Annotated in this window: 63 protein-coding genes and 1 tRNA gene (1 of these 64 running past the window's edge); 32 read left to right on the forward strand and 32 right to left on the reverse strand. The window is 60.3% G+C overall.

The genetic code is table 11. From position 1 onward, the window contains the following. The first annotated feature begins 450 nt into the window (after window positions 1-450). The 7 genes from hemA (at window position 451) to MOV76_RS15300 (ending at window position 9,178) form a co-directional block, all read left to right on the forward strand. On the forward strand, window positions 451-1,665 hold the full coding sequence (hemA, locus tag MOV76_RS15270) for a 5-aminolevulinate synthase (protein ID WP_018517247.1): 1,215 nt from the start codon (window positions 451-453) through the stop codon (window positions 1,663-1,665). 351 nt (window positions 1,666-2,016) lie between these two features. Beyond that, window positions 2,017-3,003 (forward strand): LacI family DNA-binding transcriptional regulator, encoded by a 987-nt coding sequence (locus tag MOV76_RS15275; RefSeq protein ID WP_247264829.1) that lies wholly within the window; start codon window positions 2,017-2,019, stop codon window positions 3,001-3,003. A gap of 44 nt (window positions 3,004-3,047) precedes the next feature. Then, window positions 3,048-4,286 (forward strand): sugar ABC transporter substrate-binding protein, encoded by a 1,239-nt coding sequence (locus MOV76_RS15280; RefSeq protein WP_018448143.1) that lies wholly within the window; start codon window positions 3,048-3,050, stop codon window positions 4,284-4,286. A 74-nt stretch (window positions 4,287-4,360) separates the two neighbouring features. Further along, a complete protein-coding gene (locus tag MOV76_RS15285; RefSeq protein ID WP_020493410.1) occupies window positions 4,361-5,278 on the forward strand; it encodes a carbohydrate ABC transporter permease in 918 nt (305 codons plus the stop codon). Further along, window positions 5,275-6,138 carry a carbohydrate ABC transporter permease gene (locus tag MOV76_RS15290; RefSeq protein WP_247264801.1) on the forward strand — a complete coding sequence of 288 codons (864 nt, stop codon included), beginning with the start codon at window positions 5,275-5,277 and terminating at the stop codon, window positions 6,136-6,138. Before MOV76_RS15285 ends, MOV76_RS15290 begins: the two co-directional genes overlap by 4 nt. Before the next feature lie 20 nt (window positions 6,139-6,158). Next, a complete protein-coding gene (locus MOV76_RS15295; protein ID WP_018243826.1) occupies window positions 6,159-8,081 on the forward strand; it encodes a glycoside hydrolase family 127 protein in 1,923 nt (640 codons plus the stop codon). A 23-nt stretch (window positions 8,082-8,104) separates the two neighbouring features. Then, entirely contained in the window at window positions 8,105-9,178 is a 1,074-nt protein-coding gene (locus MOV76_RS15300) for an ABC transporter ATP-binding protein (RefSeq protein WP_247264802.1), read from the forward strand. A gap of 56 nt (window positions 9,179-9,234) precedes the next feature. On the opposite strand, the gene dxr is transcribed toward MOV76_RS15300, so the two are convergent. Next, complete coding sequence (dxr, locus tag MOV76_RS15305) at window positions 9,235-10,425, reverse strand: 1-deoxy-D-xylulose-5-phosphate reductoisomerase (RefSeq protein ID WP_018448138.1); 1,191 nt, start codon at window positions 10,423-10,425, stop codon at window positions 9,235-9,237. Between the two features lie 382 nt (window positions 10,426-10,807). Here dxr and MOV76_RS15310 point away from each other — a divergent pair, with 382 nt between their 5' ends. Then, window positions 10,808-11,458 (forward strand): hypothetical protein, encoded by a 651-nt coding sequence (locus tag MOV76_RS15310; RefSeq protein WP_018448137.1) that lies wholly within the window; start codon window positions 10,808-10,810, stop codon window positions 11,456-11,458. 63 nt (window positions 11,459-11,521) lie between these two features. Beyond that, the gene (locus MOV76_RS15315) at window positions 11,522-11,812 is read left to right on the forward strand and encodes a BON domain-containing protein (RefSeq protein ID WP_018448136.1); all 291 of its coding nucleotides are present in this window, start codon (window positions 11,522-11,524) and stop codon (window positions 11,810-11,812) included. Between the two features lie 80 nt (window positions 11,813-11,892). Here MOV76_RS15315 and MOV76_RS15320 read toward each other — a convergent pair whose 3' ends face one another. Continuing rightward, the gene (locus MOV76_RS15320; protein ID WP_018448135.1) at window positions 11,893-12,045 is read right to left on the reverse strand and encodes a hypothetical protein; all 153 of its coding nucleotides are present in this window, start codon (window positions 12,043-12,045) and stop codon (window positions 11,893-11,895) included. Window positions 12,046-12,163: 118 nt separating this feature from the next. Beyond that, entirely contained in the window at window positions 12,164-12,406 is a 243-nt protein-coding gene (locus MOV76_RS15325) for a hypothetical protein (RefSeq protein ID WP_018482748.1), read from the reverse strand. 146 nt (window positions 12,407-12,552) lie between these two features. Between MOV76_RS15325 and MOV76_RS15330 the strand changes: the two genes are divergently transcribed. Continuing rightward, on the forward strand, window positions 12,553-13,071 hold the full coding sequence (locus tag MOV76_RS15330; protein WP_028734263.1) for a DUF2937 family protein: 519 nt from the start codon (window positions 12,553-12,555) through the stop codon (window positions 13,069-13,071). Between the two features lie 233 nt (window positions 13,072-13,304). Here MOV76_RS15330 and eat read toward each other — a convergent pair whose 3' ends face one another. The 4 genes from eat to MOV76_RS15350 all read right to left on the reverse strand — a co-directional run bounded on the left by eat (window position 13,305) and on the right by MOV76_RS15350 (window position 18,129). Further along, the gene (gene eat / locus MOV76_RS15335; protein ID WP_247264803.1) at window positions 13,305-14,669 is read right to left on the reverse strand and encodes an ethanolamine permease; all 1,365 of its coding nucleotides are present in this window, start codon (window positions 14,667-14,669) and stop codon (window positions 13,305-13,307) included. A gap of 29 nt (window positions 14,670-14,698) precedes the next feature. Continuing rightward, on the reverse strand, window positions 14,699-15,445 hold the full coding sequence (gene eutC, locus MOV76_RS15340) for an ethanolamine ammonia-lyase subunit EutC (RefSeq protein ID WP_113543691.1): 747 nt from the start codon (window positions 15,443-15,445) through the stop codon (window positions 14,699-14,701). After that, window positions 15,442-16,839, reverse strand: coding sequence for an ethanolamine ammonia-lyase subunit EutB (locus MOV76_RS15345; RefSeq protein WP_247264804.1), 1,398 nt, complete (start codon window positions 16,837-16,839; stop codon window positions 15,442-15,444). Before MOV76_RS15345 ends, eutC begins: the two co-directional genes overlap by 4 nt. 717 nt (window positions 16,840-17,556) lie before the next feature. Next, the gene (locus MOV76_RS15350) at window positions 17,557-18,129 is read right to left on the reverse strand and encodes a site-specific integrase (protein WP_408987994.1); all 573 of its coding nucleotides are present in this window, start codon (window positions 18,127-18,129) and stop codon (window positions 17,557-17,559) included. 26 nt (window positions 18,130-18,155) lie between these two features. Here MOV76_RS15350 and MOV76_RS15355 point away from each other — a divergent pair, with 26 nt between their 5' ends. Then, on the forward strand, window positions 18,156-18,401 hold the full coding sequence (locus tag MOV76_RS15355; protein ID WP_247264805.1) for a hypothetical protein: 246 nt from the start codon (window positions 18,156-18,158) through the stop codon (window positions 18,399-18,401). A gap of 82 nt (window positions 18,402-18,483) precedes the next feature. Here the strand turns inward: MOV76_RS15355 and MOV76_RS15360 are convergent, their stop codons facing one another. Both MOV76_RS15360 and MOV76_RS15365 read right to left on the reverse strand, forming a co-directional pair. Next, entirely contained in the window at window positions 18,484-18,903 is a 420-nt protein-coding gene (locus tag MOV76_RS15360; protein ID WP_247264806.1) for a hypothetical protein, read from the reverse strand. A gap of 34 nt (window positions 18,904-18,937) precedes the next feature. Then, on the reverse strand, window positions 18,938-19,072 hold the full coding sequence (locus MOV76_RS15365) for a YHYH domain-containing protein (protein WP_247264807.1): 135 nt from the start codon (window positions 19,070-19,072) through the stop codon (window positions 18,938-18,940). A gap of 963 nt (window positions 19,073-20,035) precedes the next feature. Here MOV76_RS15365 and MOV76_RS15370 point away from each other — a divergent pair. Next, window positions 20,036-20,464, forward strand: coding sequence for a DUF1515 domain-containing protein (locus MOV76_RS15370; protein ID WP_247264808.1), 429 nt, complete (start codon window positions 20,036-20,038; stop codon window positions 20,462-20,464). 224 nt (window positions 20,465-20,688) lie between these two features. On the opposite strand, the gene MOV76_RS15375 is transcribed toward MOV76_RS15370, so the two are convergent. The 5 genes from MOV76_RS15375 to MOV76_RS15395 form a co-directional block, all read right to left on the reverse strand. Beyond that, the gene (locus MOV76_RS15375) at window positions 20,689-21,141 is read right to left on the reverse strand and encodes a hypothetical protein (protein WP_247264809.1); all 453 of its coding nucleotides are present in this window, start codon (window positions 21,139-21,141) and stop codon (window positions 20,689-20,691) included. Next, window positions 21,132-21,506, reverse strand: a complete 375-nt coding sequence (locus MOV76_RS15380) for a thermonuclease family protein (protein ID WP_247264810.1) — start codon at window positions 21,504-21,506, stop codon at window positions 21,132-21,134. The genes MOV76_RS15375 and MOV76_RS15380 overlap by 10 nt, the downstream gene beginning before the upstream one ends. Then, complete coding sequence (locus MOV76_RS15385; RefSeq protein WP_408987993.1) at window positions 21,503-21,727, reverse strand: hypothetical protein; 225 nt, start codon at window positions 21,725-21,727, stop codon at window positions 21,503-21,505. The genes MOV76_RS15380 and MOV76_RS15385 overlap by 4 nt, the downstream gene beginning before the upstream one ends. Before the next feature lie 10 nt (window positions 21,728-21,737). After that, entirely contained in the window at window positions 21,738-22,496 is a 759-nt protein-coding gene (locus MOV76_RS15390) for an SOS response-associated peptidase family protein (protein WP_247264811.1), read from the reverse strand. Between the two features lie 321 nt (window positions 22,497-22,817). After that, window positions 22,818-23,138, reverse strand: a complete 321-nt coding sequence (locus MOV76_RS15395) for a hypothetical protein (protein ID WP_247264812.1) — start codon at window positions 23,136-23,138, stop codon at window positions 22,818-22,820. Window positions 23,139-23,224: 86 nt separating this feature from the next. On the opposite strand from MOV76_RS15395, the gene MOV76_RS15400 reads away from it, so the two are divergent. Next, window positions 23,225-23,488, forward strand: coding sequence for a hypothetical protein (locus MOV76_RS15400; RefSeq protein WP_247264831.1), 264 nt, complete (start codon window positions 23,225-23,227; stop codon window positions 23,486-23,488). Continuing rightward, window positions 23,445-24,491: a non-homologous end-joining DNA ligase gene (ligD, locus tag MOV76_RS15405; RefSeq protein WP_247264813.1), complete on the forward strand. Its 1,047-nt coding sequence runs from the start codon at window positions 23,445-23,447 to the stop codon at window positions 24,489-24,491. Before MOV76_RS15400 ends, ligD begins: the two co-directional genes overlap by 44 nt. Before the next feature lie 316 nt (window positions 24,492-24,807). Here ligD and MOV76_RS15415 read toward each other — a convergent pair whose 3' ends face one another. The 3 genes from MOV76_RS15415 to MOV76_RS15425 form a co-directional block, all read right to left on the reverse strand. Continuing rightward, on the reverse strand, window positions 24,808-25,098 hold the full coding sequence (locus tag MOV76_RS15415) for a CopG family transcriptional regulator (RefSeq protein WP_247264815.1): 291 nt from the start codon (window positions 25,096-25,098) through the stop codon (window positions 24,808-24,810). 105 nt (window positions 25,099-25,203) lie between these two features. Then, window positions 25,204-25,536 (reverse strand): hypothetical protein, encoded by a 333-nt coding sequence (locus MOV76_RS15420; RefSeq protein WP_247264816.1) that lies wholly within the window; start codon window positions 25,534-25,536, stop codon window positions 25,204-25,206. Further along, a complete protein-coding gene (locus tag MOV76_RS15425) occupies window positions 25,533-25,829 on the reverse strand; it encodes a hypothetical protein (protein WP_247264817.1) in 297 nt (98 codons plus the stop codon). Before MOV76_RS15425 ends, MOV76_RS15420 begins: the two co-directional genes overlap by 4 nt. Before the next feature lie 273 nt (window positions 25,830-26,102). Here MOV76_RS15425 and MOV76_RS15430 point away from each other — a divergent pair, with 273 nt between their 5' ends. Continuing rightward, window positions 26,103-26,957 carry a hypothetical protein gene (locus MOV76_RS15430; protein ID WP_247264818.1) on the forward strand — a complete coding sequence of 285 codons (855 nt, stop codon included), beginning with the start codon at window positions 26,103-26,105 and terminating at the stop codon, window positions 26,955-26,957. 142 nt (window positions 26,958-27,099) lie between these two features. Here the strand turns inward: MOV76_RS15430 and MOV76_RS15435 are convergent, their stop codons facing one another. From MOV76_RS15435 to MOV76_RS15450, 4 genes are all read right to left on the reverse strand, one after another. Then, on the reverse strand, window positions 27,100-27,354 hold the full coding sequence (locus tag MOV76_RS15435) for a DUF4160 domain-containing protein (RefSeq protein WP_247264819.1): 255 nt from the start codon (window positions 27,352-27,354) through the stop codon (window positions 27,100-27,102). 148 nt (window positions 27,355-27,502) lie between these two features. Next, the gene (locus MOV76_RS15440; protein ID WP_247264820.1) at window positions 27,503-27,712 is read right to left on the reverse strand and encodes a hypothetical protein; all 210 of its coding nucleotides are present in this window, start codon (window positions 27,710-27,712) and stop codon (window positions 27,503-27,505) included. Between the two features lie 202 nt (window positions 27,713-27,914). Continuing rightward, window positions 27,915-27,991 (reverse strand) — tRNA-Arg (locus MOV76_RS15445). A 54-nt stretch (window positions 27,992-28,045) separates the two neighbouring features. After that, entirely contained in the window at window positions 28,046-29,209 is a 1,164-nt protein-coding gene (locus MOV76_RS15450; RefSeq protein ID WP_018448130.1) for a M20 aminoacylase family protein, read from the reverse strand. Between the two features lie 157 nt (window positions 29,210-29,366). Between MOV76_RS15450 and MOV76_RS15455 the strand changes: the two genes are divergently transcribed. Together MOV76_RS15455 and MOV76_RS15460 are read left to right on the forward strand one after the other, a co-directional pair. Then, on the forward strand, window positions 29,367-30,500 hold the full coding sequence (locus MOV76_RS15455; protein ID WP_018243814.1) for a D-alanyl-D-alanine carboxypeptidase family protein: 1,134 nt from the start codon (window positions 29,367-29,369) through the stop codon (window positions 30,498-30,500). 18 nt (window positions 30,501-30,518) lie between these two features. Further along, on the forward strand, window positions 30,519-31,715 hold the full coding sequence (locus MOV76_RS15460; RefSeq protein ID WP_247264821.1) for a GTP-binding protein: 1,197 nt from the start codon (window positions 30,519-30,521) through the stop codon (window positions 31,713-31,715). A 99-nt stretch (window positions 31,716-31,814) separates the two neighbouring features. Here the strand turns inward: MOV76_RS15460 and MOV76_RS15465 are convergent, their stop codons facing one another. The 5 genes from MOV76_RS15465 to MOV76_RS15485 form a co-directional block, all read right to left on the reverse strand. Beyond that, the gene (locus tag MOV76_RS15465; protein WP_018448128.1) at window positions 31,815-32,039 is read right to left on the reverse strand and encodes a sulfurtransferase TusA family protein; all 225 of its coding nucleotides are present in this window, start codon (window positions 32,037-32,039) and stop codon (window positions 31,815-31,817) included. Window positions 32,040-32,044: 5 nt separating this feature from the next. Next, the gene (locus MOV76_RS15470; RefSeq protein ID WP_018448127.1) at window positions 32,045-33,283 is read right to left on the reverse strand and encodes a murein L,D-transpeptidase family protein; all 1,239 of its coding nucleotides are present in this window, start codon (window positions 33,281-33,283) and stop codon (window positions 32,045-32,047) included. Window positions 33,284-33,480: 197 nt separating this feature from the next. Beyond that, window positions 33,481-34,434, reverse strand: coding sequence for an acetyl-CoA carboxylase carboxyltransferase subunit alpha (locus tag MOV76_RS15475; RefSeq protein WP_018448126.1), 954 nt, complete (start codon window positions 34,432-34,434; stop codon window positions 33,481-33,483). 62 nt (window positions 34,435-34,496) lie between these two features. Further along, the gene (xerD, locus tag MOV76_RS15480) at window positions 34,497-35,450 is read right to left on the reverse strand and encodes a site-specific tyrosine recombinase XerD (protein ID WP_113543687.1); all 954 of its coding nucleotides are present in this window, start codon (window positions 35,448-35,450) and stop codon (window positions 34,497-34,499) included. Window positions 35,451-35,455: 5 nt separating this feature from the next. After that, a complete protein-coding gene (locus MOV76_RS15485) occupies window positions 35,456-35,632 on the reverse strand; it encodes a hypothetical protein (protein ID WP_047620350.1) in 177 nt (58 codons plus the stop codon). Window positions 35,633-35,780: 148 nt separating this feature from the next. On the opposite strand from MOV76_RS15485, the gene MOV76_RS15490 reads away from it, so the two are divergent. From MOV76_RS15490 to MOV76_RS15500, 3 genes are read left to right on the forward strand one after another with little or no spacing between them, the layout of a single operon-like run. Continuing rightward, the gene (locus MOV76_RS15490) at window positions 35,781-36,371 is read left to right on the forward strand and encodes a shikimate kinase (RefSeq protein WP_018448124.1); all 591 of its coding nucleotides are present in this window, start codon (window positions 35,781-35,783) and stop codon (window positions 36,369-36,371) included. Next, complete coding sequence (gene aroB, locus MOV76_RS15495) at window positions 36,368-37,498, forward strand: 3-dehydroquinate synthase (RefSeq protein WP_168299373.1); 1,131 nt, start codon at window positions 36,368-36,370, stop codon at window positions 37,496-37,498. The genes MOV76_RS15490 and aroB overlap by 4 nt, the downstream gene beginning before the upstream one ends. Beyond that, window positions 37,498-38,808, forward strand: a complete 1,311-nt coding sequence (locus MOV76_RS15500) for an HlyC/CorC family transporter (protein ID WP_047620352.1) — start codon at window positions 37,498-37,500, stop codon at window positions 38,806-38,808. Before aroB ends, MOV76_RS15500 begins: the two co-directional genes overlap by 1 nt. A gap of 57 nt (window positions 38,809-38,865) precedes the next feature. Here MOV76_RS15500 and MOV76_RS15505 read toward each other — a convergent pair whose 3' ends face one another. Further along, on the reverse strand, window positions 38,866-39,150 hold the full coding sequence (locus tag MOV76_RS15505; RefSeq protein WP_018243805.1) for a BolA family transcriptional regulator: 285 nt from the start codon (window positions 39,148-39,150) through the stop codon (window positions 38,866-38,868). Window positions 39,151-39,252: 102 nt separating this feature from the next. On the opposite strand from MOV76_RS15505, the gene MOV76_RS15510 reads away from it, so the two are divergent. From MOV76_RS15510 to MOV76_RS15530, 5 genes are all read left to right on the forward strand, one after another. Continuing rightward, on the forward strand, window positions 39,253-39,870 hold the full coding sequence (locus MOV76_RS15510; protein ID WP_018243804.1) for a J domain-containing protein: 618 nt from the start codon (window positions 39,253-39,255) through the stop codon (window positions 39,868-39,870). Between the two features lie 310 nt (window positions 39,871-40,180). Beyond that, window positions 40,181-41,173 (forward strand): cobaltochelatase subunit CobS, encoded by a 993-nt coding sequence (gene cobS / locus MOV76_RS15515; protein ID WP_018243803.1) that lies wholly within the window; start codon window positions 40,181-40,183, stop codon window positions 41,171-41,173. Between the two features lie 12 nt (window positions 41,174-41,185). Then, a complete protein-coding gene (gene cobT / locus MOV76_RS15520; RefSeq protein ID WP_247264822.1) occupies window positions 41,186-43,087 on the forward strand; it encodes a cobaltochelatase subunit CobT in 1,902 nt (633 codons plus the stop codon). Between the two features lie 23 nt (window positions 43,088-43,110). Further along, window positions 43,111-44,148: an esterase-like activity of phytase family protein gene (locus MOV76_RS15525; protein WP_247264823.1), complete on the forward strand. Its 1,038-nt coding sequence runs from the start codon at window positions 43,111-43,113 to the stop codon at window positions 44,146-44,148. Window positions 44,149-44,291: 143 nt separating this feature from the next. Beyond that, window positions 44,292-44,858 carry an AAA family ATPase gene (locus tag MOV76_RS15530; protein ID WP_028734278.1) on the forward strand — a complete coding sequence of 189 codons (567 nt, stop codon included), beginning with the start codon at window positions 44,292-44,294 and terminating at the stop codon, window positions 44,856-44,858. Window positions 44,859-44,864: 6 nt separating this feature from the next. Here MOV76_RS15530 and MOV76_RS15535 read toward each other — a convergent pair whose 3' ends face one another. Both MOV76_RS15535 and rpmB read right to left on the reverse strand, forming a co-directional pair. Next, window positions 44,865-45,500, reverse strand: a complete 636-nt coding sequence (locus MOV76_RS15535; protein ID WP_018243799.1) for a VUT family protein — start codon at window positions 45,498-45,500, stop codon at window positions 44,865-44,867. A gap of 112 nt (window positions 45,501-45,612) precedes the next feature. After that, complete coding sequence (gene rpmB / locus MOV76_RS15540; protein ID WP_018243798.1) at window positions 45,613-45,909, reverse strand: 50S ribosomal protein L28; 297 nt, start codon at window positions 45,907-45,909, stop codon at window positions 45,613-45,615. Window positions 45,910-46,152: 243 nt separating this feature from the next. On the opposite strand from rpmB, the gene MOV76_RS15545 reads away from it, so the two are divergent. Next, window positions 46,153-46,935 (forward strand): DUF3108 domain-containing protein, encoded by a 783-nt coding sequence (locus tag MOV76_RS15545; protein WP_018448115.1) that lies wholly within the window; start codon window positions 46,153-46,155, stop codon window positions 46,933-46,935. 30 nt (window positions 46,936-46,965) lie between these two features. Continuing rightward, window positions 46,966-47,856, forward strand: coding sequence for a DMT family transporter (locus MOV76_RS15550; RefSeq protein WP_247264824.1), 891 nt, complete (start codon window positions 46,966-46,968; stop codon window positions 47,854-47,856). A gap of 3 nt (window positions 47,857-47,859) precedes the next feature. On the opposite strand, the gene MOV76_RS15555 is transcribed toward MOV76_RS15550, so the two are convergent. Beyond that, entirely contained in the window at window positions 47,860-48,282 is a 423-nt protein-coding gene (locus tag MOV76_RS15555; RefSeq protein WP_247264825.1) for a cupin domain-containing protein, read from the reverse strand. Continuing rightward, the gene (gloB, locus tag MOV76_RS15560) at window positions 48,282-49,052 is read right to left on the reverse strand and encodes a hydroxyacylglutathione hydrolase (RefSeq protein WP_130718074.1); all 771 of its coding nucleotides are present in this window, start codon (window positions 49,050-49,052) and stop codon (window positions 48,282-48,284) included. The genes MOV76_RS15555 and gloB overlap by 1 nt, the downstream gene beginning before the upstream one ends. 53 nt (window positions 49,053-49,105) lie before the next feature. Here gloB and MOV76_RS15565 point away from each other — a divergent pair, with 53 nt between their 5' ends. The 4 genes from MOV76_RS15565 (at window position 49,106) to MOV76_RS15580 (ending at window position 52,568) form a co-directional block, all read left to right on the forward strand. Then, a complete protein-coding gene (locus MOV76_RS15565; protein ID WP_018448111.1) occupies window positions 49,106-49,897 on the forward strand; it encodes a class I SAM-dependent methyltransferase in 792 nt (263 codons plus the stop codon). Window positions 49,898-50,122: 225 nt separating this feature from the next. Next, on the forward strand, window positions 50,123-51,220 hold the full coding sequence (gene hisC / locus MOV76_RS15570) for a histidinol-phosphate transaminase (RefSeq protein ID WP_197729101.1): 1,098 nt from the start codon (window positions 50,123-50,125) through the stop codon (window positions 51,218-51,220). Continuing rightward, window positions 51,217-52,140 carry a prephenate/arogenate dehydrogenase family protein gene (locus tag MOV76_RS15575; protein ID WP_018243792.1) on the forward strand — a complete coding sequence of 308 codons (924 nt, stop codon included), beginning with the start codon at window positions 51,217-51,219 and terminating at the stop codon, window positions 52,138-52,140. Before hisC ends, MOV76_RS15575 begins: the two co-directional genes overlap by 4 nt. An 8-nt stretch (window positions 52,141-52,148) precedes the next feature. Then, window positions 52,149-52,568 (forward strand): GNAT family N-acetyltransferase, encoded by a 420-nt coding sequence (locus MOV76_RS15580; RefSeq protein ID WP_130718070.1) that lies wholly within the window; start codon window positions 52,149-52,151, stop codon window positions 52,566-52,568. Window positions 52,569-52,673: 105 nt separating this feature from the next. On the opposite strand, the gene MOV76_RS15585 is transcribed toward MOV76_RS15580, so the two are convergent. Next, window positions 52,674-53,690, reverse strand: coding sequence for a DUF2125 domain-containing protein (locus tag MOV76_RS15585; protein WP_112905391.1), 1,017 nt, complete (start codon window positions 53,688-53,690; stop codon window positions 52,674-52,676). 51 nt (window positions 53,691-53,741) lie between these two features. On the opposite strand from MOV76_RS15585, the gene MOV76_RS15590 reads away from it, so the two are divergent. Then, window positions 53,742-53,969: the beginning of a gamma-glutamylcyclotransferase gene (locus tag MOV76_RS15590; RefSeq protein ID WP_247264826.1), read on the forward strand. 315 nt of this gene lie beyond the right edge of the window; 228 of the gene's 543 nt are visible here — the first part of the coding sequence; it begins with the start codon at window positions 53,742-53,744; its stop codon lies off the right edge, out of view.

The raw sequence follows: 53,969 nt of genomic DNA on the forward strand, positions 1-53,969 counted from the left end.
ACGTTGCCGGTGACTGCGCCGCCGATGACGGCACCTGATGCAGCGCCGATGCCGGCGCCTTGCTGCGTCGGCGTGCAGCTTGCGATCGACAGGCCGATCAATGCGAGTATGACAACTTTCTTCATCTTTTTTCTCCGAGGTTGTTGCCCAGCGGGCAAAGGCCGTCCCTTCTTATTTTTTGTCAGGCTAGACCGAAAACTATGTCGGAAGAAAGGGTTGTCCATCCGATGTGCTGATTTTTTTGCGATCAGGCTGGGTCGCCTTTTGCCCGGTCCGCAAACTCGGCTGCCTTCTGCGGCATCAATTTCGTTGATCGCGGCTCGCATATTTTTTATCTGGAATCATTCAAAAATCTGGGCCTTTTGCCGCAGTTGATGTTAAAGCAAAGGGTAAGCATTGACGCGCGGACGTCCAGTCATCAAGAACATCCGCGTGATACTGGAGCATATGATGGATTTCGAAGCGTTTTTCAAAAACGAGCTGGACGGGCTTCGTACCGAGGGCCGTTACCGCGTTTTTGCCGATCTCGAACGTCACCGCGGCAATTTTCCCCGCGCGACGCGTTACACCGTGGATGGCGAAAAGGAAGTCACGGTCTGGTGCTCCAACGACTATCTCGGCATGGGCCAGCATCCGAAGGTGATCGAGGCGATGAAGAACGCCATCGACCACTGTGGCGCGGGTGCGGGAGGCACCCGGAATATTTCTGGCACCAACCACCATCACGTCATGCTCGAGCGTGAGCTTGCCGACCTGCATGGCAAGGAAGCGGCGCTGATCTTTACGTCTGGCTATGTTTCCAACTGGGCAGCCCTTGGCACGCTCGGCGCGAAGATTCCCGGCCTCATCATCTTCTCCGACGCGCTGAACCATGCCTCGATGATCGAGGGCATCCGCTATGCCAAGTGCGACAAGGTGATCTGGAAGCACAATGATGTGGCCGATCTCGAAGCCAAGCTTAAGGCCGCCGATCCGAAGGCGCCGAAGCTGATCGCCTTCGAGAGCGTCTATTCGATGGATGGCGATATCGCCCCGATCAAGGAGATCTGCGATCTCGCCGACAAATATGGGGCGATGACCTATCTCGACGAAGTGCATGGCGTCGGCATGTACGGCCCGCGCGGCGGCGGTATTGCCGAGCGCGAGGGGCTGATGGACCGGCTGACGGTCATCGAGGGTACGCTCGGCAAGGCTTTCGGGGTGATGGGCGGCTATATCGCCGCTTCGACAGCACTTTGCGATTTCATCCGCTCGTTTGCCTCCGGCTTCATCTTCACCACGGCGCTGCCGCCGGCACTTGCCGCCGGCGCCGTCGCCTCGATCCAGCATTTGAAGGTCAGCCAGTTCGAACGCGCCCGCCATCAGGACCGTGTCCGCAAGCTGAGAGCGCTGCTCGACCAGCGCGGCATCCCGCATATGCCCAATCCGAGCCATATCGTGCCGGTGCTGGTCGGCGATGCGGCCAAGTGCAAGTGGATCTCCGACCTGCTGCTCGACAATTGCGGCGTCTACGTCCAGCCGATCAACTATCCCACCGTGCCGAAGAAAACCGAGCGCCTGCGCATCACGCCGACGCCGCTGCATTCCGACGCCGATATCGCCCATCTGGTCGAGGCGCTGCATTCGCTGTGGTCGCGCTGCGCGCTCGCAAGGCACGTCGCCTGATTTTTCGATGATCGCTCGGTTCCAACCGTAATTCAGGGCCTCCACTGGAGGTTCTGACAGCGATCAGTCTTGCTCCCGCAAGACGCTGCAACAAGCCTCCCATGCCCGTTCAAGATCATCCGCTCTGCGCCTGGTCTTAACACCGATGACACATCGCAATCGGCCCGACCGATGCGCATGGATCTTTCCCTGCGCTTGCGTCCTCCCGCAAACTGCGTCGCCTTGAGCTCGCGTGAGAAAACCTTTTCTCACTTGACATAGAGATTGGTAAAAGCTTTTCTCAGGTCACTTCAGAAGGAGGACGTTCTGAACATATCGGGAGGAAAAAGAGGCAGGATCACCATCCACGAGGTGGCGGCGGCTGCCGCGGTGAGCATCTCGACGGCGTCGAAAGCTCTCAATGATACCGGCCGGATGGGGTCGGAAACGCGCGAGCGGGTGAAACGGATCGCCGCCGAAATCGGATATCGGCCGAATGCGCTGGCGAGAGGTCTTCTCAGCAAACGCAGCTTCACTATCGGGCTGCTGACGAACGACACCTATGGCCGGTTCACGCTGCCTGTCATGGCGGGTATTTCCGACGCTCTCGTCGATCACGGCGTTTCGGTCTTCCTGTGCGCCATCGAAGACGATCCGGCGCTCGCTCAGATCCATGTCGACGCGATGCTCGACAAACAGGTCGACGGCATCATCGCGACAGGAAAACGTCTGGACAGACGTCTGCCTGTCGATCTGTCGAATTTGCATGTGCCTGTCGTCTACGCATTCACGGAGGGGACGCAGAACAGCGTTACCTTCCGGTCTGACGACGAACAGGGTGCGCGGCTGGCGGTGGAGTGGCTCGTGAAGATCGGGCGGCGGCGGATTGCGCACGTCACCGGTCCGGAGGACTTCTTCTCGGTGCGGGAGCGTGCCGGCGCCTATCACGAGGTCGCAGGTCACCGCGAGCCGGTGCTCTACGGCGTCTGGTCGGAAAACTGGGGCCATGAGGCGGTCGAACAGCTTTGGAAGAGACCGGGAGAAAAGCCGGACGCGCTCTTCTGCGGCAACGATCAGATCGCCCGCGGTGCTGTGGATGCGTTGCGCGAACGCGGCGTCAAGGTGCCGCAGGACGTCTCGGTGATCGGCTTCGACAATTGGGAGATTGTCGCTGCCCAGACGCGGCCGCCGCTGACAACGGTGGACATGGAACTGAAGGAGCTCGGGCGACAAGCCGGATTGACGGTGCTCGCGCTTGCGGAAGGACGGCCTGTCGAGCCGGGAGTGAGGAAATTGCCGTGCCGGCTGATCGTCCGGCAGTCATGCGGGGGGAAACCCCCACGGAATGAGAACACGTGAATGAGCAAAGGCGCGAGGAGATGCGCCATATCGGGAGGAGTGTCATGATCAAGCGTCTATTGGCGGCGACCAGCATCGCTACCCTATGTCTGGTGTCGGCCGCGTCGGCTGCCGAAAATGTCGAAATGTGGGTTCGCTCGGGGATCGGCGATGCCTTCAAGAAGGTTGTCGAAGCCTATAATTCCGGTCACGAGAGCAAGGTCGTGATGACCGAAGTGCCGTTCTCCGAGTTGGTGCAGAAATATGCGACGGCGATCGCCGGCGGACAGGCGCCAGACGCGCTGTCGATGGATCTCATCTATAACCCTGCCTTTGCTGCGGCCGGGCAGCTGGAAGACCTGACGGACTGGGCAAAATCCCTGCCCTATTTCAACTCGCTTTCGCCATCGCATGTTCGCCTCGGCACCTATCAGGACCGGATTTACGGCCTGCCGCTCTCGGTCGAAACCTCCGTCTTTGCCTGGAACAAGGATCTCTACAAGAAGGCCGGCCTCGACCCGGAAAAGGCACCGGCGAATTGGGACGAAATTACCGCCAATGCCGAGAAGATCCGGGCGCTGGGTGACGATACCTACGGCTTCTATTTCTCCGGCGGCGGCTGCGGCGGCTGCATGATCTTCACGTTCACGCCGCTCGTCTGGGGTGCGGGCGCCGATATCCTGTCGGCCGACAGCAAGACGGCGACGCTCGATACGCCGCAGATGCGCAAGGCCGTCGATATTTACCGCAACATGGTCAAGAAGGACCTCGTGCCGGCGGGAGCCGCCAGCGACAACGGCGCCAACTTCCTGACCTTCACCAACGGCAAGATCGGCCAGCAAAGCCTCGGCGCCTTTGCCATCGGCACGCTGGTGACCGAGCATCCCGATATCAACTTCGGCGTAACCCTCATTCCTGGCGTCGACGGGAAGCCTTCGTCCTTTGCCGGCGGCGACAACTTCGTGATCACCAAGGGCACGAAGAAGATCGACGCGGTGAAGGAGTTCCTCGAATATGTGTATTCGATGGACGGCCAGAAGATCATGGCGAAATATGGCAGCCTGCCGACGCGCGGCGATATCGCCGATAAGGTGTTGGAAGGTCTCGATCCGCGCATGCAGGTCGGCCTGAAGGCGATCGGTGTCGCCAAGACACCCTATACGCTGCAGTTCAACGACTTGATCAACAGCGCCAACGGACCCTGGGCCAGCTTCACCAACGCCTCGATCTTTGGCGACGATGTCGACGGCGCGTTTTCGAGCGCCCAGTCGGAAATGCAATCGATCATCGATAGCGGCCAATAACTCTCTCCCGGCCGCGGCCGGGGAGCGGTGGCAGCTTCCCGGCCAATTCCACTCGACAGATGCGGAGCGTTTTGATGACCGGTTCCGGTTCAGAGATTCTATTGCCTCGGCGCAGGCGACGGCGCCGATCGAACTGGCGCGGCCTCGCCTACATTGCGCCGGCCATGGCGCTGGTCATCGTCTTCTTCATCATGCCGGTTCTCTTCACCGGATGGATGAGCCTGCATAACTGGCCGCTGATGGGGGCGTCCCGCTGGATCGGCTTCAATAATTATTTCCGCATGGCCAACGACACCCGCTTCATGACGGCGCTGAGTTTCACGGCCTATTACACCGTGATCGTCACCATCGCGATCTTCGCGATTGCCTTTCCGCTGGCAATCTTCGTCGAAAAGGAACGGCAGTTCGTCGGCGCCTACCGCACTATCATCTTCCTGCCCGTCGTGGTCGGTCTTGCCACAGCCTCCCTGCTCTGGGTCTGGCTCGCCAATGTCGATAGCGGCTTCATCGGCCCGGCCTTGAAGGCGCTCGGCCTTGTCGAAAAGAGCCCCAATCTTCTTGCGACCTTCGACACCGCCTTTCTGACGATCGTGGTGATGGTCGTCTGGAAGATCGCAGGCTTCACCATGATCATTCTTTTGACCGGGCTTCAGGCCATTCCGTCCGAGCTGACGGAGGCCGCCCGTATCGACGGCGCCGGCCGCTGGCAGCGTTTCCGGCATCTGACGCTGCCGCTGATGCGCAAGACGATCGCGTTGGCGCTGATCGTCTCCGTCACCGGTTCGATCCTTGCCTTCGACCAGTTCTACATCATGACGGCAGGCGGACCGCAGAACAAGATGATCTCGGTGGTCTACTATATCTTCAACCAGTCCTTCGTGTCGTTCAATCTCGGCTATGGCGCAGCGCTCTCGATCGTGCTTCTCGCCATCCTGGTCGCCATCAGCATCGTGCAGCTCTGGCTGCTTCGCGTCGGGGAGGAACGTCCATGACCACCTCAAGGGAACGCCGCGCGCGCAAGGCCATCCGGACAAAGTCGGCCTATCATCTGACCGGCATCACTATCTCGATCTTCTTTCTCGCCCCCTTCCTGATCACGCTGTTGTCGTCCTTCCGGCATGGCACGGAGGCCAGCCTGCCGCCTTTGCCGCCGTGGCCGACCTCAGGCGTCAGCATCGATTCCTACGCGCTGCTCGATACGTTCGGCGCCGGCATCTGGCGGCACATGATCAATTCGCTGTTCGTTTCGGTCGCCACCGTGGTGTTGACGGTCGCCGTCAGCCTGCTCGCCGGTTACGGCTTCTCGCGATACCGATTCCCGCTGAAGAATGCGCTGTTCGTGCTGATCATCGCGACGCTGATGATCCCGTTCCAGTCGATCCTGACGCCGCTCTTCATCATCCTGGCAAAGCTCGGTCTCAACAATTCGCTGCTTGGGCTGACACTCGTCTATGTGACGCTGCAGCTGCCCTTCTCGGTCTTCATGATGCGCAACGCCTTCGACGCCGTGCCGAAGGAGATCGAAGAGGCCGCACGCATCGACGGCGCGCGCGACCTCAGACTTCTGGTCCGGGTTCTTCTGCCGCTGGTGCTTCCCGGCGTTGCGACGGTTGCGATCTTTGCCTTCCTCAATGCCTGGAACGAGTTTCTCGCCGCGCTCGTGCTGCTCTCCAGCAATGAGAAATACACTTTGCCGGTGCTGATGACGGCGGTTCGCGCCGGACGGCTCGGCGCCATCAACTGGGGAGCGGTCCAGGCCGGTGTCGTCGTCATGACGATCCCTTGCCTGATCGTCTTCCTGCTCCTGCAACGCTACTACATGCGCGGGCTGATGGCCGGCGCGGTGAAATGATCTGAGAGAAAGTGGAGCCCATGACCAAACCAAGCAATGACCGCCAGTTTCGTCCCGTCGCCGTTCCCGATGTGGAGCTCGGCGGCTTCTGGGGCAAATGGCAGGACGCCGTCTGCAATTCCACCGCCGAGACCCTTCTCGACCGCTGCGTCGAGGCCGGCATGCTCAAGGCGATCGACGTCGATCAGCCGAGCCCCGGGGTCGTCATTCCCATTCAGCCATGGGGCGGGACGACGCAGATGTTCTGGGATTCCGACCTCGGCAAGTCGATCGAGACCATCGCCTATTCGCTCTATCGCCGGCCGAATCCGAAGCTGGAAGCGCGCGCCGACGAGATCATCGATATGTATGAGAAGCTGCAGGATGAGGACGGCTATCTGAACGCCTGGTTCCAGCGTGTGGAACCGAGCCGCCGCTGGACCAACCTGCGCGACCATCACGAGCTCTATTGCGCCGGCCACCTGATGGAAGCCGCGGTCGCCTATTATCAGGCGACCGGCAAACGCAAGCTGCTCGACATCATGTGCCGCTATGCCGATTACATGATCAAGATTTTCGGTCATGGCGAAGGCCAGATATCAGGCTATTGCGGCCACGAGGAAGTCGAGCTCGCGCTGGTCAAGCTCGCCCGCGTGACCGGCGAGAAGAAATATCTCGACCTGTCGAAATACTTCATCGACGAACGCGGCACCGAACCGCATTTCTTCACGGCGGAAGCAAGCCGGGACGGCCGCGATGTCTCCCAGTACCACCAGAAGACCTATGAATATGCGCAGGCGCACCAGCCGGTGCGCGCGCAGACAAAGGTCGTCGGCCACGCCGTGCGCGCCATGTACCTCTATTCGGGCATGGCCGACATCGCCACCGAATACAAGGACGACAGCCTGACGGCAGCTCTGGAAACGCTTTGGGACGATCTGACGACCAAGCAGATGTACATCACCGGCGGCATCGGGCCGGCGGCCTCCAACGAAGGCTTTACCGACTACTTCGATCTGCCGAACGATACCGCTTATGCGGAGACCTGCGCCTCGGTCGGGCTGGTGTTCTGGGCGAGCCGCATGCTCGGACGAGGTCCGGATCGGCGCTATGCCGATATCATGGAGCAGGCGCTTTACAACGGTGCGCTGCCGGGGCTGTCCACAGACGGCAAGACGTTCTTCTATGACAACCCGCTTGAAAGTGCCGGCAAACATCACCGGTGGAAATGGCACCATTGCCCCTGCTGCCCGCCCAACATCGCCCGACTGGTGACCTCGATCGGCTCCTACATGTACGCCGTTTCCGACAATGAGATCGCCGTGCACCTCTATGGCGAGAGCACCGCGCGACTGAAGCTTGCCAATGGCGCCGAGGTGGAGCTCGAGCAGACCACCAACTACCCGTGGGACGGTGCGATCGCCTTTACCACCAAGCTGGGGAAGCCGGCTAGATTCGCGCTGTCGCTGCGTATTCCGGACTGGGCCGATGGTGCAACCCTCAGCGTCAACGGAGGGATGCTCGATCTCAACGCCAATCTCCGGGACGGATATGCCTGGATCGATCGCGAGTGGGCCGACGGCGATCGTGTCGCCCTTTACCTGCCGCTGGCGCTTCGCCCGCAATATGCCAACCCGAAGGTGCGCCAGGATGCCGGCCGCGTCGCCTTGATGCGCGGCCCGCTCGTCTATTGCGTCGAAACGACGGACAATGGCGAAGACCTCAACGCCATCGTCCTGCCCCGCGAGCTGCCGGCCGCCGAAACCGTCGTGCTGAAGGATCTGAATGATGCCGTCGCCCTTGATCTCAGGGTCGAGCGCGAGGAAACGTCGAACTGGGGAACACCGCTCTACCGCAAAGCGCCGGCCGAAAGGCAGGTCGCCACCGCACGTTTCGTGCCCTATCATCTCTGGGACAACCGCGCGCCCGGAGAGATGCTCGTCTGGGTCCAGTCGGACAGATAGGTCTTTTGGGGATGACGAACGGTATGGCTAACAAGAGCGTCGTGCTCCAGGACGTGCGAAAAAGCTATGGCAATCTGCAGGTGGTCCACGGGATCGACCTGACGATTGCGGAGGGCGAATTCGTCGTCTTCGTCGGCCCTTCCGGCTGCGGAAAATCGACGCTTCTTCGCATGATCGCCGGCCTGGAAGACGTGACCGACGGGGAGGTCGAGATCAAGGGGCGTATCGTCACCGATCTCGATCCATCCGAGCGCGGCATCGCCATGGTCTTCCAGTCATACGCGCTCTATCCGCATATGAGCGTGCGCGACAACCTGGCCTTTGGATTGAAGATGGCGCGCACCAATGCTGCGGAGATAGAGACGCGCGTCAAGGCCGCTTCTGCGATCCTGAAGATCGACCATCTTCTCGACCGGCGGCCGGGACAGCTTTCCGGCGGCCAGCGGCAGCGTGTGGCGATCGGCCGGGCGATCGTGCGCAAGCCCGATGTCTTCCTGTTCGACGAACCGCTGTCCAATCTCGATGCGGAACTGCGCGTTTCGATGCGCATCGAGATCGCCCGCCTCCACCGCGAACTCGGCAACACGATGATCTATGTCACGCACGACCAGACCGAGGCGATGACGCTCGCCGACAAGATCGTCGTACTGCGCGACGGCCGCGTCGAACAGGCGGGAACGCCGCGGGAAATCTACGAGAATCCCTCGAATACCTTCGTGGCGGGCTTCATCGGCTCGCCCCGGATGAACCTTTTGAATGCCCGCTGGGGTGAGGGAGGCCTGGTCGAAGTCGCCGGTCGGCGTATCGAAAGCGGCCTGCCGCCGGCGGGCAGGCCGGTTGGTGTCGCGGTGACGCTCGGTCTGCGGCCGGAGCATCTGAAGGTGGCATCCGATCTATCGGGCAGCCTGACGGCCAAGGTCGATTTCTCAGAATATCTCGGGGGAACGCAATATCTCTATTGCCAGCTTGCCGATGGCCAGTCGCTGACCGTCGAGCATCGGTCACCGATCAGTATCGCGGCGGGCGAGCAGGTGAGCCTGCTGTTTGAACCGTCGGATTGCCGGTTGTTCGACGAGAGCGGGAACCGGTTGCGCTAATGGCGGTGGTGAGGATCACAGGCGGGCGACCACTCGGCGATCGGCCCGTCTGATCTTCACTCGGCGATCGCCAGTGTCATGAGCTCCGCCGCCCTTTGCCGAGCCTCCCTGTCGGCGGCGAAGACATCGTCCATGCCGGCAGCCGGCGGCAGGCCGGCCAGATCGTCCATGACCCTCTCGGTGACCTCGGCCATGGCGAGGAAGGACAGCCGCCCTTCGATGAAGGCTTCGAGCGCCACTTCCTTGGCGCCGTTCAACACCGCGCCCTGAACGCCGCCGCGCATCATCGCCAGGCGTGCGAGCCGCAACGCCGGAAACCGCACCTCATCCGGCGCCTCGAAATCCAACCTGGCGAGCTTGGCGAAATCCAGCCGCTCGACCGGCAGGTTCGGCCGGCGCGGAAAGGACAGGGCATAACCGATGGCGGTGCGCATATCGGGCGCGCCGAGCTGCGCCAGCACCGACCCATCGGTATAGCCGACCATGGAATGGATGATCGATTGCGGATGGAAGATGACTTCGATCTGTTCGGGTCTCAGACCGAAAAGGTGCCGGGCTTCGATCATCTCCAGCGCCTTGTTGAACATCGAGGCGCTGTCGATCGAGATCTTCAATCCCATCGACCAGTTCGGATGGGCGCGTGCGGTTTCCACCGTCACATCAGCCATGTCACGCAGCGAGGCGGTGCGGAAGGGACCGCCCGACGCCGTCAGGATGACCCGCTCGATGGCGTGACGCTGGTTCTCTTCCAGCACCTGGAAGATGGCGTTGTGCTCGCTATCGACAGGAAGCAGCTTGCCGCCGCCTTCGCGGATCGCTGCGATGAACAGATCGCCGGCCGATACCAGGCATTCCTTATTGGCAAGAGCGATATCGGCGCCGCGGCGCGCGGCGGCAAGCGTCGGCGCCAGGCCCGCGGTGCCGACGATTGCCGCCATCACCCAGTCGACTTCGCGGTCGGCGGCTTCCATCAGGCCGGATTTTCCCGAGGCGACCTCGATGCCGCTGCCGGAAAGTTCGCTCTTCAGTGATTCGTAATGCCGGTCGTTTGCCGTCACCGCCAGCCGCGCACCGGATGATTTCGCCTGCCGGGCCAGCAATTCGACATTGCCGCTGCCGGTCAGCACGGAGATTTCGAAGTTCTCCCGTCCGCCCAGATGATCGACGACATTGAGTGTATTCTGGCCGATCGAACCCGTCGAACCGAAGATGCTGAGGCGCCGCGGCGCGCTTTTGCCGGTCATCATGTGGAATTTCGCGAAAATTTCTCTCGTAGGCTCAGGCTCTACTAGGCTTTGGAGGGGGCGGCAAGTGTGCGGTGCAGCAGATTTCAACCCTTAAGGGGTTTACAGAACGGCGGTTGGATGTGATCCTTATAACATTGCTTGAGGAATCGCGGTTCCGCTGCGGCTGGTTTCGGTCGCATGGGCAATTCGGGGCGCTAAGGCGTCTATTGAAGAACAGGCACTCAGTGCCGCCGGCTTTCCGAGCCAACCATTAAATCGAGGATGAAACCGGGATGAGCGGCTTGGCCGTGATCCCTGATCGCGTTCGCTGCGAGCGCTTCATGTGTGCTGCTGCTTCGGTTTCGGAGCCGCGGCCCTGTGTCAGGCAAAATGTTCTTACTTCATGACGACATCCAAAATAGCATGCATTCTATTCGCCATCCTGCCCTCGCTCACCACCGCGGCGCGGGCGGACGACCTGCTGATCTGGTCGCCGACCAAGCTTTCGGACCGGTCCTACAAGGCGACGATGGGGTTTCGCCTGCCGGCGGAATGGGAAACGAGCGCTGGCGCCGACATCGCGCTTGCCTCGACCAAGGGCGGGGCGCCACTGCCCGATTCCGAACAGGCAATGCTTTGGGGCAGGATCACCAGGACGAACGTCACCCCGGCAAGCCAGTCACAGCAGGGCGCGAGCGTCAGCGTCGATACGCTGCGCGGCAGCGGCGCGCTGACCCTCAGCCGCTCGCGTAGCTGGATCCTGTCCGATTCGCTCGACATGCAATCGAGCCGGTCCATCAGCGTTCAATTTGACGCGGTCGATGCCCGGCAGGCTTCTGTGACGGCATCCCAAGCGCTGAAACTGATCCATCCCTGGACGGGAACCTCGCTTTCGGCAGGCACAGGCGTCAGCAATGCCAGCGGCGACTTCTCAAGTACGGTGGCGGTCAGCCAGACCATCCTGCCGAACCTCAACCTCGATGCGTCGATGAACAATCCATTTTCGGGGGGTGAGGCTGGCAGCGTCAATCTCCGCTATCGCGTTAACTGGTAGCGGTGCTGAAACCAAACTCTGTCGAAGGGCGTTTCCTCCGCAGGTTTCACGGAGGAATGGATCATGGTTTTCAAGGAGCAGACATTTCACGGGCTCGAACCCGAGATGGAAGCCGAAATCGCCAATCGCGCATCGGTCGAGGCGGCCGTTGCCAATGCGCTGGCGATCGCCGGTGGCATCGATGCGTCTGATGTCGAAGTGACGATGGAGAACGACCAGATCGTGTTGAGCGGCACAGTCGGCACGGTGGGCGAAATCGAACGGGCAACCGCGGTCGCCAAGGCCGTCGAGGGCGTGCATGCGGTGCAGAACCGGATTCTGCTTGGCGGATCTTCGCTTGACGGTACGCATTGACCAGACGGCGGGCTGCTCCGGGTGCAGACCTGCCGGACGAGGAATAGCACGTCTTCGCCTATAAGCCGGCGCTCAGCTGATCAACCGGCGAAGCGTTCGACAAGGAAGGACGAGCCGGCCAGACGATCCGTTTTCTGCATGGCGCCCGAACTCTGCGGCTGATAGGCGATGGCAAGCAGCACGACGCTGACGGCGACATAAGAGATGGCCAAAAGAATCATCTTGATACGCATGATGAATACTCCCGTTTCACAATAAACGCGGCTGATATTGCGAAGTTCCTCATCGGCGAGATCAGATGAGAAAAGCCCGACTGAAGGATCAGCCGGGCTTTTTCTGCATGGATTTGCCTTATCGGCAGATTCGGGTTTCCTTGACGACCGTATGGCCGTGACGGCGGATTTTTTCCGTCTTGGTGAAGCAGTCCTGGGAGACGTGACGCGGCCGCATGTGATGGCGGTAATAGGGCCGTTCCGCATGACGGTAAGTGGGGCGCGCATCATCCGTGGTGATGGTCACACTTGCCGCCTGGGACGGCATTGCGGAAAAGATGGACGCTGCAGTGAGCGTGCAGGCAAGGATAATCTGCTTCATGACAAGCCTCTCTTTCTGAGTTGGTCACGGCATCAACTCGCTGGAAGCACAGTCGGTTCAATCACATAGAGTTACCGATTGTGACGGAGGCAGAAACCTTTGACGCGCCGGATCGTTAGCGCAGGGGATAGCCGGAGGCATCATTCATGGGACCGATTGCAAGGATCATCACCGTCGTCGCCGGGCTTGCCGGCGGCACGGTGTTTTCGCAGGCGCCGGAATTTGCGCAGCAATACCGCCAGCGGATCGGCGGGGCGATCGACGAATTGCGAGTCATCGTCGAGGATTTCAATGCCCAGGCGGCCGAACACCATCTCGATCGCCAGCAGGCGCTGAACGCCTATGCGCAATCATCCGACGATTTCCTGCGCGACCGTGGTGTTTCGATGCAAAGCACGATCTCACGCTACGAAACGCTACTGTCGCAGCAACTCCACCTCGGCACCGCCGCACCCGTCGCCAAGCCTTTCGTGCTGCTGCAAGACGCAGATGACGTCGTTTTCGCCAATACCTGGCGCGACTTCGTGCCCGGCGTCCCCGTCAGCTTTGCGGGTCTCGTCTGGGGAGCGATCGGTTTTATCGGTGGCTGGATCGTGGCGGCGCTGCTGGGATTGGGCGCGCGGCGGGCCGTGAGGACGCGACGGGTCCATCGTCAGGTGCGGTAAACCAACGACGGCGAACGCGACCTGATGCACGGAAGATCGAATAGCCTCGAGCTTGTCTCGAGGAGGAATTTAAGAACTATGCGAGCGGGCTGATCCATCTGAATGGGAACGTGATGGTAAGGCCATCCGGGCTTTGCGCTCGAATTCCCCCGCCAAACTCGGCGAGGGTCGTTGATATCGTTCGGAACCAGTTCGTCCGATTGCCTGCTGGATGATCGAGCCAGAGAGCCTTGTTACGCGGAAGCTGCCGCTTCCTTGGCGACGCCGCCTGACAGCAAGCGCCAGATACCGAAGGCCACCGCGCCCATCGCAAGGAAGATCAAAAAGATCAGGAAGTTGTAGTAGATCATCGCCGCCAGCGCGACGAGCGCAAGCCCAAGGGCAATGGCCGGGACAACGGGATAGCCCCAAGCCTTGAACGGTCGGGCAAGCTTGGGCTCGGTCCGACGAAGTTTGAACAGCGATGCCATGGAGACGATGTACATGATGATCGCGCCAAACACCGACATGGTGACGATATTGGCAGTCAGCGGCAAGCCGCCGATCTGGATCAGGTTGTCGGAGAAGATCGCGGCAATGCCGACAACGCCGCCCGCGAGGATAGCAAGGTATGGTGTGCGGAATTTCGGATGGATCTTCGCGAGAACTTCCGGCAGGTAGCCTGCGCGGCCCAACGCGAAAATCTGCCTGGAATAGCCCATGATGATGCCATGGAACGATGCGATCAGGCCGAACAGACCGATCCAGACCAGCATATGCAGCCAGCCGGAGGATTCTCCGACGACGGCCTTCATCGCCTGCGGCAACGGATCGTTGATGTTCGACAGCGTGCGCCAGTCACCAACGCCTCCTGCGAAGATCATCGTGCCGAAAGCCAGGAATACGAGAGTGAGAATACCTGCGATATAGGCGATCGGCACGGTACGGGTGGGGTTCTTGGTTTCCTCGGCAGCCATTGCCGCGCCTTCGATCGCCAGGAAGAACCAGATGGCAAATGGAATGGCGGCAAAGATGCCTCCAATGGCGCCGACCGAGAATTCGGGGGCGCCAGCCCAGCCATTGGCCGCGAAGTTGGCGACGGAGAAGCCGGGCAGAACGACACCCATAAAGACCAGGAGTTCAATAATGGCGAGGATGGTAATGAAGAGCTCGAATGTCGCAGCGATGGTGACGCCGACAATATTGAGCGCCATGAAGACGATATAGGCGCCGACGGCCGCCATTTTCGGATCAAGCCCCGGGAACTGCACATTGAGATAGGCGCCGATGGCAAGCGCGATGGCCGGAGGGGCGAAGACGAATTCCACCAGTGTCGCAAAGCCCGCAACGAAGCCGCCGAGCGGGCCGAAGGCCCTGAGCGCGTACGCAAACGGTCCGCCGGCATGGGGAATAGCCGTCGTCAACTCCGTGAAGGAAAAGATGAAGGTGGTGTACATGACGGCGATCAGGATCGTGGTGATCAAGAAGCCGAGTGTGCCGGCCGCCGCCCAGCCATAGCTCCAGCCGAAATATTCGCCCGAGATGACGAGGCCGACTGCAAGTCCCCATAAATGCAGCCCGGTCAGGCTCTTGGCGAGCGTCGGTTGAGAATTTGACATGATTGTTCCCCTTTTTTGTAGATTGAACTTTATGTTTCTTGGTGTGGCAGCGCTTCTATGGCGCCTTCGGCATTTTCCTTGAGATCGACACCGGTCAGCTGCAAGCGAAGCGCCTCCCGGACGATCCAAACGATCTTGTCCGCTGCGATCTCGTAGCTGAGCCCGTCGGCATGAATATTTGAAATACAGTTGCGCTCGCTGTCCCGCCGTCCCGATTGCGGTCGGAACGTGATGTAGGCGCCGAGACTGTCAGGCACGCTTAGTCCCGGCCTCTCGCCGATCAGCACGATGGCGACTTCCGCACCAAACGCCGCCGCCGCCTCATCACCAAATGCCACCCGCGCCTGCTCGCCCAATATCACCGGGGCGACGCTGAAGCCCCCGAGACGCTTCATGCATGCTTTAAACAGCGGCACCGCGTGGTGCTCGACCGCCGAGGCCGAAAGCCCGTCTGCAATGATGAAGGCGATATCATAACGAGCGCCTGGGTTCGGGAGATCGTCTGCGTTGGTCTGACGGCCGAGATCCGGGCGCGCCAGATAGATCGTACGGTCTTTGGCGCGAGACCGAATCCGGACCGTCGGCACGGGCGCAAGCTGCTTGGCAAGGGCGACAAAATCCACGTGCCCATGCACGGCATCCCGCGCCCGGGCATGGGCAAGCTGGAAGTCGAGAATTGCCGATGTCGGCAAGGCGTCGCCGGCCCTTCCAAGCCCAATCCGGGCGCGGGTGGCGTTGCGGAACCGCGCAAACGGATCTCGTTCGAAGGGACTCATGCCGATGCCCTGTAGCTCAAGAGATTGCGGGAAAAGGCGCCCGAGGCGCTGGCCGGCGCAAGACGACCCGTGTGATCAAGCATGCCCATGCGATGAAGCCATGCTTCGAATTCCGGAGCGGGCGGACGATTGAACTGGTGCCTGAGGCCGACAATATCGTGGTAGGAAAGGCTCTGATAATTGAGCATGACGTCGTCGGCGCCGGGCACCGCGATGAGGAAGCTGACGCCCGCGACAGTCAGCAACACCATCAGATTGTCCATATCGTCCTGGTCGGCTTCCGCATGGTTCGTGTAGCAAACGTCGACCCCCATCGGCACGCCAAGCAGTTTGCCGCAGAAATGATCTTCGAGCCCGGCGCGGATAATTTGCTTGGCGTCGAAAAGATATTCGGGGCCAATGAAACCAACCACCGTATTGACGAGCAACGGATTGAGTTCACGTGCAACGGCATAGGCCCGCGCCTCGACCGTCTGTTCGTCGACACCATGATGGGCGTCGGCCGAAAGAGCGCTGCCCTGGCCGGTCTCCAGATACATGACATTGTTTCCGACCGTGCCGCGTTTCATGGAAAGTGCTGCCTGCTGGCCTTCCCTGAGGATGGCGAGATCGACGCCGAAACCCTTGTTGGCGGCTTCCGAGCCGGCGATTGACTGGAACACCAGATCGAGCGGCGCTCCAGCCTCGATCGCCTTGATTGAGGTGGTGACATGGGTCAGTACGCAGGATTGGGTCGGGATATCGAACCGTTCGCGCAGCCGGTCGAAAAGAACCATCAATCTTGTGCAGGCTTCAAGATTGTCGGTCGCCGGGTTGATGCCGATGACCGCATCGCCGATCCCATAAAGAAGTCCGTCGAGCGTCGAGCCGGCAACGCCTTCAGGATCATCGGTGGGATGATTGGGCTGAAGGCGGCTCGATAGTCGGCCGGGCAGACCGATCGTGGAGCGAAAGGCCGTGACCACCCTACATTTGCCGGCGACGGTGATCAGATCATGGTTGCGCATGATCTTGGAGACCGCCGCGACCATTTCGGGGGTGAGGCCTGGTGCAATGGCGAGCAGTTTTTCGGAGGTTGCGTCGTAGGAGAGAAGCCAATCGCGAAACTCACCGACCGTCATATGAGATACCGGCGCGAACGCCATCCAATCATGGCGGTCGACGATCAGTCGACTGACCTCGTCGACCTCGTATGGGATGACGAGATCCTCCAGGAAAGTCTTGAGAGGCATATCCGCGAGCAGGTAACGGGCGGCCACGCGCCGCTCATTGCTTGACGCTGCGATCCCGGCCAGCACGTCACCTGATTTCAGCGGCGAAGCGCAAGCCAAAACCGATTTCAGATCCTGAAAGACATGGCGTTCGCGTCCTAGAACGATCGAATATGTTGTCATCTGCTCCTGGCCGTCGATCAGCCTATTCGATGCCCGAGAACTCGTCCGCCTTTGGTGGGCATTCGCCGGCTTCCGCCGAGCATGTTTTTGCTCGGCCCCATATCCAGGAACGCAAGATGCGTGCCATTTAATGGGCTAACCTACCAAGGCAACCGTGCCAAAGGCTCCGGATGGCGGGCTATGACCGCTACACAGCTCGGCTCTCGCAGAGACTGTTTTCAATTTAGGGTGGTTGTATCCACTTTACGATAACATGCTCCGATATGCGCACATTTGCGCCCGGCTCAACACTGATTGCGAGAATATTCGTTGATCGTCCCGGTCCCGTGGTTCTGGCCGGGGTGCTTTTTCGGTGGGCATTCTGTGCTGAGACGCGATCGTCAATTTTGAGCGAACTGACCGTGGATCGACGAGGATGTCGAAAAACTAGCCAGTTGTGCAAATCAATGAACCGGCAATTCTCTTGCCCCCAAGAGTTCAGGTCGTGCGGTTCCCGCACGACAATCGAGCTAGTCATTAGCGGACAAAGATTGGTTTCCCACGTCATCATTATCGCGTCTTGCATTTCTGCAAGAACGTACGTTCGGTTGAGGGAGATAACCATCTGATTAATGGTGATCCCGGCGCGATTCGAACGCGTGACCCCCAGATTAGGAAACCGCTACAGCTCCCTATAAGGCAGGGCGTTCAGCGCTTCGTGTTGCATCCATGTTGCAGTCAGGCCATAAATGCCTTCTCTGCGGCCGCCAATTCGTCGGCGTCATTGTCTTTCGGAAACAGATGTCCGTAGGTGTCCATCGTCATAGCAATGGTTGAGTGGCCCATGCGCTCCTGAACCATCTTCGGCGTCAGGCCAAGGCCGCCATCTTCCTTCCGATTAATGCACCACGAGGCGTAGAAGTGCCTCAGCGCGTGCATGCCGGTGTATTTGGGTTCCAAGAGCGGATGGCCCTTCTTGTCGAGCTTGCCACTGCCCACCGCAATACCGGCGGCAACCCAGGCAGGATGCAGACCGCGCCGCAAGATGTTGTTGAGCTGCTCGACCCTGCCGGCGCCATTCGGGAATACGAGATCGAGCGTCATGATCGTTTCGCCGGCTTCGTCCTTCTTGCCGCTATTTCGCTTCGGGCAAGCGAGCTTCCATTCCTTTAGGGCGTTTATAACCATGGGCGGGGCAGGCACCATGCGCTCGCTCGATTCCGACTTCGGCCGACCAATATCATTGAACCGATCGGCTCGCTGCCGGACGTGGATCTCGCGCTTGTCGAGGTCGACATCTGACCACCTCAGCCCTCGTGCCCGTCGATGGCGGCGGCGTGCGGGAAGCTTTGACGGAACAGCAGATCCGTGCCGGCCAGGAGCTGAAGCGTTGCCGCGAGATCCTTGGCATCAAAGCCTACGACATCATGAGCAAGGTTGCCGGCCAAGGATATGCGATCGGGGAGCTTGCGAAGTCGCACCGGGAGCGCACCACGCTTGCAGATTATCTAAAGGATGGCCTCGATGAAATGGCCCGCAACTGGGGCTATGAAAACCGAGGTACGCAAAGGAAGAGTGCATGACGGCCACTTGCGCCGTTACAACGAAGAAGGTATAGTTTATCTATAGTGGTGATTTGCGTAAGAGCTGGGCCCTCCCGCGTTATTATGGATCTTGGAACGCCGAAAGGTAGCCGAAATTGGCTTTGCATTTCGGACAAACATAAGGCCTTCCGGACTGGTCCGATTGAATCGTCAACACAAACCTCCCTTCGTCCATGCAGACAGGGCATAACGCCGTCCCGATTGGATTTTTGTTAGCGTCGCATCTATAGCGATAACCTGATCGCTCGACGGTTTCCTCTTTTCGTTTGAGGAGAGATCTGAGCGACGATATCTCCGCCTCTTTTGAGCGGATATCTTCCTGGGCATCAACAAGCCCGAGTTTTGCTTCGGCAAGGGCGCTCGTAGCTTCTGCGATCCTCAATTTGAAGCCGGCCTCATCGACGCGCCTATCGATGTCATTGAGTTGCTTGACGATGGTCAGAGCGGTCGAAACGCCACCTAAGGCGGCAGGTATGTCCATAGCAATCTCCTCGCCAACGGTATTACGAAGCGGCTCAATGACAGTGATAGCCGCCAGTCTTGTGATTGGTATGGCAGCCATTGCCGTCGGTCCCGCCGCTATGGGCGAAAGCGCTGATTGCAGACAAAGCGAGTACGGTCGCTGCGAGAGCGATTCTTGCAAGTTTCATTGGTTGAGTTCCCATCCCGGTTACACTTTAAGTAAAGCATAAGCGCTACCGGAAGTCGATTCATTCTCAACCGTTGATAGGCGCGTCATCGACGATAGTTAACGGCTCCGCTTGAACCAGCTACCGCCCACCGTGCAGACGGACGAGGCTACTACCATTGGGTGACTTATCAACTACTGGAAGAAGAGCTAAACTTTCGGTTGCTGATCAATCAGCATAAAGGGAGGGTAACATGAGGAAGCTACTCGGGCTTGCATCGAGCGCTTTTCTAATGGCGCTACCAGTTTCCGCCGCGGACTACACCTATCAGTGCCCTGCGGACAGTAACGTTTGCTCATATTCAAACAATGCACCGGAAACTGAGAAAGTTAGGGGTGGAAAGGGGCACACTGCAGACACAAGCGCTGAAATACTCGCGCCAAAGGACCGCTACCTCGCCAACATGTCGGCGAAAATAGCGAGCCAAAACGGGATAAGGCCCGCTTGCAATATCGAATCCATGGGTGGGGCAACCACAGTGACCATTCAGGGTATAGATGTCACGGTGTATAAGTCTGCGATTGTTCGAGCGCATGCGGAGACCGGATCCGGCATGCAGCGTGAGGGAACAACAGCGCATATGCATTGCGCCTTCACTGCGAAGGTAGTTCGGAAGCCGAAATAGCTGGAACTTCCCACGCTACGCAACTTGCTCCAAACCCGCCCGGCTCACCGCGGCGGGTTTTGTTATCGAAGGCGTCTGAATCAAGACCACGCCGCACGGCAATTTTTGAAAACGGCACAAGGTGAGCGCCTCGCAAGTGCAGTCGTTATGGCCATAGGATCGGTCGTTCGGCCTGCTGCATCGGTCGGGGAAAGCACGCCTGCGTCCATGGTGCACCCGCAGCCCGTCATGATTGACCGCATCGCCAACGGCATTTCGCAAACTGAAAAGCTGAAATTCAATTCATAGACGAGCACCGAATGACATCCAACGACGATATCCTTCGCGCTCTCGGGCGCGTGGAGGGAAGGCTTACCGGCATCGAGGATAGCGTTTCCCACCTTCGCGAGGAAGTCAGCGACGAGAAGGATAGTGCCCATGAAAGTCGTTCCGTCATCCACAGGCGGCTCGACGAACAGGCCAAGCAAATCCATCTCCTCGACATGACGATAACGGTCAGCAGTGGCGTCGATGGCCAGATCCGCGAGGAGATCAAAAGCGTCAAGGAGACCGTCGAGAAGAACCATGAAGCGGTCGCCCCCACTCTCGAGGAGTGGAAAAAAATGAAGACCCTTGGTTATGGCATTTCAGGCCTGATAGCCTTTGCCGGTCTGACCGTCGGCGGGATCGTTGCTTACGCCAGCGACGGCGCCGTGGCTTGGATCAGGCACTGGCTCAAGATCAACTGAGCGATTGGTAAAAGAAGCCCCGCCGAGGCGGGGCAAGTTCATTGACAACACAGATCACACAGGAAGGAACAAAACACCCGTGCGATCCTGCTGATATAACGATGATGGGATTGGTAAGGTTCCTGGTCTGCGGCACGCATAATGCCTGACACAATCAAGGCTGGATTGGCCTGATTACCCGTGAGGGTCTCCAGGCAGCTCAAATACGTTAGCTGAGATTGGCTCTAGAAAAGGTGTTCCAATTCGGCGAACGAAAGATACCGTAGGCGCTTGGCGTTGCATCGGTAATCGTGACGCACAAAACCCCCGAGGGCAAACCCGTATCTTTTGTCATAGTGAAAGGATTCTGCCCTCACGCCGGCACGTTCTGCGAGTTGATTCTTCGCCTTATACTTGACGCAGACGATGCGCTCGCCGCCACTCAGCGTCAGTACGTTCGATATGCTCGCGTCGCTGATATCACGCTCATTGTAATAGGTCTTGCGTGCATATTCGATGACCTCAGATCTTTCGGCAGGCGTTGGTGGGATCTGGGCAACATACACCGGATCGAACGGCTCGGGAGTGCCGCAGCCGGTTATTGATATCGGAAGTGCGAGAAGAGCCAGGCTAAGAATTTGCTTTATTGGCCGCAGCGTCTCAGTGGCGTATCGTCGATATTGCCGGTTCAGTCGCACCAGTCGTTCCTCCGTTTCGGGTTCCAGGACCGCGCGAAGCCTTCCTTGAGCAGCTTCTTCCCAATCTCCTCCCCATTCGTTCGGTAAATGTTTATGAGCGGTCGGTGCGACGGCGTACGGTCCACCGCGCCGCTCAAGACGACACGCAAGCCCTTTTCAGCCAAAAGCTCTTTCAGTCTTCCCTTGGCGATCAGCGCCAGTTTCCGTTCCTTGATGCACTTTGCGTGCGATCCGATCTCCGGCGTATCAATTCCCGAGACGAACGGAACACCTTCCCCCAACAGTCGCATATTCTGCCCGTCGCATTTCACCGTATCGCCGTCGACAACAGTCAGCGATGCGCAAATAATCAGTCCAGCTATCATTCAACGATATTTCCATGCTCGGCGGCCTCGAGCTTCAGTCTTAGCGCCTGTTCCTGCTCATTTGACTTATGAGGGAAATGCTCGAAGCACCACCAGCGGGTCGGCACAGACGGGGAGGGGCTGTTGCCCCAGCCGCCCCACTCCGTGCACCGCTCTTCCTCGCAATAGTGGACATACATTTGCGGCGCGTTGGTCAGTGCCGGCTTGTCGGTGTCGCTCATTCATCCCTCATCACAGCAATAGTCTTGCTTCGGCATTGGCATCCGCGGACACCGGCGCCGTTGGCAGAATGATAAGCTGATCATCGCGTAACGGTCGCTGCAGCGTGCTTGCCACCTCCCAAGGCGCCGTGAGCCATGTCTCGATCTCTTCTTGATTGGTGAGGATCGCGGGCATTGCCTTCTGATGGATCGGCGCGACGATAGCGTTTGGCTCCGTCGTCAGGAACCCAAAGAGGTCTGACGTTATCAACCCCTCCTTGATCTTCCGGACGCTCTGCCATTGCGGCACCCAAATTCCTGCGAAGAACATCAGCGGGCAGCTCGGATCGGCGGCGAACCATGCATTCGGCGTTCGTCCACCCTCGGGCTTTCTTGCGGGGTCGGGCTCGGCAAAGCTTGTGAAGGGCACGACGCAGCGAAACTCGGTGCCGTGCCAACGCTTCCAGTGCTTGCTGGCGACGTTGCGGACATTGGTTGTCCCGCCATCGGGCTCCATCTTCAGCAGTTCTTGAAAATCGAATTCCTTGCCCTTTTTTCGCAGCGCGTCGGCGCGCTTGCTCGCCGCCTGGAAGAGCGCTTGGGAGGAACTCGGCAGGCCCCAGCGGACCTGCGCCAGCTCGCGGCCAGCCGGGGTGTTGCGCACGATCGGCGCCATGCGGTCCGGCCAGATCTCCGCTGTCGGTTCCATGTTGCCGGTGCTGTCGATCATCGCTTGAGTAATTCCGCGGATCGCCTCCTGGTTACTGAGCATGCTGTAGAGATTGCACACATCGCCCTCCTTTGGCGTCCACGTGCCTTTTCGGCTGACTTCGTCCGTGTCGATGAATTGGCCGTTCCAGCGGTCCCTGAAATGGCGGGCAGCTTCGCGGCTGCTGAACAAAAGACAAGATAGTCATCCGCTTCGATCGAAGCCCCATAGCTTTTTGAGCCGCCTTCGATGGCTAGCGCCGATGTGACCACCGCGCCCCGCTCGTGAAGGGGATACGCCTTTTCTCCAGTCTGATAGTTGCCCCACCAAATTATGACATGGTGCGGCAGGTGGCTGTCGAGCCTCCAGCGTGCAAGCGGATTCTCGCGTCGATCTGCCATTTTATAAAACCCCGTCCTCCCAGATTGGCTTCTTGATCGTGGTGACCTTGACCAGGCGGCGTACGGGCAGCCTGCCGGTTTCAGACCCCCAAATTTGAAGCACTTTCAGGCTCATGTAGTCTCCCCGGTCGCAGCGCTCACAATGGAAGCGAGACGCCAGTCGGTCGAGGCTGACATCCGTCGTCAGTTGCAGCAGGTCACGCGGGAAAAACCGGTAGGTCCTTTTGCAGAACTGACACGTAACCTCCAGCAATTGTCCTGCGTCCGCCGCATTGCGCAGGCTCCACCCACGCAACTTCTTGGCTTCGTTCATTTCCGGCATTGTCAGTCTCGGTCGTAGATCGGCCGCCAGCCGCGCGTCATGCCTCTGCTCATGGCACCTTCCGTCAATGCACTCTGATGGCGTAGGTGGCGGATATCTTCCAGCAGGGTGTCTATAGCTGCGTTTGCACGCTCATCGTCTTCCACGGCTTCGCCGACCGGCTGCTCTCGCATATCCGTGCTCCATACTTCAGTTTTCAGATTGGCGGCCGCAGCGCCGATGTTCTTATTATGTTCGCAGTAGGAGGGGAGTCAATAATCAATCTGGGTCAATTGCCTTTTAAGGTAATGCTGATGAAGTTGCGGCATGACGAAGCCGCCCCGCAAGCCTTCCAAGCCGCTGCTCGGTGAAGCCGATGCGCTGCTCCGCAGTCGCCCACGTCGGCGCCGAGATCCTGACCAGCCCAATCTCCCCTTAGACCCGATGCCCGCGCGCATCGAGCCTTGCCTTGCCCTGCTGAAGTCAAAGCCGCCGAAGGGTGATGAGTGGGTTTATGAAATCAAATGGGATGGCTACCGCCTGGCAGTCCACATCGAGCCTACAGGCGTGCGAATCCTGACACGGGGAGGCCACGATTGGACGCACCGTTTCCCGGCAATCGAGCAAGCGGCCAAGCAGCTCCCCGTCGCCACCGCGATCCTGGACGGCGAGGCCGTGGTTCTTGACGAACAGGGTCGGCCGGATTTTGGCCTGTTGCAACAATCGCTCGGCGGCCGCGGCGGCAAAAAGAGGTCAAGCACGGCGCTCTTCATGGCCTTTGATCTGATCTATTTCGATGGTCATGATCTGAGGAATGCGGAACTCAGCATGCGCCGCCATCTGCTCGAGGATCTGGTGCCGACCGAAGGGAAGGGCGATATCCGGCTTTCAGAAGAGGTTGACGCTGATGGCGACGCCTTGTTGCGCGTTGCGTGCGAGCATGGCTTGGAAGGCATCATCGCCAAGGATCGCAACAGTGCGTATCGCAGCGGCCGGCTCGGCGATTGGGTGAAGGTCAAGTGCATCCAGAGCGACAGTTTTATGATCGTCGGTTATGAGCGATCCACAGTCGCGCGTGCCGGGATCGGGAGGCTTCTGCTCGCCGCGCGCCAAGGCGAGAAGCTGGTCTATGTCGGCGGGGTAGGGACCGGATTCAACGAGCGTAACGCTTATGAGCTTCGCGAGAAGCTCGATGGCCTCATCACAACCACGCCGGCTGCAATGGTCGATCGCAAGGGAGCAATCTTCGTGAAGGCAAAGCTAATTGCTGAGATCGAATATCGAGCATGGACTGATGATGGAAAGTTGCGGCACGCCTCTTATAAAGGGCTGCGGGAGGTGCAGGACAATGCGGCCGTTTATGAGATTGTGTAACGGCTGCCCGCTACAGTGCGCAATCGATACAAGGCTTAAGAACTCCCGTCAGAGCCAACACGATGCCGAGCAGAACGAACGACGTCGTCAGCACCCAAAAAGGCCAGTGGCTTAGGAACTTCTGTCTCGGCGTCGCCCAGTCCTGATCATGATCTGGGAACTCAGATCGATGGAGCTTCGGGCCGAAATCTTTGCTGAAATCGAAGCCGTTTCTGAGGTAAAAGATTAGCGACCTGATGTACCAATACCAGCTGTAAGCACAAATGCTTCCGACAAAGCAGAACGCGAACCACAACTGAATTCGATCTTCACCCAATCAAGCTTCCCCATCGGTGTCGCCATCTTCATCCAGTTCGTGCACCGGCAGATAGGTGTTCTTTTCCATCCACTCCCGGACGATAAACCTGATCGTGTCATTGCGCGTCATGCCGAACTCGCCGGCCAGGTCGCGCAAGGCTTCTTCAACATCATCTTCCATCGAGACGGCGCCGGCATTGCGCAGTCGTAGCGCGGCTCGACGAAGCATGATCTGCAGATCTGCTCGCGAAATATCAGCAATCCGATCGGCGGCGTCTTCGAGGAGGGTGGCAGTGTCCGGCGAGGTCATCGTATTTCCTCTAGACCAGCAAGTTCACGAGCGATCATGAATCCCACGATAGCTGCACTTTTTGCTGCATCCGCGATAGGATATCTGGATGGGGAGGGCGTGTATTCAGGGCGTCGTAAAGTATCTCATCGCTGCAAAGACAATACCACCGCTGGCGATTGCGATACTAAGCATTGCCCCGACAATACCGACTATCTGCCAAGTTGAAGGCAGGCCGGATACCTTACCCTTGATCTCAGACGTGTCTTTTAGAAGAGTCTTAAGGTCTCCCTTAATCTCCTTCATATCGTCTTCGAGACGCTTTACGCGGGCTTCCATGTCACCAGAGTTGCCACCGCCGCCCCCTTTTTTCAATACCTGCTGGAGTGTTTCGGTGAGAACGTCTGTACGTCCCTCAAAAAGATTGATGACGTTGTGGGCCGGCTCCTCCTCGCTCATTGTGATTCCTCGTCGTCTGGACGGGCCATCGCCTTCACTGTTTCGCCAAGGGACTTCCTAAACGCTAAGGAGGCCTCCAAAACCCGATCTGCGGCCTTTTCACCCGCCTCTCGCCCTTTCTCGCGCTCACCAAGGAATTTAAGAGACTCGATCAGAACCGCTTCCATTTTGAGCATCGCAGCAATTAGGTAGGCACTTTGTTCAACAGTGGTCGGGCGCGTATCACCTTTGAAGTAGGTGTGTACTACGTCGATAATTTCTCCAGAAGACATTCCAGATTTCGTCTCAGTCATCACGTCCTCGTTACCCTGCCAGCGACGCCGCCAACCATGCACTACCAACAAAAAGATTTAGCGCATGAAAACAACTCGGAGTCGATCAGCAGGGCGATCTTTGCGAGGAATTTTATGGAGACCTTCAAGAAGAACTGATCCAGAATCAGCCAACGACCTGTGGATGTTAGCCCTTTTGAAAGTGTCTCCGCACGAAGCGTTGGAAAGCTTCTCGGCTCTCTCCGTAGAAAAGAACGGCCGGCCACCGCTGGCGAACCGCCAGAGGAAGCAAAATTGCAAGACAACGTTAGACCGATCGCCCCAGTCAGTATTGCGGGCCTCTCCCCACAGATCCCGCCCACCGGGATGCCGATCTTTGAGCTCGTGAAGCCGGTCGATCTATTCGTTGACCCTGCCTATCAGAGGAACGTCAGCGAAAAGGGCATGCGTCAGATCCGGCGCATCATCGAGGGTTTCGACTGGGCTAAATTCAAGCCGCCGATCTGCGCGTATGCGGAAAACAGTGGGCAGACGATTCTCAAAGTGCTTGATGGGCAACATACCGCAATTGCGGCAGCTTCAAACCCGCACATCCATTTCATTCCGGTGATGATTGTTGATGCCGAAGACACCGTCGCCCAGGCGAAAGCCTTCATCGGGCAAAACACCGACCGCCTCGGAGTTACCACGCTCCAACTCCATCAGGCCGCGCTCGCCGCCGCTGACGAGGATGCCCAGACGCTCGAGCTTGTTTGCACTCGGGCGAATATTAGGGTCTTGAAGACTACGAACGCCTATACGGGCACAGGCACGAGACAAACCATTGCAGTCAAGCAGATTGAGGCTTTGATCAGCCGGCGCGGCCCGAAGTTGGCGCGTGAAATATTGGAGGTCTTGGCAAGTGCGGAACGAGGTCCGTTGACGGCCCCGCAAATCAAGGCTGTCGAGTTGCTCCTCACCGACGAGGAATACTGCGACAAAATCACGCCAGAAGATCTGACTGACGCAATCGTCGACCTGCTGTTCACCGCTGAAGATGAGGCGAAGCTCTTTGCCGCCACGCACAAAGTGCCATTTTGGAGAGCACTCGGGATCACGTGGTTCAGGAAATGCAAAAAGCGAAGGGCGATCGTCAAGCAGGCTGCCTAACGACTGCATCGTTCACCCTTACTTGCCGCGGCGTCGTCGTTATCTGCCGCGGCAGCTTTCCTAGTTTTTTCAAGATAGTGCTTGATGGCCCGTTTCAATTCGATCTGCCACGTTCCCAAGCTGATCCCTGTCCGTTAAAGTTTCAATCGTCGATATCGCCTTTTAGGTGACGGACTAAGATTTCCGCTTCGCCCTGTCCCCTACCGTTTCGGAGTTCGCTCCATATTTTCAGCAACTCCTCGCGATTCGAAATAATCCATTTCTTTATTTTGCGGTCAAAGCGGGATTCCTTCCCTACAAGCCGCTCGCCGGTGTCTACGGCATAACTGGCCTGATGCAAAACACTACCGTAGTCCAGATGAATATGAGGCCTGCCGTGATTCTTGTTGGGGTCCATCTTTAGTCTGAGGCTCCTCGATTGAAGCAATAATAGTTCGGGCCACCGGGACGATCCTCGGGATGGCCTTATCAATCCCTCTTCGTTGGCGAGAATATTATGGAGTTGATTCAGTGATGCATCGATGTCGTAATCATCCTCTCCGGTTTCAGTCATCAATCGGCCGCCAACGTGTCACTTCAAACATCTCAGTCATACCTTGCCGGCGATACTGCTGCCTCATGTTAGGCGCCTTCCCCGCCGGTCCCATGCCGAACTTTCCGGCAGTGTCGAGCGTACCCTGTTCGACCTGGCCGCTATCTCGCTGGTATTGGATCTCAGTACCCAGCGGTGGTTCGGTCGTTTGCCATTCGGCCATCTTTTTCTCCTTTGTTGTTGATCGGTTTCACCACGCAGCGCCGCTTTGCTGGCCATATCCCGCGGGGTTTGGAATCATGTTGCGTTCCATGTCGCATGGATCTGCCGATAGCTCATCGAAACGATTGCAAATCAATGGAATCCCATGCAACAAAAATGCAACATGAAGTTAAGGCTAAGGGTGCCTAAGTATTTGAAAAGACTGGTGATCCCGGCGCGATTCGAACGCGCGACCCCCAGATTAGGAATCTGGTGCTCTATCCTGCTGAGCTACGGGACCACTTGAGTGCCATGCATACAAAAGGCTTGGCGTGAAGCCAAGCCTTAATTGTTGCTAGAGGCCGAGGCGCTGTTCGGCGAGGCGGACCCAGTAGGAGATGCCGTGGGCGATGGCTTCGTCATTGAAGTCGTAGGCCGGGTTGTGGAGGCCGGCGCTGTCGCCGTTGCCGATGAAGATGAAGGCGCCGGGCCGGGCGTTCAGCATGTAGGAGAAATCCTCGCCGCCCATCATCGGATCGATCTCGGCGTTGACGTTCGCCTCGCCGGCGATGGCGCTGGCGGTGGCGACCGCATGCTCGGTCTCATCGGGGTGGTTGACGGTGACGGGATAGTTGCGATGGAAGCTGATTTCGGCCTCGGCGCCGTGGGCCGCGACCAATCCCTCGACGATCTGCCGGAACCGCGTCTCGGCGAGCGTGCGCACCTCAGGGTCGAGGGTACGAACCGTACCGGCGAAGGTCGCATCGTTCGGAATGACGTTATGGGCGAAACCGGCATTGAACTTGGTCACCGAGACGACCACCGAGCGTAGCGGATCGGCGCTGCGCGAAGCGATCATCTGCAGGTTGGCGACGATCTGGGCGCCGATGGCGATCGGGTCGATCGTCCGGTGCGGCTGGGCGGCGTGGCCGCCGCGGCCCTTGATGGTGACGGTGAATTCGTCGGTCGCCGCCATGATCGCGCCCTTGCGGGTGGCGAACTGGCCGACCGGCAGGCCCGGCAGATTGTGCATGCCGTAGACCTCTTCGATAGCGAAGCGCTCCATCATGCCGTCCTTGACCATCAGATTGCCGCCGCCGCCGCCTTCTTCGGCGGGCTGGAAGATGACGGCGACATTGCCGTTGAAGTTGCGGGTTTCGGCGAGGTATTTCGCGGCGCCGAGCAGCATGGCGGTGTGGCCGTCATGGCCGCAGGCATGCATCTTGCCCGGCGTCTTCGAAGCCCAGGGTTTGCCAGTGATCTCGGTGAGCGGCAGGGCGTCCATGTCGGCGCGCAGGCCGACCGTGCGGGAGCCTTCGCCCTTGCCCTTGATCAGGCCGACGACACCGGTGCGGCCGATGCCGGTGACGATCTCGTCGACGCCGAATTCCTTGAGTTTTTCGGCGACGAAGGCGGCCGTATTTTCCACCGCGAAGAGGAGCTCGGGCCGGGCATGAATATGGCGGCGCCATTCGGCGACCTCGTCCTGCAACTCCGCGGCTCTGTTCAAAATCGGCATATCGGCGTTCCTGTTATGAAATCTCGACAATCTTTCATCGCATCACAAGGGTGTGAGGCTGTGGAAATTACTTAGTCAATGACCTTTGCCATGTCATAGCCATATAGGCTAAATAGGGGAAGATTTCGAGATTTTCCTGATATCTGAAGGACGAACCGTGTCGACGCGCCACTTCCGTTTGTTTGCTGCCTTGCGGCCGCTTTCTTTCGTATCAGCGGCGACTGCCGTTTTTCTGGGCTCCGTTTCGCTTGCCCAGGCCAATCCGCATATTCTCGTCGACGTGCAGACCGGCCGCGTGCTCGAGCATGAAGAAGCCTTCCGCAAATGGTATCCGGCCTCGCTGACCAAGCTGATGACCGTCTATACCGTGTTCGATGCGATCCGCGCCGGGCAGATCAGCCTCGATACGCCGATCGTCATGAGCAAGCGCGCCGCCGCGCAGCCTGCCGCCAAGATGTATTTCAAGCCGGGCCAGAAGCTGACGCTCGACAGCGCGCTGAAGATCCTGATGGTGAAATCGGCTAACGACATCGCGGTCGCGGTCGCCGAAGCCATCGGCGGCACGCAGGAAGGCTTCGTGACGCGGATGAACGGCGAGGCGCTGAAGCTCGGCATGACGGATTCGCATTTCGTCAATCCGAACGGCCTGCCCGGCAAGGGTCAGTATACAACGGCGCGTGACCTTGCGGTGCTGACGGTGGCGCTGCGCCGCGACTTTCCGCAATATGCCGGCTATTTCGCGCTGGAGGGCTTCACCACCGGCCAGCAGAACGTGCCGAGCCTCAACATGCTGATCGGCCGCTTCGCCGGCGCCGATGGCATGAAGACCGGCTTCATTTGCGCCTCGGGCTTCAACCAGATCGGGTCGGCGACGCGCAATGGCCGCACGCTGGTCTCCGTCGTGCTTGGCACCGACAGCCTTGCAGCGCGCGCCGATGCGACGGCGAACCTTTTGCAGAAGGGTTTCACCACCCAGCCTGCCAGCAACGACACATTGGGTTCGCTGAGACCCTACGGGTCGGGACAGGACCAGGTGACCGACATCAGCGCCGATATCTGCAGCGCCAAGGGCGCAAAGGTGCGCAGCGAAACGCGCGACGAGGTCGGCCGCATGAGGGTGCAGTCACCCTACATCCAGCCAATGGACCACGATCCGCAATTCGTCTTTGCCGGCCTGATTCCGGGCCAGGATCCGCAGCCGGCTGCGCAGCCGGAAAAAATGGCACGGGGCGATACCGCGGGAACGCTCGCCAACGTGCCGGTGCCGATGCCGCGCCCGACATCCTTTTAAGCTTTTAAGGTAGATGACATGAGCGCGCTCAACGACAGGATTCCGGTCACCATCCTGACCGGCTTTCTCGGTGCCGGCAAATCGACGCTGCTCAACCGCATCCTCAAAGACCCCGTGATGAAGGATGCGGCCGTTATCATCAACGAATTCGGCGATGTCGGCATCGACCACCTCCTGGTCGAAAGTTCCGGCGATTCGATCATCGAGCTGTCCGACGGGTGCCTTTGCTGCACCGTGCGCGGCGAGTTGGTGGATACGCTGGCGAACCTGATGGACGCGGTGCAGACGGGCCGCGTCAAGCCGGTCAAGCGCGTCGTCATCGAGACGACAGGCCTTGCCGATCCTTCGCCGGTCATGCAGGCGATCATGGGCAATCCCGTCATCGCCACGAATTTCGAGCTCGACGGCGTCGTTACCGTCGTGGACGCGGTGAATGGGCTGCAGACGCTCGATAATCACGAGGAAGCGCGCAAGCAGACGGCGGTCGCCGACCGGTTGATCGTCTCGAAAAAGTCGATGGCCGAGGCGACGGACGGGCTGGAAAAGCGCCTGCGGGCGCTCAATCCGCGTGCCGTGATGATGGATGCCGACAGCACTGATGCGGGCAGTGCCGCAGTACTGGTCAACGGGCTCTACGATCCGGCGACGAAGAGTGCCGATGTTGGCCGCTGGCTGCAGGACGAGGATGCACACGAGGCGCATCACAATCACGACCACGGTCGTGATGGACATCACAATCACGATGATAATCGTGATGGCGATCATGGCCATGATCATGCTGGTCACCACCACCATCATCACGCTCATGCGGATCAGGATCCGCATGACGTCAATCGTCACGATGCCTCGATCCGTTCTTTCTCGATCATTGAGGAGAAGCCGATCGATCCGATGGCGCTCGAGATGTTCATCGATCTCCTGCGTTCGGCCCATGGCGAGAAGCTGTTGAGGATGAAGGCGATCGTGTCGGTCTCCGACCGGCCGGATCGGCCGCTGGTGCTGCATGGGGTGCAGAGCATCTTCCATCCGCCGGTGCGGCTTCCCGCCTGGCCGGGGGAAGACCGGCGCACACGCATGGTGCTGATCACCAGGGATCTGCCGGAAGCCTTCGTGAAGGATCTCTTCGACGCCTTCCTCGGCAAGCCGCGCATCGATATGCCGGATCGTGCGGCGCTCTCCGACAATCCGCTCGCCATTCCCGGCCTCAGAATTTAGAGCATGTCGCGCAAAAGTGTGCAGCGGTTTTGCGATAACGACATGCGTAAAACAAAGAGCTAAAGCGCGGGAAGCGAATCTGAAAGATCGCGACGCGCTTTAGCGCTTGCGGATCAGGAAGCGATGGCCGCTTTCGGTCTTTTCCGTCTCGACCAGTTCGTGGCCGTCCTCATTGCAGAAATGCGGCATGTCGATCACAGCAAGCGGATCGGTGGTGTCGACGCGAATGAGTGTGCCGCTCGCCATGGCGGCGAGCTTCTTGCGTGTCTTGATCACGGGGAAGGGGCATTTCAGGCCGCGAAGATCGTAGAGAACGGGGGTCAAGCCGTTCAGTTCCGCGCCCAGAATTTCCAGAACGGCTTCTTTGCCGCGGCTTCCGCCGTTTCCTGCGGTTCGGGAGCCGTGTAGGCGAGCGGATTCTGCATCGGGTTCTGCATCGGCACCGGCACGACCGCAGGTGTCGCGGCAGCGACGGCCATTGGCTGCGGCTGGGCAGGTGCTGCAGGCGTGGCGCCAGGCGCGCTTTTGGCGGCAAGGCCCTGCGCGGTGCGCTTGGCCATCAGGTCTTCGAGTTCGGCGACCTTGACCATGCGGCCGGCTTCCAGCGAGGTGCCGGTCGGGGCGTAAGCAAGTTCGCGGCCCTTGCGCGTCTTGGCGACCACGGCCTTGCGCTCGGCTTCGGTGGGATCGTACCAGGCCATGCCGTCAAATTTGCTCATCGCCTTGGCATAATCGGCATCGTAGGTCTTGCCGTAGGAGGCGAGAGCTGCGGTCAGCGCCGGCGGCGTCGACATAGCCGGGCACTTGCCGGCGGCGTTGAAGGCGCCGCCGTCGGTTGCCTGCTGATTGAAGACGTATTTCTTCTCGCAGACATTCACCTCGGGCGGGCGCTTCGTCACTTCAAAATTGTCGTAGCCGACCTTCAGCATCTTCCAGAAGTCGTAGCTGCTGTCGAGGCGATGCTTGACCATGTTTTCCGCGGTCATGCGGAAGGGGAAGGCCTGCAGCTGCACCGTCGCCTGGCCGCCCTTGAAAGCGTCGCGGGCGAAGGCGTAGATCTCCAGCACCTGCTGGTCGGTCATCGAATAGCAGCCGGAGGAGGAGCAGGCGCCATGGATCATCAGATCGGAACCGGTGCGGCCGTTCGCCGCGTCGTAGCGGTTCGGGAAGCCGGTATTGATCGCCAGATAATATTTGGAATTGGGGTTCAGGTTGGCGCGCGTCAGGTCGTAGAAACCTTCCGGCGCCTGCCGGTCGCCGGTCTTTACCTTCGGGCCGAGACGGCCGGACCAGGCGCAGATCTTGTAATCGGCGATCTTGTCAAAACGGTTGTCGGTCTTCGCCTTCCAGATCTCCATGGCACCTTCTTCCTTGAAGATGCGGATCATGATCGGCGAATTGCGGTCCATGCCCTTGGCGGACATCTGAGCGAGGATGTGGCCGGGAAGCGGCTGCTCGACCTTGTTCTTGACCTTGGAAAGATCGACCTGCGCGGTTTCCAACGCGTCATTGCAGCCGGACAGAGCCAGCGCCATGAGGGAAATATAGGCAAAATGACGTATGCGCATCCAAACTAGCCCATAAAGATAGTGCCACCCGGTCCGCCTATGGAGTCCGGGCATCAGAAGGAATCATAGGCGGCTTATACTTTATAAACCCTTACCAGCCTATGACTTTGCCACGAACGTCCCCGCAAGCGCGAGTGTTACAGATAACATCAATGTGGCCAAGATTTGGCCCCAATCGGCGAAGAGCCGAATGTCTGTTAGAGATTGCGGCCCATTGCGAGGAATTTCTGCCGGCGGTCGTTGCGCAACTGCTCGCCGGAACGGGACGCCATTTCGGCCAGGGCATTGGCGATCATATCGCCGGTCGCGGCAATGACGCTGTCGGGATCGCGATGCGCGCCGCCGAGCGGCTCGGAAATGATGCCGTCGATGATGCCGAGCGATTTCAGGTCTTCAGCGGTGATCTTCATGTTGGTCGCCGCTTCCCGGGCGCGGGTGGAATCGCGCCAAAGGATGGAGGCTGCCCCTTCGGGCGAGATGACGCTGTAGATCGAATGCTCGAGCATGTAGACCCTGTTGCCGGTGGCAATGGCGATGGCGCCGCCCGAGCCGCCTTCGCCGATGACGACGGAGACGAGAGGAACCTTGACGCCGAGACACATTTCCGTCGAGCGGGCAATCGCCTCGGCCTGGCCGCGCTCTTCGGCGCCGACGCCGGGATAGGCGCCTGCCGTATCCACCAGCGAAATCACCGGCAGGCCAAAACGATCGGCCATTTCAAGAATGCGGATCGCCTTTCGGTAGCCTTCCGGACGGGGGCTGCCGAAATTGTGCTTGATGCGGCTCTTGGTGTCGTTGCCCTTTTCCTGGCCAATGACGGCGACCGGCTGGCCGCGAAAGCGGGCAAGGCCTGCCTGGATCGCTGCATCCTCGGAAAACTTGCGGTCGCCGGCGAGCGGCGTGAATTCCTGGAACAGCGTCTTGGCGTAATCGACGAAATGCGGGCGCTGCGGATGGCGGGCGACCTGCGTCTTCTGCCAGGGATTGAGCTTGGAGTAAATTTCGACGATCGCCTCACGGACGCGAACCTCCAGCCGGCCGATCTCATCGGTGGTGTCGATGCTCTCGTCTTCCGTCGCGAGCTTCTTCAGCTCGATAATCTTGCCTTCGAGGTCGGAGATCGGCTTTTCGAAGTCGAGATAATTGTGCATGAGGTGCGTTTCCGTTCCTTGTGCCCGGGGCGTTTTCCTGGCTCCGCCCCATGTCGCCGGTCCTATTCGTGCTTTTTCGCCTGTTTGGCAAGGGGGTGATGCGTCTGGACAAGCTGCTGCAGCCTCTCTTCGAGGACATGTGTGTAGATCTGCGTGGTCGAAATGTCCGAATGGCCGAGGAGTTCCTGTACGACGCGCAGATCGGCGCCGTTGGCCAGCAGGTGGCTGGCAAAGGCGTGGCGCATGACATGCGGCGAGATCAGCGACGGCGTCAGGCCGGCGCGGATCGCCAGGTTCTTGAGGTCGCGGGCAAAAACCTGGCGCGGCAGATATCCCTCCTTCGAGGCGGAGGGAAACAGCCAGGCGCTTTCCGGCGGTTCCTTCGCTGCTGCATTTTCGGTCGCCAGCAGGCGCCCGTAGGATTTCAGGGCTGATATCGCCGATTGCGACAGCGGCACCAGCCGTTCCTTGTTGCCCTTGCCGCGGATCATCAGGAAACGGCCTTCCTGATCGAGCACGCGGGCAGGAAGCGAAACGAGTTCGCTGACACGCATTCCGGTGGCATAGAGCAGCTCCAGCAGTGCCAGCATGCGCAGGCGGTGCAACTGGCCCGGAGCCGCATCCTCCGCCTCGGCCTCGGCCTGCGAAAGTAACCTGCCGACCTCCTCGACACCCATCGTCTTCGGCAGCGGGCGGCCCTTCTTCGGCGCATCGAGAATGCCTGTAGGGTCGTCGGTCCTTAGGCCCTCGGCATAGAGGAACTTGTAGAACTGCCGCATGGCCGCAAGCCGGCGCGCCTGCGAGGAGGGTTTGAAGCCCTTTCCGGCGAGTGAGGAGAGATAGGCGGCAAGATCGGCGGAGGCGGCTTCGGTAAGCCGTATGCTGCGCTCCTTCAGGAAGGATCTGACATCGTCGAGATCGCGTTCATAGGATTGCAGCGTGTTGGCGGCAGCACCCCGCTCGGCGCTCATCATCTCCAGGAAGGATTCCACATGGACGCGACCGAGATCCACCATGCCGGTCATTTCCTGGTCGTGTCGATCGCACCCGTGGCGGGCGGATTGACCCGCTCGGACGGAATGCGGATCGTCACGTCGCGCTGCTGCGGCTCCACGAAGGTCACAAGCGCCAGCATCGCTCCGTAGACCGTCCCGGCGAGGATCGCGCAGGCGAACAGGAAACGGAACAGGGTCGGCATTCAGCAACTCCTTCATGCTCTGCTTCTGTTATAAGAAGCCTATCTGCAAGTGCAAGAAGCGGTATTCAAGCCATGATTCCCTTGTCCGCGACTTGACGCTCCACCTGCATTTGTCGATACCGTTTGCAAACAAAGTGTGAATGGACCGATGAGTGAACAACTGCTGACCGTTGCTGACAGCTTGAAAGACAGAGCTCGCGCCGCGCTCGGTTCACGCAATCTGATCCTTGTCGGCCTGATGGGCGCCGGCAAATCCTCCGTCGGCCGCATCGTCGCCAGCCAGCTCGCCATTCCCTTCATCGACAGCGATCTGGAGATCGAGCGGGTGTCGCGCATGACGATCGCCGAGCTTTTCGCCGCCTATGGCGAGCAAGAGTTCCGGGCGTTGGAAGCGCGGGTGGTGAAGCGGCTGCTAAAGAGCGGGCCGCGTGTCGTCTCCACCGGCGGCGGCGCCTTCATCAACGACCGGACGCGCAAGCATATCAAGAAGGGCGGCCTTTCCGTCTGGCTGAAGGCCGATCTCGACGTGTTGTGGGAGCGAGTCAACAAACGCGACACGCGGCCGCTGCTGAAGACCGAAAATCCGAAGCAGACGCTGGAGGGCCTGATGAATGCGCGCTATCCGATCTATGCGCAGGCCGATATCACCGTGCTTTCGCGCGACGTGCGCAAGGAAATCATGGCCGACGAGGTCTTAAAGGCCGTGATCGAAGCTCAGAAGGAAAGTGCAGCGTCATGAATGCGATAACCTCCGCCTCCGCCATCCGAACGGTGCATGTGCCGCTCGGCGAGCGCGCCTACGACATCCTGATCGGGCCGGGGTTGATTGCGCGAGCCGGCGCCGAGATCGCCACCCGGCTCAAGGGCCGCAAGGCGGCTGTTGTCACCGACGAAAATGTCGCGCCGCTCTATCTCAAGGCCCTCGTCGCAAGTCTGGATGAAGCGGGTATCGCCTCGGCTGAGGTCGTCCTGCCGGCCGGCGAGAAGACCAAGAGCTTCGAACATCTGATCACAGCCTGCGACAAGGTGCTCGAAGCCCGCGTCGAGCGTAACGATTACGTCATCGCGCTCGGCGGCGGCGTCATCGGCGATCTTTCGGGATTTGCGGCCGGCATCGTCCGCCGCGGCGTGCGCTTCGTCCAGGTGCCGACTTCGCTGTTGTCGCAGGTCGATTCCTCCGTCGGCGGCAAGACCGGCATCAATTCCCGCCATGGCAAGAATCTGATCGGTGTCTTCCATCAGCCGGACCTGGTTCTGGCCGATACAGATGTGCTGAATTCGCTGAGCGCGCGCGAATTCCGCGCAGGTTACGCCGAGGTCGCGAAATACGGGCTGATCGACAAGCCGGATTTCTTTGCCTGGCTGGAAGCGAACTGGAAGGCGGTTTTTACCGGCGGCTCCGCGCGCATCGAGGCGATTGCCGCGAGCTGCCAGGCGAAGGCCGATGTCGTCGTTGCCGACGAGCGCGAGAACGGTCAGCGGGCGCTGCTCAATCTCGGCCATACTTTCGGGCATGCGCTGGAAGCGGCGACCGCCTATGACAGCTCCCGCCTCGTGCATGGCGAGGGCGTTTCGATCGGCATGGTGCTGGCGCATGAATTCTCCGCACGGATGAACCTTGCAAGCCCCGACGATGCCCGGCGCGTCGAGCGGCATCTGAAGGAGGTCGGCCTTCCGACCCGCATGTCCGATATTCCAGGCGACTTGCCGCCGGCCGAAACGCTGATGGACGCGATCGCCCAGGACAAGAAGGTCAAGAGCGGCAAGCTTACCTTCATCCTGACACGCGGCATCGGTCAGTCCTTCGTCGCCGACGATGTTCCCGCGTCCGAAGTGATCAGCTTTCTCCGGGAAAAACGCGCCTGATGTCGATCGAAGGCGCTCTGGCATTTCTCGAGACATACTGGCCGGAGATCCTTTCGATCACGGCGCTCGTGCTCATGTCCGCCTTCTTTTCCGGCTCCGAGACCGCGCTGACCGCCGTTTCACGCAGCCGTATCCATACGCTCGAAGTCAACGGCGACGAACGCGCCGGCCTCGTCCGGCAGTTGATCGAGCGGCGCGACCGGCTGATCGGCGCGCTGCTCATCGGCAACAATCTCGCCAACATCCTGTCCTCCTCGATCGCCACCAGCCTCTTTCTCGGGCTGTTCGGCAGTTCCGGCGTGGCGCTGGCGACACTCGCGATGACCGTCATCCTGGTTATCTTCGCGGAAGTGCTGCCGAAGAGCTGGGCGATTTCGGCGCCTGAGCGCTTCGCTCTCGCCATCGCGCTGCCGGCCAAGCTCTTCGTCACCGTCGTCGGCCCGGTTTCCTCCTTCGTCAATGCGATCGTGCGGCAGATTCTTTCGCTGTTCGGCATCAATCTGTCACGAGAGACATCGATGCTGACGGCGCATGAGGAGCTGCGTGGCGCCGTCGACCTGCTGCACCGCGAGGGATCGGTGGTGAAGGCCGACCGCGACCGCCTCGGCGGCGTGCTCGATCTCAGCGAACTCGAACTGTCCGACATCATGGTCCACCGCACCGCGATGCGGGCGATCAACGCCGACGATCCGCCGGAAGCGGTGGTACGCGTCATTCTCGAAAGTCCCTATACGCGCATGCCGTTGTGGCGTGGCACGATCGACAACATCATCGGTGTCGTTCATGCCAAGGATCTGCTGCGGGCGCTTGCCGAGCCGAACATGGAGCCGCAGAACCTCGATATCGTCAAGATCGCGCAGAAGCCGTGGTTCGTGCCCGACAGCACCAACCTCGAGGATCAGCTCAACGCCTTCCTGCGCCGCAAGCAGCATTTCGCCGTCGTCGTCGATGAATATGGCGAAGTGCAGGGCATCGTCACGCTGGAGGATATTCTCGAGGAAATCGTCGGCGACATTTCCGACGAGCACGATATCGAGATACAGGGCGTGCGTCAGGAGGCCGATGGTTCCGTCGTCGTCGACGGCGGCGTGCCGATCCGCGATCTGAACCGCGCGCTCGACTGGAGCCTGCCCGACGAGGAGGCGACGACGATTGCCGGCCTCGTCATCCATGAATCGATGACCATCCCGGAAGAGCGCCAAGCCTTCACCTTCTACGGCAAGCGTTTTATCGTCATGAAACGGGAGAAGAACCGCATCACCAAGCTGCGCATCCGTCCCGCCGGGGAAGACGGTACAAAGCCCACCTGAAGACGCGCGGCGCTGTAGGATTGCGGGCCGCCAATGCCTATATAGGCTTTGGTGCCGCTACCAGCGGGTCGGTTCGCCGGGTGCTGCCGGTTCGACGGCCAGCGCATGCAGGCCGGCATCGAGCTCCGGTTTCAACAGGTCGGTGATTGCCCGGTGGCGCGCCAGCCGCGACATGCCGGCGAATTTTCCGGAAACGATCCTCACCCGCATATGGGTTTCGCCGGTGCCGGTGATATCAGGCTGGTGGCCGGCATGCAGATGGCTTTCGTCGATGACGCTTACGCGTTCGGGCGCGAAGGCTTCGACAAGTTTTTCTTCGATGCGGGTTCGCAGGGTCATCATCCGGTCTTGCTGGTTCGCGAAAAGGGTACCTACCAAGCCAGCAACATTCCCGTTTGTCAATTCTTGTTGTCGCTTCGCGACAGCCCCATAATTAGCGCCGTCATGAGACTTGATTCCAAATATTTCGATCGCATCCGAACACGCCGCAAACGCGAGCAGGAGACAGAGCAGGCGCCGCCTACCTGTCAGTGGGACGGCTGCGACAAGAAGGGGGCGCATCGCGCTCCCGTCGGCCGCAATGCGGAAGGCCAGTTCTTTTTGTTCTGCTTCGAGCACGTCAAGGAATACAACAAGGGCTACAATTATTTCTCCGGTCTTTCGGACGGCGAGATCGCGCGATACCAGAAAGAGGCGATCACCGGCCACCGGCCGACATGGACGGTCGGCGTCAACAAGGCGGCGAAGGACAGTCCGCTGCATTCGGAGGTGCGCTCCGGTGCCTATACGCGTGTTCGCGATCCCTTCGGCTTCGTCAAGGAAGGCGGCAAGGGCAGCGGGCCGCGTTTCCCCCAGGCGCGCAAGCTGAAATCGCTGGAAACCAAGGCCTTCGAAACGATGGGGCTCGACGCCAATGCGACATCGGCGGAGATCAAGAGCCGCTACAAGGAGCTGGTGAAGAAACACCATCCGGATGCCAATGGCGGCGACCGCGGCTCGGAGGAGCGTTTCCGCGCCGTCATCCAGGCCTATCAATTGTTGAAGCAGAACGGTTTTTGTTAATTCCCGTCCTTGCTCTTGGGCTTCAATCGGGTATGGTCCAAATCGGCTGAGGCCGCAGGCAAACGCGGCTCATATTTGTGCGTTTTCCCGACATCGCCTCCGCCGACCTTCCGGACGCGGCGTTTCTTGTCCGGGACTCTTTCAAGAATGCTCGCACGCGGTCATTATCCCGCCGAGGTTTCGTTTCAGTCCCGGAGAAGCATCGCCGACGTTCCGACCTGGACGGGCGCGGAATAAAAAACGCGGCGTCACGGTTGCGACATGGCCTGAGACAGTATGGCCGGGTGGCATCACCCGCCTTGGAGACATGATGAGCAAGATCGACCTTGATATATCCGAACTGCCCGATACCACCGTTTCGGTCCGCGAGACCTTCGGCATCGATTCCGATATCCGCGTTCCCGCCTACAGCAAGGGCGACGCCTATGTGCCGGACCTCGATACCGACTACCTGTTCGACCGCGACACGACGCTCGCCATTCTCGCCGGCTTCGCCCATAACCGCCGCGTGATGATCTCCGGCTATCACGGCACGGGCAAGTCCTCGCATATCGAGCAGGTGGCGGCGCGGCTCAACTGGCCTTGCGTGCGCATCAACCTCGACAGCCATGTCAGCCGTATCGATCTCGTCGGCAAGGATGCAATCGTCGTCAAGGACGGGCTGCAGATCACCGAGTTCAAGGATGGCATCCTGCCCTGGGCCTACCAGCACAATGTGGCGCTCGTTTTCGACGAATATGATGCCGGCCGCCCCGATGTGATGTTCGTCATCCAGCGCGTGCTCGAATCCTCCGGCCGCCTGACGCTGCTCGACCAGAGCCGCGTCATTCGGCCGCATCCGGCCTTCCGTCTGTTTGCGACTGCGAACACGATCGGCCTCGGCGACACGACCGGCCTCTATCACGGCACGCAGCAGATCAACCAGGCGCAGATGGACCGCTGGTCGATCGTCACCACGCTGAACTACCTGCCGCATGATCACGAAGTGAATATCGTCGCCGCCAAGGTGAAGAGCTTCGGCAGCGACAAGAACGGCCGCGAGACGGTTTCGAAGATGGTGCGCGTCGCCGACTTGACGCGCGCGGCCTTCATGAACGGTGATCTGTCCACAGTCATGAGCCCGCGCACGGTCATCACCTGGGCCGAAAACGCCGAGATCTTCGGCGATCTTGCCTTCGCCTTCCGCGTCACCTTCCTCAACAAGTGCGACGAGCTGGAACGCCCGTTGGTCGCCGAGCACTATCAGCGCGCCTTCGGCGTCGAGCTGAAGGAAAGTGCCGCCAACATCGTTCTCGGGGCTTGAGACCGACCGATCATGGCAGCTCGCGGTGACAATTCGAAAGCAAAACCCGGCGCGCCTGTCGACGTCGAGCCATTGCGCCGGGCGATAACCGGCTGCGTGCGCTCGATCGCCGGCGACGGCGATGTCGAGGTGACCTTCGCCAATGAACGGCCGGGGATGACCGGCGAGCGCATTCGGCTGCCGGAACTTTCCAAGCGGCCGACGGCGCATGAGCTGGCGGTCACCCGCGGGCTCGGCGATTCGATGGCGCTGCGCCTTGCCTGCCATGACGAGAAGGTGCATGCGTCGATGGCGCCGCAGGGCTCGGACGCCCGGGCGATCTTCGATGTGGTCGAGCAGGCGCGCGTCGAATCGATCGGCGCGCTGCGCATGGAGGGCATGGCGTCGAACCTGCGCTCCATGACGGAAGAGAAATATTCCAAGGCGAATTTCACCGGCATCGAGCGCCAGGAAGACGCACCGGTCGGCGAAGCCGTCGCGATGATGGTGCGCGAGAAGCTGACCGGCCAGCGCCCGCCCGGCTCCGCCGGCAAGGTGCTGGACCTCTGGCGCGACTTTATCGAGGACAAGGCAGGGCCTGAACTCGACAACCTGTCGAGCGCGATCAACGACCAGCAAGCCTTTGCCAAGGTCATCCGCAACATGCTGTCGGCCATGGAAATGGCCGAGGAATACGGCGACGACGACAGCGATGCCGACAATGACGATCAGTCGGAGCAGGAAGACCAGTCGAGCGGCGACGAGCAGGACCAGGACGAGGTCGACGAGGATGCCGGCACGGATGCCGCCCCTGTCGAGGACAGCGAGGTCGCCGACGAGCAGATGGAGGACGGCGAGACCGAAGGCGCCGAAATCTCCGATGACGACATGATGGAAGAAGGCGAGGACGATTCGGAAACGCCGGGCGAGACCCGCCGTCCAAACACGCCTTTCGCCGATTTCAACGAAAAGGTCGATTATCACGTCTTTACCGAAGAGTTCGACGAGATCATCACCGCCGAGGAACTCTGCGACGCCGCCGAACTGGAGCGCCTGCGCGCCTTTCTCGACAAGCAGCTGGCGCATCTGCAAGGTGCGGTCGGCCGTCTCGCCAACCGGCTGCAGCGTCGCCTGATGGCGCAGCAGAATCGCTCCTGGGATTTCGACCTGGAAGAGGGTTATCTCGATCCGGCCCGGCTGCAGCGCATCATCATCGACCCGATGCAGGCGCTTTCCTTCAAGATGGAGCGCGACACCCAGTTCCGCGACACCGTCGTCACCCTGCTCATCGACAATTCCGGCTCGATGCGCGGCCGGCCGATCACGGTTGCCGCCACCTGCGCCGATATTCTCGCCCGCACGCTGGAGCGCTGCGGCGTCAAGGTCGAGATCCTGGGCTTTACGACCAAAGCCTGGAAGGGCGGGCAGGCGCGTGAGAGCTGGCTCGCCGGCGGCAAGCCGCAGACGCCGGGCCGCCTCAACGACTTGCGCCATATCATCTACAAGTCGGCCGACGCGCCGTGGCGGCGCGCGCGCGCCAATCTCGGGCTAATGATGCGCGAGGGCCTGCTCAAGGAAAATATCGACGGCGAGGCGCTGATCTGGGCGCATAATCGCCTGCTCGCGCGCCGCGAGCAGCGCCGCATCCTGATGATGATCTCGGACGGGGCGCCGGTCGACGATTCGACGCTGTCGGTCAATCCGGGCAATTATCTGGAGCGGCACCTGCGTGCCGTCATCGAACAGATCGAGACGCGCTCGCCTGTCGAGTTGCTGGCGATCGGCATCGGTCACGACGTGACGCGCTATTATCGCCGCGCCGTGACGATCGTCGATGCGGATGAGCTTGCCGGTGCGATGACCGAGCAGCTTGCTTCGCTGTTCGAAGACCAATCCGTCCAGCCGCGCGGCGGCCGGCTACGCCGTGCCGGCTGACGCGGCTCAAAGGAAATGCCTGCATGACGCTTAAGCGCCTCTGCCATACGGCGTCGATTGTTCTTTGTCTCGCGTCAGGCGCTTTCCCGTCGTTGGCCGGTGACGACGTGCCGGTCATTAGCCGGCAAATCTCCGATTTCAGGATCGGCTCTTCGGAGACGAAATTCGGATCGCTGGAATTTGTCGGCGGGCTGGAGATGGTCTCCAGCAGAGCGCTGTTCGGCTCGCTCTCCTCCATTCGTTTCCGGCAGGACCAAAAAAATTTCGTCGTCGTGCTCGATACCGGCCAGTGGCTGACCGGCAGCATCGAACGTGACGTCAAGGGCAGGCTTTCCGGCCTTTCGGATGTCGAGATCACGCCGATGAAGAACAGCGCCGGGCGCAGCTTCGAGGGCAAGGGGCATATGGATGCCGAGGGCCTGACGCTCGATGGCGACCGGATCCTGGTTTCCTTCGAGCAGGATCATCGCGTCGATGTCTATCCGGATCCCGGCTTTGCCGATTCGGGCGCGATCGCCACTTTGCCGATCCTCATCCCGCGGAAGATGCTGAGCGACAATCGCGGCATCGAGACCATCACCGTGGCGCCGGCATCGAGCCCGCTTAGGGGCGGCGTGGTCATCGTCTCCGAACGTGGTCTCGACAATGACGGCAACCGGTTGGCGGCCATTCTCAGCGGGCCGCTGAAAGGGCGTTTCGCGGTTAAGCGGGACGGCAGCTTCGACATCACTGACGGCGCCTTCCTGCCGAACGGCGACCTGCTGCTGCTGGAGCGTCGCTTCAACATGGCCGAAGGCATCGGCATGCGTCTTCGGCGCATCCGGGGCGCCGCTATCAGGCCTGGCGCCGTCGTTGAGGGCGAATTGCTGCTGGAAGGCAATTTCAACTCGCAGATCGACAATATGGAAGGGCTCGATGCTTTCCAGGCTGCGGACGGCGCGACTCATATCATTCTGGTCTCGGACGACAATCATTCGATCCTGCAGCGCAATCTGATGCTGGAATTCCGGCTTTCGGAAGAGGCCGCGTGGGCAGCGCCGAGTTCCCAGAAGCGGAATTGATCCAAGCCATCGGCCCGAAAATCGGAATCGATTTTCGGAAAGCACGATGCCTAGATTCACGTCAGACCGATGTCCTATGCCTCGGCTATCCCGCCGCTATCGGCCGGCTGCCGTATCGGGAAGCAGTCTTTGGAGGGAGATTCATGGTGCATATCCACGTCCTGGGCGCGTCCGGTTCCGGCACGACATCGCTTGGCCGCGCGCTTGCCGAAAGGCTCGATATCGCCCATCTCGACACCGACGATTTCTTCTGGATGCCGACCGATCCGCCGTTCACGACGCCGAGGAATGCCGACGAGCGCATCCGGCTGCTGCTCGAGGAAGCGGCGCGGCACGACGGCTGGGTCCTCTCCGGATCGGCGCTGAAATGGGGAAGGCCGATTGAGCCGCTCTACGATCTGATCGTGTTCCTCAGGATAGACCCCGAGCTTAGAATGGCGCGCATTCTTGCGCGGGAGCTTGCCCGCTACGGCAGCAGAATCGGGCCCGGCGGCGACATGGCCGCAAAAAGCGGGGAATTCCTGGAATGGGCGGCCAGCTATGACACGGCCGGTACCGAGCGCCGCAGCCTTGCGGCACATGAACAATGGCTGGAAACACAGACAGCGCCGGTGCTGCGGCTCGATTCATCGCTTGGTATCGACGATCTGGCGGCGGAGGTGCTGCTGCATCCTGCCATCGCCGCCGGTGCAGTCCGGCGGCGTCCGTAATCTAAATCAGCTGGCGCGAGCGGCCTGCATCGGCCGCAGCACGTTCATCAGCGCACCATAGGGCAGCAGCATGACGAGGCCGACGATCATCTTTACGGCGAAATCGCCGATCGCCCAGGAAATCCAGCGTGGTGCCTCCGTGGCGAAGACGCCGAGGATAGGGGCTGCTTCCAGCGCGAAGGGATCGTTCGGGCCGAGGAGGACGAAAAACGCAGCGAAGGACAACGAGAAGAACATCACCGTATCGAGCGCCGAGCCGATCAGCGAGCCGACCAGCGGGGCGCGCCACCAGGCCTGGCGGCGGAGGCGGTTGAAGACGGCGATATCGAGCAGCTGGCCGGCGAGATAGGCCGAGCCGGAAGCGATGGCGATGCGCGGCACCGAAGTAAAGAAGGACAGCGTCACGCCGACGACGAAGCCGGCAAAGACGACCTTGCGGGCTGCCTGCGGGCCGAACTGGCGGTTGGTCAGATCGGTGATCAGGAAGGCGATCGGATAGGAGAAGGCGCCCCAGGTCAGGATGTCGGCAAGGTTGATGCCGGCGACTTCGGCGTTCAGCGGAAACTGGACGAGGAAGTTGGAGGCGACGACGACGAGCGTCATCAGCGCGACATAGGCGATGGTATAGCGGTTCTTCAGCATTTTTTTATCCTGGGTGATGCCACCAGTTGGAGGAGCAAACCGGCAAAGCAAAAGGCTTGTCCGGTATTATCCGTTCAAGCCTTTTGAAGCCGTATGAAAGAAGGGCAGAAGCTTACGCAGCAGCGGCTTCGGCGGTCTTCTTGGCGATCTGACGGCGCAGCAGGCGCGCGCGCATCGACAATTCGTTCTCGCTGGCCTTCAGCAGGAAGGCATCGAGGCCGCCACGATGCTCGACGGAACGAAGAGCGGCAGCCGAAACGCGAAGACGATAACGCTGGTTGAGAGCGTCGGAAATCAGCGTTACCTGGCACAGGTTCGGCAGGAACCGGCGCTTGGTCTTGTTGTTGGCATGGCTGACATTGTTACCAGTCAGGACGGCCTTGCCGGTCAATTCGCACACGCGGGACATGGAACACCTATTCTTGTTTTTCTCGGGCCATCGAATTGCCATTCCCGGCAAAGCCAGGCGCGCAATCCAACGGGCATGATTGGAAAGTTGCGGTTCTATAGTCAGACAGGCCGCGCGCGTCAAGCCAAACCTTGGCCTTTCCCGCAATTCTGTCAAAAAGCTGCTGTTTTCTTCCCTTCACGGCAGGAGTATAGAGCGCTCAGCAAGGGCCTGCCAGCGCGCAGCAAGACAAGGCTTTTTTCCATGGCTCATTCGGGCAGACGGATTTTCATTTCGGCCATCGCCGCACTTCTTGCCATACCGGCATCTGCGGCCGAAATCCAGCATCGGACGGAATACCGTGTGGCGCTCGCCGGCCTGCCGATCGCGCGCGCGGCGTTCCTGACGCAGATCGAGGACGATCACAGCTACAAGATCGCCGGCGACATCAATTCCTCCGGTCTTGCCGATCTCATCACGACGATTTCGGCGAAGACCAGCGTCACCGGGGTCGTGCGCAATGACAGGCTGCAGGCGCTGAAGTACTCACTCTACTACAAGAGCGGCAAGAGGAAGGCCCGCGTCTACGAGGTCAGTTACCGCAACGGCAACATCATCTCGGCGACGACGACACCGATGCCGAAGCGTCCGAAGAACTGGATCGACGTCACGCCACGCGACATGCGCTCGGTGCTCGATCCGATCTCCGGCCTGGTCTTCACCGGCGATACCAAGGTCTGCTCGCAGACGCTGCCGATCTTCGACGGTGAGACACGCATGGATCTGGTGCTGTCGCCGAAGGGCGACGAGGATTTTTCCACCAATGGCTTCAAGGGCAAGGCTGTTGTCTGCGGCGTGCGCTTCGTGCCGCGCTCGGGCTACAAGAAGGGCCGCAAGGACATTGACTATCTCAGCAAGAGCGACCGCATGGAAATCTGGTTTGCCAAGTCGGACGCGGCAAATGTATACGCTCCTGTCTATGTGCGCATTCCAACCGAATATGGAATGGTGACGATCACTGCCGTCAAATACGGCAGCAACAGCTGACGGGGCTTCTGTCTCCGTGAAGGGGGACAGGTGAAGCTTCGCGCGACGTTGATCGGTTTTACGGCCATCCTGATGTGGTCGTTCCTGGCGCTGTTGACGGCTGCCTCCGGCAAGATGCCGCCGTTCCAACTTTCAACCATCTGCTTTGCGATCGGCAGCATTCCCGGCCTCGTCGTGCTTATCCTCAACCCCGCGCGGCTGGCGCTGCTGAAGCAGCCGGCCAAGGTCTGGGTGACAGGTATTTCAGGGCTTTTCGGGTATCATTTCCTCTACTTCACTGCGCTCCGGAACGCTCCGGCGGTGGAGGCGGGGCTGGTCGCCTATCTCTGGCCGCTGTTGATCGTCGTCGGTTCGGCGCTGCTGCCGGGCGAACGGCTGCGCTGGTATCACCTGGCGGGTGCGCTTGCCGGGCTTTGCGGCACCTTCCTGATCGTCGGCCGCAACGGTATCGATTTCGACGGCGCCTATGCCGTCGGTTACGGCGCGGCGTTTCTCAGCGCTTTCACGTGGTCCGGCTATTCGCTGCTGACGCGCCGTTTCGACGCCGTCTCCACGGATGTCGTCACCGGCTTCTGCCTTGCGACCTCCATGCTGTCGCTCTTCTGCCATCTCGGCCTGGAGACGACTGTCTGGCCGGAAACCCGTTTCGAATGGGTCGCCGTCATCGGGCTCGGCCTGTTTCCGGTCGGGGCGGCCTTCTATGTCTGGGATTACGGCGTCAAGAACGGCGACATCCAGATCCTCGGCGCGGCAAGTTACGCAGCACCGCTCCTTTCGACGCTTATTCTGGTGCTGTTCGGGTTTGCCGAGCCGAGCTGGCGCATTGCCTTGGCTTGCCTGCTGGTGACCGGCGGGGCGGTGCTGGCTGCCCAGGAGATGTTTCGCCGTAAAATTCCGGCGCAGTCCGCGGCCGCGGAATAGGCTTCACCTGCCGGGCTTCCAATCGGGCGGCGCCATCTCGAAGCTTGAAAATTCGAAGCCGGGTGAGACGGTGCAGCCGACCAGGGTGAAGTCGCCGAGAGTTTCGGCCGATTGCCACCAATTGGCGGGAATGATCGCCTGCGGCCGCTCGCCGGCAGGAAGATTCGTTCCGAGCGTCAGGGTCTCGCTTGCCGTTCCGTCTTCCGAGCGGTGCAGCGAGAGCGGCGCGCCGGCGTAATAATGCCAGACCTCGGCCGCATCGTGGACGCGATGCCAGTGCGAGCGCTGCCCGCTGGTCAGCAGATAATAGATCGCCGTCGAGTGGCCGCGTTCTCCGCCCGCCGGATCGCGGAATGTCTGCACGTACCAGCCACCTTCGGGATGCGGCTGCATGCCGAGTTCGCCGATGATGTCCTCGGGCGACATCAGAAATTGTCCTTGCGCTTGCGGATCTCAGCAAAGACTTCCTCGTTCGTCTTGCCTTCCATCAGCAGATTGCGGCGGATCACCGGGTCGGCGGCGCGCAAGAACGGGTTGGTTTCCTTTTCCAGCCCCAATGTCGTCGGGATGGTGAATTTGCCGTCGGCGCGCAAGGCTTCGATCTCGGCGGCGCGGCTCTTGAGGCGCTCATTGTCGGGATCGACGGTCAGCGCGAAACGGGCATTGGACAATGTGTATTCATGGCCGAAATAGACGGCGGTCTCATCGGGCAGAACGGCGAGCTTCTGCAGGGAATGCCACATGTCGGCAGCCGGGCGTTCGAACAGCCGGCCGCAGCCCAGCGCAAACAGCGTGTCGGCGGCAAACAGCAGCTTATCGTCGACAAAATGATAGCAGATGTGGCCGGCGGTGTGGCCGGGCGTCTCGATGACGTTGACCGTGTGATCGCCGAAATGGAAGCTGTCGCCATCGGCCATCGTCCGATCGAGGCCGGGAATGGCGATGGCCTCGTTGATCGGGCCGATGATCTCGCAGCCGAATTGCTCCTTCAGCGCCAGATTGGCGGTGACATGATCGGTGTGATGATGTGTGGTGAAGATATGGGTGATTTTCCAGCCGCGACGTGTCGCCGCTTCCAGGATCGGCGCCTCCTCCGGTGCATCGATCGCCGCGGTAAAACCTGTCTCCGGATCGTGCACGAGAACGCCGAAATTGTCGGTGCGGCAGAGAAAAACGTCTAATTCCAAAGGTTTCATCGTCCAATAATCCCTTATCCCAGGAGTCTCGCGGAAATGTAGAGGTTCCGGCCTTGAAGTCCAACCGCCCGCTGATAACATTTGTCGCAATGCACGCCGATATCGTCGACCTACGCCAATTCTATCACTCCGAGCTTGGACGTCTTGCCGAGCAGTCGATCGCCATGGCGCTGTCATCGCTCTGGGTGCGGCTGCCGCAGGAGCGCCTGGTGGGACTCGGTTATGCCGTGCCCTTCCTCGACCGTTTCCAGGCCGATACCGAGCGCACCTTCGCTTTCATGCCGGCCGGGCAGGGCGCGGTGAACTGGCCGATGGGCTCGCTCTCGACGACGGCGCTGATTTTCGACGAGGAACTGCCGCTGCCGGATTCCTCGATCGACCGGGTGTTGATGGTGCATTCGCTGGAATTCGCCGAAAGCCCGCGCGAGACGCTGAAGGAGCTCTGGCGGGTGCTGGCGCCGGGCGGACGGCTGGTCATCGTCGTGCCGAACCGGCGCGGCGTCTGGGCGCGCATGGAGCATACGCCCTTCGGTTCGGGCCGGCCCTATTCCCGCGGTCAGTTAACAAATCTGCTGCGCGAGACGAACTTCACCCCGGGCGCAACGGCTGAAGCGCTGTTCTTCCCGCCCTCGAAGCTCAGGACCATCCTGCGGCTTCGCCGCGCCTTCGAGCGGATCGGCCGAACATTGTGGCCGGCCTTCTCGGGCGTCATCATCGTCGAAGCGCAGAAGCGGCTCTATCAGGGGCTGCCGGTGGCGGCGCGGGCCTCCCGCCGCGTCTTCGTGCCGGTTCTCGCACCGCATGGCGTGCCGACCACACGCACTACAGCGCCGCGCGTCTTTTGAGACGCGCAAAGGACGCTGTAGCACTTTGAATTGCTGCATAATTTTGTCCTTAAATCGATTCCGATTTTAAGGAATTAAGCAGTAGATGACGTCGCTCCCGGCGGTCTCCAACTGCTTGTGTCACGCCCATACCTCTCGACAACAATCGCATTCCGCTTTAATGCCACTTGGTGTTTTTCAGCCCGGATTTCCGGCAATTCCAAGGTCGAACCCATGAGCGTTGAGATGAGCAAGCCCGTTCCGCGTCCCGGTATTCTCGATATCGCCGCCTATGTGCCGGGCAAGGAACATGCGCCGGGTGTTGCCCGCGTCTACAAGCTTTCGTCCAACGAAACGCCGCTCGGCGCCAGCCCCAAGGCAATCGAGGCCTTCAAGACGGTTGCCGACAATCTGGGGCGTTATCCTGACGGGCAGGCGATCGAACTGCGCGAGGCAATCGCCGCCGTGCACGGTCTCAATCCGGCAAACATCCTCTGCGGCAACGGTTCCGATGAGCTGCTCGGCCTGCTCTGCCATGTCTATCTCGGCGCCGGCGACGAGGGCATCATCACCGAGCACGGTTTCCTCGTCTACAAGATCCAGATCCTGGGCGCGGGCGCCACGCCTGTCGTCGTCAAGGAGAAGGACTGTACCGTCGATGTCGATGCGATCCTTGCCGCGGTGACGGAGAAGACGAAAATCGTCTTCATCGCCAATCCCGGCAATCCCACAGGCACCTATGTTTCCGTCAGCGAGATCCGCCGCCTGCAGGCCGGACTGCCGAAACATGTCGTCCTCGTGCTCGATGCCGCCTATGCCGAATATGTGCGCCGCAACGATTATGAAGCCGGCATCGAGGTCGTATCCTCCAATGCCAACGTGGTGATGACCCGCACCTTCTCGAAGGCCTATGGTCTTGCGGCGTTGCGCGTCGGCTGGATGTATGCGCCCGCCGAGATCGTCGACGCGCTGAACCGCGTGCGCGCGCCGTTCAACTTGAACGCGCCGGCAATTGCCGCCGCTGCCGCTGCCATCCGCGACCAGGCCTTCATCCAGCAGGCCGTCTCCTTCAACCAGATGTGGGTGGAGACGCTGACGCAGGCGCTCGAAGCGATCGGGCTGAAGGTGACGCCGTCTGTCGCCAATTTCGTCCTCATCCATTTCCCCGAGATCGACGGCAAGCGGGCCGCGGATGCCGACGATTTGCTGACGAGCCGCGGCTACATCCTGCGCGCCGTGCGCGGCTATGGCTTCGCCAATGCGCTGCGCATGAGCATCGGTCCTGAGGAGGCAAATCGCGGCGTGATTGCCGCGCTCACCGAATTCATGGGACATCAGGCATGAGCGTGCAGTTCGATCGGATTGCGCTGATCGGCATCGGCCTGATCGGCTCTTCGCTTGCCTACGACATCAGACGGCTTGGTCTTGCAAGGGAGATCGTTGTCGCCACACGCAGCCCCGATACGCTGAAGCGCGCGGAAGAACTCGGCCTCGGCGACCGCTACACGACGTCTTCGCAGGATGCCGTCAAGGATGCCGATCTGGTGATCGTCTCGGTGCCGGTCGGCGCCTCGGAAAGTGTGGCGAAGGAGATCTCGGGAAGCCTGAAGCCCGGGGCTGTTGTCACCGATGTCGGCTCCACCAAGGCTTCTGTCATTGCGCAGATGCTGCCGCATATGCCTGATAATGTGCATTTCATCCCCGGCCATCCGCTGGCCGGCACCGAAAAATCCGGCCCGGATGCCGGCTTTCCCGGCCTCTTCGAAGGCCGCTGGTGCATCTTCACGCCGGTCGCCGGCACCGACGAGACGGCGCTGAAGCGGTTGCGCAGCTTCTGGGAAGCGCTGGGCTCGAAGGTCGACGAGATGGATGCAGAGCATCACGACAAGGTGCTCGCCATCGTCTCGCACCTGCCGCATATCATCGCCTACAATATCGTCGGCACAGCCGACGATCTGGAGACGGTGACGGAGTCTGAGGTCATCAAATATTCCGCCTCTGGCTTTCGTGACTTCACTCGCCTCGCTGCCTCCGACCCAACCATGTGGCGCGACGTCTGCCTGCACAACCGCGATGCGATCCTCGAAATGCTGGCGCGCTTCTCGGAGGATCTCGCCTATCTGCAGCGCGCCATCCGCTGGGGCGAGGGCGACAAGATCTTCGAACTCTTCACCCGCACGCGCGCCATCCGCCGTTCGATCGTCCAGGCCGGCCAGGATGTCGACGCGCCTGATTTCGGTCGTCATGCGCTGGACAAGAAGTAGCCGCCGCGATGGTGGAGGTGGCACGTGCCGGCCGGGCGGATATCGACTGGCTGGTTCGCGAGGACGCCAGCTCCGGTGAGGCATGGGTATCGCGCTGCGTCGCGCTCGGCGAATATCTCCTTGCCTGGCAGGCCGGCGAGATCGTCGGCTTCCTGCGATTCTCCCGCTTCTGGGGCAGGGTTCCCTATATGGAAATGATCCGCGTCCTGCCCGAGCATCGCCGGTCGGGCGTTGGAACGGCGCTGTTTCTCGCCTGGGAAGAAGCCATGCGCGGCGACGGCGCCCGCCTGCTGATGACGTCGAGTGAATGCGACGAAAGCCGACCTCAGGACTGGCATTGCCGCAACGGATTTTGCGAAACCGGCGCCATCGAGCTGCCCGGCCTGCAATCGGTGCCGGAAGTCTTCTTCGTCAAGCGAATAGCCTGAAGCGCATCGCGTCGAACCGGAATCATGCGACGCGCTTCAGGCTTTTTCCTATTTGCTATGCATCCCGTTATCCCAAAACCGCTGGACACTTTTGGGCGAGATACATCAGATCGGCGGAATCCGGCCGAGCGGGATGAAACCACTGACGGTGGCATTGCCACGATCGACGACGAGATCGACGGAGACCTTGTCGCCGCCGCCGGCGAGCGCCTTCAAGAGCTTCGTTGCCGTGTTGACGGTCGAGGTGATATCCGGAAAGGCCTGTTTCAGGCTGTCGCCCCAGGGGCCGAGCTGTTCGATCTCCAGCTTGAATTTTCCCGAGAGGAAGCCCTGTTCGTCGAAGGAGAAGGGGCCGGTGAGCGTCATCACCTTGCCATCGCCGATGTCGGCGACGATGCGGCGCAGTTCACCGGTGGTGCCATTGAGGCCGCTTCGGTCGCTGCCGTCGATCAGGCCGGCCTTGCCGGCGACGGTCAGATCGATGCTGGCAGACATTTTGGGAAAGATCTGCGGCCAGTCCTTGATCGCCGTGTTGGCATCCTGCACGGAGATCGCGCCATCGAGATCGGCGCCGTTCTGGCGCAGATGGATTTCGGTCCGGGCGGCATCGAAGCTGATGGTCTGGCCGGTGTAGGAGGAGACGGCCATCGCCTTCAGACCCTCGATGACGGTCGAGCTGCGGTCGACGCCCTGCAGCCTGGTTGCAAGACTCGCCTGCAGGTTCGTCCATTGAGCCGAGATCGAAAGGCCGTTGGTGGTGCGGATCTCGGCCGGTGAATCGAGCTCCCAGACGATATTGCCGGGCGCGTAGACCTGTGCTGCCGAGCGCAGCGCGCCGAAGGTGGCGGAGACGCCGTTGACATTGTCGTCGACGTCGATCTTGGAGCAGAACAGGCCGATGCGGAAGGGATAGCCGCGGAATTCGATATCGGAGCATTCGCCGCTGACGCCTGCCTGATCGCGCGGCGCGATCGCCTTCAGCACCGTGGTCTTCAATGCTGACGCCGCATAGAACCAGCCACCGGTATAAAGCGCGATCACCAGGAGGACGCCTCCACCCAGCAACCAGAATTTCTTGCCGCTGCCGGATTGGCTGCTGCCGGATTGGCTTGACGCTGCCATGATGTTCTCCAATGGTGAATCGCAAATGTGGTTCCCGGTCTGGCGTGCGATATGGACGAATTTTGGGTATTTGGCTACGGTTCGCTGATGTGGAATCCGGGCTTCGAGTTCATGGAGCGGGCAGAGGCCCTGGTCTACGGCTACAGGCGTTCGCTTTGCGTCCGCTCCTTTGTCCATCGCGGCACCCGCGACAATCCGGGCCTGGTTCTCGGCCTCGACAGGGGGGGCGCCTGCCGCGGCATGGCTTTCCGCATTTCGCCTGAAAAATGGGATGAGGTG

The sequence above is a fragment of the Rhizobium sp. PRIMUS64 genome, assembly GCF_023006465.1.
Classification (GTDB): Bacteria; Pseudomonadota; Alphaproteobacteria; order Rhizobiales; family Rhizobiaceae; genus Rhizobium; species Rhizobium leguminosarum.

What these genes read in the sequence shown, in the direction of transcription:
- xerD (WP_113543687.1), bottom strand. Translation starts at nt 35,450, where the DNA reads ATGGTGGATCTCGGTCGCGTCCATGTGGAATCCTTCCTGGAGATGATG.
- MOV76_RS15580 (WP_130718070.1), top strand. Translation starts at nt 52,149, where the DNA reads ATGGTGGAGGTGGCACGTGCCGGCCGGGCGGATATCGACTGGCTGGTT.
- MOV76_RS15450 (WP_018448130.1), bottom strand. Translation starts at nt 29,209, where the DNA reads ATGCCGATTTTGAACAGAGCCGCGGAGTTGCAGGACGAGGTCGCCGAA.
- eat (WP_247264803.1), bottom strand. Translation starts at nt 14,669, where the DNA reads ATGTCAAATTCTCAACCGACGCTCGCCAAGAGCCTGACCGGGCTGCAT.
- MOV76_RS15310 (WP_018448137.1), top strand. Translation starts at nt 10,808, where the DNA reads ATGACGACATCCAAAATAGCATGCATTCTATTCGCCATCCTGCCCTCG.
- MOV76_RS15505 (WP_018243805.1), bottom strand. Translation starts at nt 39,150, where the DNA reads ATGATGACCCTGCGAACCCGCATCGAAGAAAAACTTGTCGAAGCCTTC.
- MOV76_RS15295 (WP_018243826.1), top strand. Translation starts at nt 6,159, where the DNA reads ATGACCAAACCAAGCAATGACCGCCAGTTTCGTCCCGTCGCCGTTCCC.
- MOV76_RS15435 (WP_247264819.1), bottom strand. Translation starts at nt 27,354, where the DNA reads ATGGACCCCAACAAGAATCACGGCAGGCCTCATATTCATCTGGACTAC.
- MOV76_RS15330 (WP_028734263.1), top strand. Translation starts at nt 12,553, where the DNA reads ATGGGACCGATTGCAAGGATCATCACCGTCGTCGCCGGGCTTGCCGGC.
- MOV76_RS15415 (WP_247264815.1), bottom strand. Translation starts at nt 25,098, where the DNA reads ATGACCTCGCCGGACACTGCCACCCTCCTCGAAGACGCCGCCGATCGG.
- eutC (WP_113543691.1), bottom strand. Translation starts at nt 15,445, where the DNA reads ATGAGTCCCTTCGAACGAGATCCGTTTGCGCGGTTCCGCAACGCCACC.
- dxr (WP_018448138.1), bottom strand. Translation starts at nt 10,425, where the DNA reads ATGATGACCGGCAAAAGCGCGCCGCGGCGCCTCAGCATCTTCGGTTCG.
- MOV76_RS15485 (WP_047620350.1), bottom strand. Translation starts at nt 35,632, where the DNA reads ATGCCGACCCTGTTCCGTTTCCTGTTCGCCTGCGCGATCCTCGCCGGG.
- MOV76_RS15395 (WP_247264812.1), bottom strand. Translation starts at nt 23,138, where the DNA reads ATGCCGGAAATGAACGAAGCCAAGAAGTTGCGTGGGTGGAGCCTGCGC.
- MOV76_RS15425 (WP_247264817.1), bottom strand. Translation starts at nt 25,829, where the DNA reads ATGACTGAGACGAAATCTGGAATGTCTTCTGGAGAAATTATCGACGTA.
- MOV76_RS15380 (WP_247264810.1), bottom strand. Translation starts at nt 21,506, where the DNA reads ATGATAGCTGGACTGATTATTTGCGCATCGCTGACTGTTGTCGACGGC.
- MOV76_RS15290 (WP_247264801.1), top strand. Translation starts at nt 5,275, where the DNA reads ATGACCACCTCAAGGGAACGCCGCGCGCGCAAGGCCATCCGGACAAAG.
- ligD (WP_247264813.1), top strand. Translation starts at nt 23,445, where the DNA reads ATGACGAAGCCGCCCCGCAAGCCTTCCAAGCCGCTGCTCGGTGAAGCC.
- hisC (WP_197729101.1), top strand. Translation starts at nt 50,123, where the DNA reads ATGAGCAAGCCCGTTCCGCGTCCCGGTATTCTCGATATCGCCGCCTAT.
- MOV76_RS15490 (WP_018448124.1), top strand. Translation starts at nt 35,781, where the DNA reads ATGAGTGAACAACTGCTGACCGTTGCTGACAGCTTGAAAGACAGAGCT.
- MOV76_RS15320 (WP_018448135.1), bottom strand. Translation starts at nt 12,045, where the DNA reads ATGCGTATCAAGATGATTCTTTTGGCCATCTCTTATGTCGCCGTCAGC.
- cobT (WP_247264822.1), top strand. Translation starts at nt 41,186, where the DNA reads ATGGCAGCTCGCGGTGACAATTCGAAAGCAAAACCCGGCGCGCCTGTC.
- MOV76_RS15585 (WP_112905391.1), bottom strand. Translation starts at nt 53,690, where the DNA reads ATGGCAGCGTCAAGCCAATCCGGCAGCAGCCAATCCGGCAGCGGCAAG.
- MOV76_RS15325 (WP_018482748.1), bottom strand. Translation starts at nt 12,406, where the DNA reads ATGAAGCAGATTATCCTTGCCTGCACGCTCACTGCAGCGTCCATCTTT.
- MOV76_RS15530 (WP_028734278.1), top strand. Translation starts at nt 44,292, where the DNA reads ATGGTGCATATCCACGTCCTGGGCGCGTCCGGTTCCGGCACGACATCG.
- MOV76_RS15440 (WP_247264820.1), bottom strand. Translation starts at nt 27,712, where the DNA reads ATGGCCGAATGGCAAACGACCGAACCACCGCTGGGTACTGAGATCCAA.
- MOV76_RS15460 (WP_247264821.1), top strand. Translation starts at nt 30,519, where the DNA reads ATGAGCGCGCTCAACGACAGGATTCCGGTCACCATCCTGACCGGCTTT.
- MOV76_RS15555 (WP_247264825.1), bottom strand. Translation starts at nt 48,282, where the DNA reads ATGTCGCCCGAGGACATCATCGGCGAACTCGGCATGCAGCCGCATCCC.
- hemA (WP_018517247.1), top strand. Translation starts at nt 451, where the DNA reads ATGGATTTCGAAGCGTTTTTCAAAAACGAGCTGGACGGGCTTCGTACC.
- MOV76_RS15470 (WP_018448127.1), bottom strand. Translation starts at nt 33,283, where the DNA reads ATGCGCATACGTCATTTTGCCTATATTTCCCTCATGGCGCTGGCTCTG.
- MOV76_RS15510 (WP_018243804.1), top strand. Translation starts at nt 39,253, where the DNA reads ATGAGACTTGATTCCAAATATTTCGATCGCATCCGAACACGCCGCAAA.
- MOV76_RS15370 (WP_247264808.1), top strand. Translation starts at nt 20,036, where the DNA reads ATGACATCCAACGACGATATCCTTCGCGCTCTCGGGCGCGTGGAGGGA.
- MOV76_RS15385 (WP_408987993.1), bottom strand. Translation starts at nt 21,727, where the DNA reads ATGAGCGACACCGACAAGCCGGCACTGACCAACGCGCCGCAAATGTAT.
- aroB (WP_168299373.1), top strand. Translation starts at nt 36,368, where the DNA reads ATGAATGCGATAACCTCCGCCTCCGCCATCCGAACGGTGCATGTGCCG.
- MOV76_RS15535 (WP_018243799.1), bottom strand. Translation starts at nt 45,500, where the DNA reads ATGCTGAAGAACCGCTATACCATCGCCTATGTCGCGCTGATGACGCTC.
- MOV76_RS15360 (WP_247264806.1), bottom strand. Translation starts at nt 18,903, where the DNA reads ATGGACATACCTGCCGCCTTAGGTGGCGTTTCGACCGCTCTGACCATC.
- MOV76_RS15420 (WP_247264816.1), bottom strand. Translation starts at nt 25,536, where the DNA reads ATGAGCGAGGAGGAGCCGGCCCACAACGTCATCAATCTTTTTGAGGGA.
- MOV76_RS15500 (WP_047620352.1), top strand. Translation starts at nt 37,498, where the DNA reads ATGTCGATCGAAGGCGCTCTGGCATTTCTCGAGACATACTGGCCGGAG.
- cobS (WP_018243803.1), top strand. Translation starts at nt 40,181, where the DNA reads ATGAGCAAGATCGACCTTGATATATCCGAACTGCCCGATACCACCGTT.
- MOV76_RS15285 (WP_020493410.1), top strand. Translation starts at nt 4,361, where the DNA reads ATGACCGGTTCCGGTTCAGAGATTCTATTGCCTCGGCGCAGGCGACGG.
- MOV76_RS15315 (WP_018448136.1), top strand. Translation starts at nt 11,522, where the DNA reads ATGGTTTTCAAGGAGCAGACATTTCACGGGCTCGAACCCGAGATGGAA.
- MOV76_RS15300 (WP_247264802.1), top strand. Translation starts at nt 8,105, where the DNA reads ATGGCTAACAAGAGCGTCGTGCTCCAGGACGTGCGAAAAAGCTATGGC.
- MOV76_RS15345 (WP_247264804.1), bottom strand. Translation starts at nt 16,839, where the DNA reads ATGACAACATATTCGATCGTTCTAGGACGCGAACGCCATGTCTTTCAG.
- gloB (WP_130718074.1), bottom strand. Translation starts at nt 49,052, where the DNA reads ATGAAACCTTTGGAATTAGACGTTTTTCTCTGCCGCACCGACAATTTC.
- MOV76_RS15525 (WP_247264823.1), top strand. Translation starts at nt 43,111, where the DNA reads ATGACGCTTAAGCGCCTCTGCCATACGGCGTCGATTGTTCTTTGTCTC.
- rpmB (WP_018243798.1), bottom strand. Translation starts at nt 45,909, where the DNA reads ATGTCCCGCGTGTGCGAATTGACCGGCAAGGCCGTCCTGACTGGTAAC.
- MOV76_RS15365 (WP_247264807.1), bottom strand. Translation starts at nt 19,072, where the DNA reads ATGAAACTTGCAAGAATCGCTCTCGCAGCGACCGTACTCGCTTTGTCT.
- MOV76_RS15475 (WP_018448126.1), bottom strand. Translation starts at nt 34,434, where the DNA reads ATGCACAATTATCTCGACTTCGAAAAGCCGATCTCCGACCTCGAAGGC.
- MOV76_RS15545 (WP_018448115.1), top strand. Translation starts at nt 46,153, where the DNA reads ATGGCTCATTCGGGCAGACGGATTTTCATTTCGGCCATCGCCGCACTT.
- MOV76_RS15575 (WP_018243792.1), top strand. Translation starts at nt 51,217, where the DNA reads ATGAGCGTGCAGTTCGATCGGATTGCGCTGATCGGCATCGGCCTGATC.
- MOV76_RS15280 (WP_018448143.1), top strand. Translation starts at nt 3,048, where the DNA reads ATGATCAAGCGTCTATTGGCGGCGACCAGCATCGCTACCCTATGTCTG.